This is a genomic window from Methylobacterium sp. J-088, from assembly GCF_022829295.1.
Taxonomy (GTDB): Bacteria; Pseudomonadota; Alphaproteobacteria; order Rhizobiales; family Beijerinckiaceae; genus Methylobacterium.
This window is the reverse complement of record NZ_JAKSYH010000027.1, coordinates 1-49,807: the sequence shown is the minus strand read 5'-3', so window position 1 is coordinate 49,807 and position 49,807 is coordinate 1. Positions and strand designations below refer to the sequence as shown.

The window sequence follows — 49,807 nt, the reverse complement described above, 5'->3', positions numbered from 1 at the left end:
TGAGTTGGCCTACGGGGTGTACATCCATCACCTCAGCACCGGCGGGAGCATGCGCCGTGGCCTCGCCCTGATGGTCTGCGGGCAGCTCGGCTTCCTCCTCGGCGCCCTGATGCGGCCCATGCGCGGCGAAACCTGACCCGCAGGCGGTCGCCGATCCGGCCGGATGTATCCTGTTTCGCATGAGCGGAGGCCGCCATGCGTCAGGCGGCAGTCACTCAAGCTCTCCAGAAGCCGACTGCGTATTCTTCGCGAGCCGAAGGCATGCAAGCCGCGTCTGCTAGCCCGGTCGGAGTGACAACGCTGCCCGAACGATCGCGTCTCCATGAAAATGGTGAAGCATGTGGCCGGCACCGGGCAGCAGGTCGAGGCGCGCATCGGGAATCATGCGGGCCGCGCGCTGGGCGTTCAGGGCCGTGCTCACCACCAGATCGGGGCTTCCTGCCAGAATGCGTACGGGAACGCGCAGGGTCGGGTAGGCCAGCATGCTGCGGGTCAGCCCAGGCCAGAGCCAGCCGGCATCCTCGCCCTCGGCGGTAATCTGCGCCGGGCGCGCCGCCAGATCGAACGGAAAGTGCCGCGCGACGGTCTCCGGCATCGTTCGCGGGAAGAACATCGCGTTCCAGAGCAGCGGCAGGAGCGCCTTGTCGGTGCTCGCGCCGAGGAGGTGGGACAGCTGATCGCCGCCGAAGGGCAGGGCGCGGGGCCCGAACAGCATCTATTCCAAACGCGGCTCCGGGAAGCAGATCGGCGCGACCGCGACGATGCCGGCGATCTCCTCCGGATGGAGCATGCCGTACGCCAGCGCGACCGCTCCGCCGAAGGAATGCCCGAGGATGACGGGTTTATGCAGGCCGAGGCGCCGCACCGCCTCCCGGATGCGTGCGGCCTGATCCCAGACGTCGGCGGCACGGCCCCGCGGCCGCACGCTGAAGCCGTGACCGGGGCGATCGACCGCGACTACGCGAAAATGTTCGGCTAGGGCCGGCACCGGCCCGAGCCAGAGATCCTCCAGGCACATCAGCGTCCCGTGGATCGCCACCAGATCGGGACCGGATCCGGTTTCCGCATACGCAATCGTCCGGTCATCCGTCAGCTCGACGATCCGGCGCGGCACGATGCGGGGATCGTGTGGTTCATCCGGGCGCGACCGAGCCGGCCCGGGCAGCGATGTCATTGCGGCGGTCAATTACAGGCGCCGCCTGCGGCCGGACGAACCCATGACGGCCAGCGCGGTGGCCGCGCCGATCCCGAGAAGACCGGCGGCCGCCGCCATCGGGTGCAGCGTCGCGCGCGTGTAGACGCTGGTGCGCATCACGGGCAGGGGCGGATCGCCACGCGTCTCGCCGGCCGGCACGGGCGCGTGCAGGGCGCCGTCCGGATTGCGCGGCGCGCTCGCTCGCTTCTGAAGGGCGATGATTGCGGAGGCGAGATGGTCGTAGGCGCCGGGTGCGAATTCCTTGCCTGCCGTGAAGGCCTTGCCGGCGCCGCCCACGAAGATGTCGCGTTGCGGATGCACAGCCGCGTGCAGGATGGCGTTCGCGACTTCCTCCGGCGGATAGATCGGTGGCGGCAGGCTCGGCTCTCGGTCCATGTAGTTGCGCGCCCGCTGGGGGAGGGGCGTGTCGATCGAGGCGGGCTTGATCAGCGTGACCGAGACCGGAGCGTTCTCGTGCAGTAGCTCCATGCGCAGGGCATCGGTGAAGCCCTTCACCGCGTGCTTCGAGGCCGCGTACATGCCCTGATACGGGAAGGCGAGGTCCGATGCGATGCTGCCCACGTTGATCAGGGCGCCGCCACTCTGCCGCAGGTGCTCGGTCGACACCAGCGAGCCGAAGACCGTACCCCAGAAATTGGTCTGGATCAGGCGTTCGTGGTCGGCGTCGCTGATCTCGCGGAGCTTTCCATAGATCGAGCCCCCCGCCACGTTCACCCAGGTGTCGAAGCCGCCGAAGGTCGCCACTGCGCGATCCGCGATGGCCTGCACCGCCGCCCTGTTGCCGACATCGGCCACGACATGGAGCGCCTTGCCGCCGACGCCCTCGATCTCGGCCTGGATGCGTGCCAGGGCATCGCCGCTACGCGCGGCCAGCACGACCCGGGCACCGCGTTCGGCCGCCATCCGGGCGGTGGCGAGGCCGATGCCCGACGAGGCGCCGGTGATCACGACGACCTGCTCGCGGAGCGGCTTGTGCTTCATGCAGCGAATCCCCGAACTCCGAACGTGCGCCAGCGCGGTCGATCGCGGCCGCATCCGTCCCACGTCTGGCTATCCACCGGTCGGCCTGCTTTGTTCCGGGAACAGATGCCGGTCGCTGCGTCGCAGGCGCGACCGTCCCACAGTGCCCGAACGCGACGGTTCCAACCATGGGGAGGCTCGCAGGGAACGAATTCCCGCCGGTCAGCTACCGGATCCTTTCGGTGGGGTTGGCGCACGCGAGGTATCGTCACGGTCAGGCAGTTTGCTCTAAAACAGCATCCGGGTGGGCGCTCGATAGAAGGCGCCTCGGAGTTTGTGGGGAGCCCTCTTGGCCGACGACGCCACGCTGCGCCGACTGCTCGCTGAGATCGCCCGGGGCGGGGCGGACCAGCTGGCCGAACTCTATGATCTGACCAGCCCGAAACTTTACGGCCTGATCCTGCGTATCCAGCGAGACCGAGGCTTGGCCGAGGACGTGCTTCAGGACGTCTACCTGCGGATCTGGCAGGCCGCGGGCGCCTACAGGCCCGAGGCCGGGCCGCCGCTGCCATGGCTCTGTACCATCGCCCGCAATCGGGCCATCGACAGCGTGAGGCGGAAGGTCGAGCATCAGGGCCCGGAACTGGATCACGGCGAGGATTGGGTGGCGCGGCTGATCGATCCGCACGACGGGGCGGCGGACTTCCTGGACCGGAACGCCCTTCTGGCCTGCCTCGGCCGCCTCGATCCCATGCATCGGGACTGCGTGGTGCTGGCCTATTGCGAGGGACAATCCCGGGAGGAGCTCGCGCAGCACTTCGACCGGCCGGTCAACACGATCAAGACTTGGCTGCACCGGTCCCTCGCCGGCCTCAAGACCTGCCTGGAGTCTGTCTCGTGAGCGGCGGCCAGCCCGGCCTGGAGCCGACGGCCGAGCGCGACATCCTCGCGGCCGAGTACGCCCTCGGGACGCTCGACGCGCAGGATCGGGCGGCGCTGGAGCGCGAGGCGAGTCACGACCACGCCACGGCCAGCCGCATCGGCCAATGGGAGCGGCGGCTGGCGCCGCTGATGGGGGCCGTGCCATCCGTGCCGCCGCCGCCGCGGGTCCGCGAGGCGCTGCTGCGCGCGCTGCCCGACGTGAGCGGCGGGCCGCGGGGCGAACTGCGTCAGCTGCGGCGGCAGGTGAGGCGCTGGCAGGTCGCCGCGGCGGGATCGGGCCTCCTCGCCGCGGGCCTCGCGCTGTTCGTGGCAGTCGCCCCGTCACGAAGCCCGGCGGGCGGGCGCTATCTGGCGGTCGTGCAGGGCGGCGGGGCGCTGCCCGCGCTCGTCGTGCGGGTCGACACGCGGACCGGCCTCGCGCAGGTCCGCCCCGTCGGCGCCGACGCACCCGCGGGGCGGAGCCTGGAAGTGTGGTACGTCGGCGCGGAGGGTGCCAAGCCCCTCGGCCTTGTCGGTGCAGCGCCCAGTCAGGTGAGGCTGCCGCAGGTCACCGCACCGGACGGCGTGATCGCAGTCTCGGTCGAGCCGCCAGGGGGCTCGCCCAGCGGCCAGCCCACGGGCCCGGTGATCTATACCGGCAAGCTGATCGCCGAATGACGGGACGCGGCGGGCGGGCTTGCCGGAGCCCGCAGCCCTCGCGGGCCGCGGGCGCGACGCCTTACGGCATCAGCACGGCGTTGACGACGTGGATGACACCGTTCGACTGCATCACGTTCGGGATGGTCACCGTGGCGGTGTTGCCCTTCTGGTCGGTAACCAGGACCTTCTTGCCCTGCACCGCGACGGCGAGGGGCTCGCCCTCGACGGTGGTCAGCACGCCCTGGCCGCCGCCCTTCTTGACCAGCGCCATCAGGTCCTTGGCGGTGTAGACGCCCGGGACCACATGGTAGGTCAGGATCTTCGTCAGCGTCGCCTTGTTCTGCGGCTGCACGAGGTTCTCAACCGTACCCGGCGGCAGCTTGGCGAAGGCGGCGTTGGTCGGCGCGAACACCGTGAACGGGCCCGGACCGTTCAGCGTGTCGACCAAGCCAGCAGCCTTCACGGCGGCGACGAGGGTGGTGTGATCCTTCGAGTTGACCGCGTTCTCGACGATGGTCTTCTGGGCGTACATCGGCGCGCCGCCGACCATCGGGTTCTTGGCGTAGGCCGCGCCGCTCGCGCCGAGGCCGAGCGCGATCGTCAGGGCGAGCACCTTGGCCGTGCGGCCGGTATTCTTGGTCAGCATCGTGTTTCCTTCCGAGCCCCGATGAGTGGGGCAGCGCGGGCCCTTACGTGCCCCTCGGAAGGAAAGTTTCGCCCGGTGAGCGCAAACGCCTGCAGGCGACGGCCTTTGCGCTCACCCCGCCAGAACGCAGGCCGGCCCGGTTCAGGTCTCAGCGTCCGTAGATATCCTCGACGCGGATGATGTCATCCTCGCCGGTATAGGAGCCGACCTGCACCTCGATCAGCTCCAGTGGGATCTTGCCGGGGTTGGACAGCCGGTGCATCGAGCCGATCGGCAGGTAGATCGCCTCGTTCTCGTGGACCAGCGTCACCCGATCGTCCACCGTGACCTCGGCGGTGCCACGCACCACCACCCAGTGCTCGGCCCGGTGGTAGTGCTTCTGCAGCGACAGCCGCCCGCCCGGCACCACCTGGATCCGCTTCACCTGGAAGCGTTCGCCGATGTCGATCCGCTGGTACCAGCCCCAGGGCCGGTACATCCGCAGATGCGCGTCCGCCTCAGGCTCGCCCTTGGCCCGCAGGGCGTTGACCAGTTCCTTCACCTGACCGGAATGCGCCTTTGAGGCGACCAGCACCGCGTCGGGGGTCGAGACCACAACCACGTCCTCAAGCCCCACCACCGCGGTCAGGCCGCCGCCCTGGCTGTGCACGAGGCTGTTCTTCGTCCCGATCAGCGAGACCCGGCCCCGCACCGCATTGCCGGCCTCGTCGTGATCGAGGACCTGCCAGACCGCGTCCCAGGTGCCGACATCCGACCACGCGAACGACACCGGCAGCACCCCGGCGGTGGCGGTGCGTTCCATCACGGCGTAGTCGATCGAGATCTTGGGCGCCTTGGCGAAGGCCTCGGCATCGAGGCGCACGAAGTCGAGGTCGGTCACCGCCGCCGCGTAGGCGGCGCGCGCGGCCGCCAGCACGTCGGGCACGAAGGCTTCGAGCTCGGCCAGCATCAGGTCGGCGCGGAACAGGAAGTAGCCGGAGTTCCACAAGGCGCCGTCCGTGATCAGCGCCTCGGCGCCGGCCCGGTCGGGCTTCTCGACGAAGCGGGCGACGCGGGCGGCACCCGGCGCCTCGTGGATCGGCTCGCCGCGGCGGATATAGCCGTAATCGGTGGCCGGCCGGTCGGGCTCGATGCCGAGCGTCATGGTGTAGCCGGCCCGCACGCCTTCGGCCGCACGCCGCACGGCGTCCACGAAGGCGGCGATGTCGGGCACGACGTGGTCGGCGGCCATGACCAACACGACGGCCTGCGGATCGCTCGCGGCGGCGTGGACCGCGGCGACCGCCACGGCAGCGGCGGAGTCGCGGCCCTGCGGCTCGAGCAGGATGTCGGCGGCAAGACCCATTTGGTCGCGCTGCTCGGCGACGATGAAGCGGGCCTCGGCCGAGGCGATGACGGTCGGCTTGGCGAACACGCCGGTGTCGGCAACCCGTTCCAGGCTGGCCTGGAAGGTCGAGACCTTCGCATCCACCAGCTTGGCGAACTGCTTGGGCATGCTCTCGCGCGAGGCCGGCCACAGGCGTGTCCCCGTTCCCCCGCAGAGGATCATCGGATGGATCGGGGCAGCAGATCGGGACATGCGGCGTCTCCATCGGCGGGTTGCGGTCGTGGCGTGATCGCGCGGTCCAGGCGCAGCCGCAAGGATGCGGAGTGCCGGCGCCCACGGTTTTCAGGGTTTGCCCTTAACGGCGCAGCGAGGATGGAACAACCTGCGCGGATAATCCGCGCTGGATAAGGCTGGCTCAGCACAGCCGGATCGTTATCTCTGGTCCCACCATGAATTCACCCGCCAAGATTCACCCGACACCCGACGACGCGGCGCAGAGCCCGCGGCGGATACCGTCGGTCGAGCGCCTGGTCGGCAGCGCGGCGCCGGAAGATCTCGCCGCCTACGGGCGCACGGCCTTCACGGGTGCCGTTCGGGCCGTGCTGGCCGGTATCCGGGCGGAGGGCGGCCCCGTGCCCGACGCGGCGGCGATCCGGCTGGAGGCGGCTCGGCGGCTCGCCGCCGAGCGACGCCCCTCCCTGCGGCCGGTCTTCAACCTGACCGGCACGGTTCTGCACACCAATCTGGGTCGCGCCCTGTTGCCCCGCTCGGCCGCCGAGGCGGTGGCCGCCGTGATGGTGCAGGCGAGCAATCTCGAATTCGACCTCGGGACCGGCGCCCGCGGCGAGCGGGACGATCATGTCGAGGCCCTGATCTGCCGCCTGACCGGGGCCGAGGCTGCGGTGGTGGTCAACAACAACGCGGCCGCCGTGCTGCTGGTGCTGAACGCCCTGGCGATGCGCAAGGAGGTCGTGGTCTCCCGCGGCGAACTCGTGGAGATCGGCGGCTCGTTCCGGGTGCCGGACGTGATGGTGCGGGCCGGCTGCCGGCTGCACGAGGTCGGAACCACAAATCGCACCCATCTGCGTGACTACGCGGAGGCGATCGGCCCGCGCACCGGCCTCGTGATGAAGGTGCATCCGAGCAACTACGCCATCGCGGGCTTCACCGCCGCCGCCGACCCCGAGGCGCTTTACGCCCTCTGCCGGGAGCGTGGCGTGCCGCTGGCCGACGACCTCGGCAGCGGCAACCTCGTCGATCTCGCCGCATACGGCCTGCCGCCGGAGCCGACCGTCCGCGTTGCCCTGGAGCGGGCCGATCTCGTCACCTTCAGCGGCGACAAGCTGCTGGGCGCGGTCCAGTGCGGGATCGTGGCGGGCCGGAAGGATCTCATCGCCCGTGTGCGCAAGAACCCCCTGAAGCGGGCGCTGCGGGTCGACAAGATGACTTATGCGGCGCTCGAAGCGGTGCTGCGGCTCTACCTCCATCCCGAGCGGTTGGCCGAGGAACTGCCGACCCTCCGGCTGCTCACCCGGGACCGGGCGTCGATCGCCGCGCAGGCGGAGCGCCTCGCCCCCGCGGTGGCGGAGTGCCTCGCCGGCTCGGCCACCGTCTCGGTCGCGGCGTGCATCAGCCAGATCGGGTCCGGCGCCCTGCCGGTGGAGACCCTGCCGAGCGCCGCCCTGATGCTGACCCCCGACGCGGATGCGGGATCGCCACGCCGCGGCGCGGGGGGGCGGTGCAAGCGCCTCGCCGAACGGTTGCGAGCTCTGCCGGTGCCGGTGATCGGCCGGATCAGCGGCGACGTCATTCTTCTGGACCTGCGCACACTGGAAGACGAGGCCGGCCTCCTCGCCAGTCTGAAGTCAGTTGGGCAGCCGGTATCTTGAGCCGAATGGGTTTGTTGAGAGACAAAGATCGCCGGCTGAAGCTCGTGTGCCGGCTTCGCGCGTTGTGGTATCGTGACGGATCCGCGGTCGCGGTCGAGAGGTGCGGTGCCCGGACCGCGATAGGCGAACGATATGGTGCAGAGTGCCGACATGGTGGAGGTTGAGCGCGAGACGGATGCGCTCCTCCTCGACAATCAGCTTTGCTACGCGCTCTACGCGGCCGCGCACCGGATGACGAAATCCTACCGGCCGCTTCTTGAACGCCTGGGGCTGACCTATCCGCAGTACCTTGTGCTCCTCGTGCTGTGGGAGCAGGACGGCGTCACGGTCTCGGAGATCGGCCGGCGACTGCGGCTCGACTCCGGTACGCTGACGCCCGTGCTGAAGCGCCTGGAGAGCGCAGGTTTCCTTCTGCGCACCCGCCGCCAGTCGGATGAGCGCGAGGTCGAGATCGCGCTGACGCCGGAGGGCGCCGCGCTCCGCGCCGAGGCCGTTGCAGTCCGCGAGGCCGTGATGTGCCAGCTCGAACTCAGCGAGCCGGAGATCCGGGCCCTGCGGAAGGATCTGAGCTTGGTGATCGAGCGGCTCAGCGTGACCGAGTGAGGGTGTAGCGTTGACCTGATGAGCCGCTTCGCGGCGCTCCCTGTGCTCGGTCCCGGGTCGCATTCCGCTTTCGCTGCATGCGCCCGGGAAAGGTCGTCGCGCTTCATTCTCGGGCTCCACGTTTTCCCGGTCAGGTGGAGCGTTCGCGGAACCTGATCCGGGATCCAGCACAAGAAGCGCCCCGAAGCGGCCCCATAGGTTCCCCAGCCCTCACCGCCGCAGGCGGTTGCCCAAGACGAAGCCGTAGAGCCCCATCAGGATGATGCCGACCGCGCCTTCGAGGCCGACCAGCAGGTTGGTGACGCGGCCGGTGGGCTTGAGGCCGATCTCCGGCGGGTTCGCGGTCATCATGTTGAGGGCGCTGTAGCTCAGGAGATCGAGGGGGTTGTAGGTCGGCCCCGCTTCCGGCCCCTCGAGGATGATCAGGCCACCCGTCAGGCCGTAGAGGCCGCCGAACACCACGATCAGCAGCGCGAACGCACGGGCGATGCGCGACAGGCTCTCGCCGTAATCGCACAGCCACTCGACGAAACGGTCGGCGGTCCAGCGGTAGCCGTGCCGCAGCAATCCGGCCCCGTCCCGCCCGGTCCAGGCGGCGCGCGCCTGCCGACCGGCGTGGAAGCGGCCCATTCGTCGGCCGCGCTTGTAGGCCCAGCTCGCCGCATCGTGGCTGCCGATGCTCTTCCAGTTCTGCTCCAGGGCGAGGTAGCTCGCCTGCGCGGCCTCGAAATCGCCCGCCACCTCCTCGCCGACCGCGCCGCCGAGTTGCTCGACGCTCATCCGCGTCCCGTTGAGCCATGCCCCCGAGAAGCGGGCATGACGTAGTCGGCAGGTGGCAAGGTTCAGCCGTACGAGATCGGTATCCGACAGATCGGCCCCGGAGAGGTCGGCTCCGTCGAGCTTCGCTCCCGAAAAGTTCGCCCCCTGGAGGCGCGAGCCCGCGAGCGTCGCCTTGGCGAGGCTCGCGCCGGCGAAATCCGCATGCGTCAGGTTGGCATCGACGAGCTTGGCCTCGTCGAGCCGGGCGTTGCGGAACACCGTGTCGTCCGCGTCCGCTCCGGTGAAATCCGCGCCCCAGAGGTCAGCGCCCGCGAAGTCCGTGCCGTCGAGCAGCGCGCCGGACAGGTCGGCGAAGCGCATCGCGGCCTGCCCGAAGCGCGCATCCTCCAGCATGGCGCCGGCGAACCGAACCTGACCTGCGACGATGCCGGAAAAGTCTGCCCCCGACAGGTCGGCGTCGGAGAGGTCGGCGGCCTCCAGGATCGCGCCGGTGAATCGCGTGGAGCGCCCGACCGCGCCGGTGAGCGTGGCGCGGCGCAGGTTGGCCGCGGAGAAATCCGATTCCTCCATGCGGGCCCGGGACAGGTCGGCCTCCGCAAGGGGCAGGCCGCCGGATTCGGCATCCACACAACCCGGCCCGTCGAACCCCGCCGCGGCGAGCGCCCCCGGAGACGCGATCAGGTGCGAGAGATCCGAGCCCGGCTCCTGCACCACGGCCCCGGCGGCGATCCGCTCGATAAGCGCGTGCAGCCGGGCATCCGCCTGAATGTCCGGCCGCGCATCCGATGGTGTCGCCTGATCCATGGCCGTTCCATGCCGGAGAGTCCGACCGCGCGCCAGACGCCCCGGCGTGTTCAGGTCGAATGCGTCGATGCGGTCACACGCACCGTGATCGCCTTGGCGGCCGGTGTCTTGGCCTGCTCGTCATGGTGCCAGAGCGGCAGCAGGACGTTCAGCTCCGGATAGTAGCCCCCGCAATTCCCCTCGGGAATGTCATAGGCGATCACCCGGAGGCCGGTTACGCGCCGCTCCACCTGATCATCCGCCTTGGTCTCCACGTCGACGCCCCCGCCATCCTTGAGTCCGAGGCGCGCGATGTCCTGGCGGTTCATGAACAGCACGGAGCGGGTGCCCTTCACGCCGCGGAAACGGTCGTCGTAGCCGTAGACTGTGGTGTTGAACTGGTCGTTCGACCGCAGCGTGATCAAGTCGAGGATGTCGTGCCCGCGGGCCGGCAGGTCTGGATCTGCCTCGAGACCGTCCGGCACCGCGAAATTCGCCCGGCCGGTCTCGGTCTCCCACTTCCGGTCGCGGGCGCCGAGCGGCTTGATCAGCCCCCCGGGCTGGAACATCCGCCCGTTCAGGTCGTGGAACACTTTCGGGTAGGTCGCCTCGATGGCATCGCGCACCCGGCCGTAGTCGCCGACCCAGGAATCCCAATCGATCCGCGGATTGGGCTGCAGGGTCGTCTTGGCGATCTCGGCGACGATCCAGGGCTCGGAGCGCACATGCGGCCCGACCGGTTCGGATGCGCCCCGGGACCCGTGGAACTGCGCGGTGGAGCTCTCCATCGAGACCGCCTGCCGGCCGCTCGCCTGCTGGTCGATCTCAATGCGGCCGAGGCAGGGCAGGATATAGGCGACCGCCCCGGTCACGAGGTGCGAGCGGTTGAGCTTGGTCGAAACCTGCACGGTCAGGCGCTGGGTCCTCCAGGCCGGCTCCATCCGGCCGGTATCGGGGATCGCCCGCAGGAAGTTGCCGCCGAGCCCGATGAAGGCCTTCACGCTGCCGTCGAGGATACCCTCGCAGGCCTCGACCGTGTTGAGGCCTTTCTCCCGCGGCGGCTCGAAATCGTAGAGTTCCTTGAGCTTGTCCAGGGGGGCCAATTCCGGCTTCTCGGTGATGCCGACCGTACGTTGGCCCTGAACGTTCGAATGGCCCCGCACCGGGCAGATTCCAGCGCCCGGCTTGCCGATATTGCCGCGCAGGAGCAGCAAGTTGACCAGCATCCGCACGGTCTCGGTGCCCTTGCGATGCTGGGTCAGGCCCATTCCGTAGATGCCAATCACCGCCTTGGCCCGGGCATAGACCGCCGCCGCCGCCTCCAGCCCCTGCCGTTTCAGCCCGGAGCGCCGCTCCAGCGCAGGCCAGTCCTGGCGATCGCAGAAGTGCACGAAGTCTTCGAAGCCGTGGGTGTGCTCGGCGATGAAGGCGTGGTCGAGCACCCGGGACTTGCCCGCCGCCTCGGCCTCCCGGTCGAGGGCGAGCAGTGCCTTGCACAGGCCGGTGAGCGCTGCGAGGTCGCCGCCGGCCTTCACCTGATGATACTGGGTCGAGATCCGTGTGGAGGAGCGCGTCAGCATCTCCACGGGCGATTGCGGATCGGTGAAGCGCTCCAAGCCCCGCTCCCGCAGCGGGTTGAAGGTGATGATCTGCGCACCCCGGCGCCGCGCCTCCTGCAGCGGGTGCAGCATCCGGGGTGAATTCGAGCCGACATTCTGACCGAAGAAGAAGATCAGGTCGGTGGTCTCGAAATCCTCCAGCAGGACCGTGCCCACCGGGGCGCCGATCGATTGCGGCAGCGCCACCGAGGTCGGCTCGTGGCACATGTTGGAGGAATCCGGCAGGTTGTTGTTGCCGTAGAGCCGGGCCAGCAGCGCCCACATGTAGCTGGTTTCCAGCGAGGCCCGGCCGGAGGCGTAGAACACCACCGAGCGCGGATCCGCCTCCCGCAGGGCCTTCAGCTCCCGGCCGATCTCGGCCATCGCCTCCTCCCAGGAGACCGGGCGGTAGCGGTCGGTCTCGGGATCATAACGCAGGGGATGGGTGAGGCGGCCCTGCTCCTCCAGGGCGTAGTCGCTCCAGCCGAGCAACTCGGTCACGGTATGGGCGGCAAAGAAATCGGGGGTCGCGCGTCGGCGCGTCTGCTCCCAGGCGGTCGCCTTGGCGCCGTTCTCGCAATACTCGAAGGCCAGCGGCTTGGCGGGCTTCGCCCAGGCGCAGGACGTGCACATGTAGCCGTCCGGCTTGTTCTGCTTCACCAGCAAGGCCGAACCGGTGATCGGTACGCCCTCCCGGGTCAGGATCTCGACCAGCGACCGGGCCGAGCCCCAACCGCCCGCCGGGCCGTCATAGGGCTCGATCCGGATCTCACCGTTCTCCTGCTCGGCCATGCCGTCCTCCCACCCGGCACGTCAGCGACCGGACTAAGGGAACGCGCGAGGGCCACGTCGGATCACAGGCGCGTCACTGCGGCTGCCTCCGCTTCTGCCGCGGTCAGGTCACGGCCGCGAGCTTGTCGGCCATGGACTGATCCTTGTCCCGCCGTGTCGAGAAGATCAGCGTGAAGAAGGTCCGCTGAACGCCCATCTCGGCAAGCTTCGCCTCGCACCGCTCGGCCAGCGCGCAGATCTCCGACAGCTCACCCTCGATATTGGTGCCGTTAGGATGCATCGTGGCGGTCAGCCCGCTCGCCTCGACGATCGCTTTGACCTCGCGGACGTAGGGCGAAACAGACGGGCCGACGCCCATCGGCACGATGCACCGGTCGGCTGAGACTTTCATGGCGGCTCCCCGGAGGCTGATTCTGTCGAGCGGCCCGGATCGCGCCGCCCGCAGAAGCTGGCATTAGGCGCCCGGCGGCGCGGATCAGAGCTTGCTGATCAGCAGGCCGAGGCCCAGCCCGACGAGCCCGGCCACGACAAGCGAGGCGTGGGGCCATTCGACCGACTTCTGGTGGCCCTCCCAGGCGTATTCGCGACCGTGATCGTAGACCTCCTCGGCCTGATGCGACACCGCGTCGGCCGCATGCCGGACGGCATCCTTGGTCTGGCCGTAGAAGTTCTCGGCCGCGCCCCGCACCTCGTGGAGGCGGCCTTCGATCGAGTCGCGGTCCGAGCCGGCGAGGTCACCGACCGCGCTCTGGACCTTGCCGCCGATCTCCCGCGCGGCACCCGTGATCCTGTCCGTATCGACCATGACGTCCTCCGATGCTGTCGTCCCGAATTCGCTTCCGTCCGACAGACGACGCCGAGACGGTCCATGCCGGCTGTCCCAGATAGGTGTCGGCCCGGCCGACGACGAGCGGTGCGGCATCACGGGGCGGCCGGCATCGGCGCGGCCGGATCACCTAATGCCTCGCGTCCCGGCGGTAGGGTAGGCGGAGCCGTTGGCGCAAAGGTGTAGTAGGCCATCGGCTCCCGCCGGCCCCGGAGGGGTTCCCGGCTGATCTCCCGCCACGCCGCCGTGGTCGTGCCCGCCGCACGGCGGACGGCCTCCGAGGCCAGCACCGAGACCCCGTGGGTCTTCGTCGCTTGCTCCAGCCGCGCGGCCACGTTGACCGTGTCGCCGAGCACCGTGAATTCGTAGCGGGCGTCCTCACCGATGATCCCGCTGAACACCTCGCCGCAGTGCAGGCCGATGCCGATGCGCACCGTGGCATCGTGGTCGCCCTTGTCGTTCCAGCGGGCGATGACCTCGACGAGATCGCTGGCGAAGGCCACGGCGCGCGCCGCGTCGTCGGCCGTCGGCTCGGGCAGGCCGAACACCACGAGGGCGCCGTCGCCGATGAACTTGTCGACGACACCGCCGTACAGGCGCGAGATGCGCATCACCCGTCGGCGGAAGGCGGATAGGAAGGCAGACAGTTCCTGCGGGTCGAGATGTTCGGCGATGGTGGTGGAGCCGCGCATGTCGATGAAGGCGATCACCGCCTGCTGGCGCCGGCCGGCTTTAAGGCTGCCGTCATCGTCGGCGAGCCGCGCGACCAGCTCCTGCGGCAGGAAACGCGACAGGCTCCGGCGGCGCGCCGCCTCGCGCGTGGCCGACATGGCGAACAGAACGAGCGCAATCACCACGGCGGCGAGTAGGCCCCAGATCAGCAGAGCGGCCCGGGAATTCGCGGCCTGACGCTGCTCCATCAGTGCGGCTTCGTGGTCCTCCATCCGGCCGATGATCGCCCGGATCTCGTCCATCACCTGCCGTCCGTGCCCCTGCCGCACCTGCTCCTGACTCGCGTCGATCTCGCCGCTGCGGCGCAGCTCGATGGTGGTGCCGAGTTCGTTCAGCTTGTCCCGGAGCAGCGGGATCAGGGCATCGAGTTCGGCGCGCTGGCTGTCGTCGTTCCGGAGGTGGTCGTGCAGTCGAGCGATCTCGCGGCTGACCTGCGCGCGTCCGTCCCGGAACGGCCGGAGGAACGTGTCGTCCCCCGTCAACAGGTAGCCGCGCTGCCCGGTCTCCGCGTCCTGGACCGCCAACAGCACACGGCCGAGCAGGCCGTCCACCACCATGGCGTGCCGGACGGCCTCGCTGCCGCGCTGCTGATAAGTGAAGGCGCCGACCGCAATGCCGAGCAGCGCCAGGATCACCGCGCAGCTCACGACCATCCGATCGACGGTCCGCGAGCGTGCGGGCAGCCGCTCGATGACGTCCAGGGCGGTGGTCGATGCTTTCATGGGGGGAGCCGGTCTGCGCCAACGATGCGGCGCGAAGCCTGCGAGCTGCCCCTCAAGAAACGATCGGTCGTTTTGTTCCGTGGCCGACCAAATTGCCGACGGCTTTTTAAAGAGTTGGTGGAAAAGCGCCGGTGTTATTCAAGAGGCGTCAAACGTTCGGCATGGTGCACATCTGCTTGGGACGATTGGGCTTCGGCGCGACGCGGTGCGCAAGCGGATTCATACTTCTCCGGCGGATGCCAAAGGTTTGAGGAACGAGCGCGTTTCCCCTCCTCCTTTTGGGTAGGGGTAGGGGTGGGGGTGGTGAAGGATCGAGCGTGATGGTGCCTCCTGCACCACCCCCACCTCGATCTCTTCCCCAAAAGGGAGGAGAGCATGTCGGCGCACGTGTCTGAATATCGTAGCCACAACGAGTAAGGGTTGAAGCTCGCCTCAGCCCTCTTGGCCGCGACCTGCCCGCGGGTGCCGGGCGCTTGGGGCGTGACTCCCCTGCTGTGAACCTGCCCGTTCGAGGTCCTGCGTCCGTCGGTGGGCCGCGGGTTCGCGAGCCGTTCGCCGTCGACCTGGGCGGCCAGCGTGCGCACGATCGCGGCGCGCTTCTTCGGCACCGTCGTCAGGATCTTGTCGAGGAAGGTATCCGCCTCGTCCCCTCTCTGCGCGCAGACCGTCGCGAGCGCCTGCTGGATGTAGCAGAGATCGACGTCGTCCCGCGTGAGCAGGGCGGTCAGCATTGCCGGTGTCAGGATCATGCCCGTGGCCCGCTGCCCTCGCGATGCGCCGAAGCCGGCAAGCCCGCGCAGGATGAAGGCTCAGTCAGGTATCAGACAAAGTTACGCCGGAGGCCTGACACGAGTCGGCTTCCCAAAACGGGCGACGTGCTGTGTGGGCCGAACACCGTCGGATCGGCCGACCGTTGCGGATGACCAACCCTAGCCGGCTGAAGATCCAGTCTTAGGTTGATGGCAGGATGTCGCAACGCTTCTGACGGTCACGGCGCGTCGCTCGGACCGGCTGCGCGCATAGGACCGTCCGCCCCCCACACAGGGACGCACCATGCTGTCTTGGTTCCGTGCGCTGATGCCGAAGGAGGACCGGTTCTTCGACCTGTTCGAACAGCACGCCGCCACCCTCGTGGACGGCGCGGCGGCCCTGCGGGCGCTGCTCGACGGCACCCAGGATATCCCGGTCGCATGCCGCGCCATCGCCGAGCACGAGGATAAGGCCGACGCGATCACCCGCGACGCCTTGTTGGCGGTTCGCCGGACCTTCATCACGCCGTTCGACCGCGGCGACATCCAGGCGCTGGTCGGCTCGCTCGATGACGCCATCGACCAGATGCTCAAAACCGCCAAAGCGGTCCAGCTGTTCGAGGTGACGACCTTCGAGCCGTCGATGCGCCAGATGGGGGCGGTGATCCAGGAGGCCGCCGCCGTGGTCGCAGAGGCGCTCCCGAAGCTGCGGTCGCTCGGCGAGAACGCCGCCGCCCTGAATGCGCTGACCGAGCGGGTGATCCAATTGGAGGGGCAGGCCGACGATCTGCACAACGAAGGGGTGAAGATGCTGTTCAGGGCCTCCCGCCAGGATCCAATGGCGTTCCTGGTCGGCTCCGGGCTCTACGATCACTTGGAGAAGGTCATGGATCGGTTCGAGGACGTGGCGAACCAGGTCAGCAGTATCGTGGTCGAGCACGTCTGAGCCGAGGGATCGCCCGCGTGACCCTCCTGATCGCCCTCATCGCCATCGCCCTGGTGTTCGATTTCCTGAACGGCCTGCACGATGCCGCGAACTCGATTGCCACCATCGTCTCGACCCGGGTGCTGGCGCCGCGCTACGCCGTGTTCTGGGCTGCGTTCTTCAACTTCGTGGCGTTCCTCGTGTTCGGTCTGCACGTTGCCGGCACGGTCGGCTCGGGGATCATCGACGTCACGGTCGTGAACGATCGGGTGATCCTCGGCGCGCTCGGCGGCGCGATCGTCTGGAATCTGGTCACGTGGTACGCCGGCATTCCGTCCTCCAGCTCGCACGCGCTCATCGGGGGCCTTCTAGGCGCCGGCATCGCGAAGGCCGGTCTCGGAGCGATCGTCTGGCCGGGCGTCATCGCTACCAGCGCCGCCATCGTGCTCTCGCCGGCGCTGGGCTTCGTGCTCGCCCTGATCCTCGTGCTGGCGGTCTCGTGGATCTTCGTCCGCTCCACGCCGGTCGCCGTCGATCGCATGTTCCGCAGCCTGCAATTCGTTTCGGCCTCGCTCTACTCGCTCGGCCACGGCGGCAACGACGCGCAGAAGACGATGGGCATCATCGCCGTGCTCCTCTACGCCCACGGGGCGGGCAGCGGCGAGTTCCACGTGCCGCTCTGGGTGGTGCTGTCGTGCCAGACCGCGATGGCGCTCGGCACCCTGTTCGGCGGCTGGCGCATCGTGCACACGATGGGATCGAAGATCACGCGCCTGACGCCCGCACAGGGCTTCTGCGCCGAGACCGGCGGGGCGCTGACCCTGTTCGCCGCCACGGCCTTCGGGATTCCGGTCTCCACGACGCACACGATCACGGGGGCGATCATCGGTGTCGGCGCGGCCCGCCGCGTCTCCGCCGTCCGCTGGAACGTGGCGCAGGGGATCGTCGTCGCCTGGGTGGTCACGATGCCGGCCGCCGGTCTGGTGGCGGCGCTGATCTATGCCGCCTCCGGCCTCGTGCTGCCGTGAGGTGAGGGTGGCCCTGGGTCAATCGGTCGAGGGCATCCGCCCTTCAGACCAGACGCATCTCGCCGGGTTTGAGAGCAAGGCGCCGGGCGAGGTCGCGACCCAGGGAGCCCGTCAGTTCCACCTGCATGTCGTCCGTCGCCATCTCGGTGACCTGCGCCAAAGCCGCCGATGCCGAGTGAGCCAGAACCGCGTAGACCCGGACGGCCTCGCGTTTCTGATGGACGGCGATCAGGTGCGCCGTATGCTTCTTCAGTTTCGACACCGACCTGCCTCGATCGGGATGATCCGCCCCTGAATCCGCCAACGAGCGACGGGTCGAGCGGTTGCATGCGCGGTGGAGGCCGACGTCTCCGCGGGCGGGCTCAGCGGTGCTGCGCTCGGTGAGCCTGGGTCAGGCCGTTATAGCCCCAAGAGTTTTTCGGCACGTCGTGGATCACGACATAGGAAGCTTCGGCGAGGCCGGAGCCGAGAACATCCTTCAGGAGGCGGCTCGTCTCGGCAATGAACCGTGCTTTCTCCTCGGATGTGTTTGTCTCTGCACTGATGATGGCATCCACCTGCGCGGCACAGGTCACCGGTTCGCCGCCCACACTCCATCCCGATAATGGAACCTGTTCGACCAAGACGCCGACCAGGGGGCCGACCTTGTGGAGGATCTCGGCCATCAGACCGGTGATGCCCGCCTGGAGCCTTTGGACTTGACTCTGCGGGAGCGGCGCGCCTGCCACCTTGATGTTGATGAAGGGCATCGTTGCCTCTTCTCCCTTTCGCGGATGCCCCACCGGCGATCCATGAGGCGGTTGTACAGACGCTCGAAAGTTCGGTAAAATTGAAAATCTAAAATCCATTCTTCGATTAAAACGAAGGATCGGTTGCGTGACATGCTCGGAGCGGTGAGCCTTCGCGCGTCACGCGACAGGCTCTCGGATCGTCTCGAGCAGGATATCCGTGAGCCGCGCGACGGCCGGCGACGGTTCGGCTTCCGCCTGATGAAGGCTCAGCGGTGCATCCGGGAGGGCCGGCAATCCGGTCGCGGCCGGATCGAGCACGCGCAGCGTCTTCGGCAGGCTCACGGTGGTGCGCGCCGTGATGCCGAGCCCACCCTCGGCCGCCGCCCAGAGACCCGAGAGGCTCGGGCTCGTGAACACCAGACGCCAGGGCAGACCGCCCCCATCCAGGGCCGCCACGGCCGCGGACCGGAACGTGCATGGCGGCGCGAAGGCCGCGAATGGGATCGGCTCCCGGCCAAGGCTCGCAAGGCCCGGCCAATCGGGCTCCCCGATCCAGTGAATCGGCAGCGCTGCGACCCTCCGGGCGTGGGGGGCATCGCCGCCGTCACCCCAGACCAGCGCGATGTCGAGGTCACCTTTCAGGGTCGCCTCGACAAGCTGCGCGCCGAGGCCGACCTGAACCTCGATGCGCACCCGCGGATAGGCCCGGGCAAACCGCTTGAGCACCGCCGGGAGCCAGCCCTCGGCGAAATCCTGCGCGAGGCCGAGCCGCGCCCAGCCCTCCAGCTCCGTACCGCGCAGCCGGTCGACCGCCTCGTCGTTGAGGTCCAGCAGCCGCTTCGCGTAGCCGAGCATACTCTCCCCGGCGGCCGTAAGGGCGAGGCCGCGGCCGGCCTTCTGCACCAGCGGCTGGCCGACCTGCTCCTCCAGTTTCCGAAGCTGCGTGCTGACCGCCGATTGCGATCGGCCCAGGCGTTCGGCCGCGCGGGCGAAGCTCCCGAGCTCGAACCCGGTCACGAAGGTCCGGAGCACGTCCATGTCGAGGTTGGTGCGAGTCGCCATCGTTCGATCTGGATGATGTATCGGTTAGAAAATTTCGAATTTTCGCAATGATGATCGCGGCGTAGACCAAATTCGTCAAGCCGGAGCGGCGTGCCGCTGTTTGCAAGAGAGGAGACCTCGTCCATGCCCCTCGTTCGGATCTCGCTGATCAAGGGCCAATCGCCAGAGCATATTCGTGCGGTCTCAGATGGCGTCCATCGCGGCCTGATGGCGGCCTTCGGTGCGCCGGCCGACGACCGCTTCCAGCTCGTCCACCAGCACGCACGGGACGAGCTGATCTACGATTCCGGCTATCTCGGCATCCACCGCACCGACGATCTGGTGATCATCAACATCATCGCCGGGAACTGGCGGGACACGGCGCAGAAGAAGGCGCTCTACCGGGCGATCACTGACAACCTCGTGGCGGATCCCGGCCTGCGCCCGGAGGACGTGCTGATCGTCCTCTCGCCGAATGCGCGCGACGAGTGGTCCTTCGGCAACGGGCTTGCGTCCTACGTCAAGGACGACGCAGCCTGACATGCCCAGCACGGGCAGGAGATCGACATGAGCATTCTCGTCACCGGCGCGACCTCGGGCTTCGGCCTCGCGATCGCGCGGCGCTTCGCGCAGGCCGGACAGACGATCGTCGCGGCCGGACGCCGCCGCGACCGACTTCGGGCCTTGGTCGACGAACTCGGCGACCACGCGGTCCACGCCCTCGAACTCGACGTCCGGGACAGGCGGGCGGTCGAGGATGCGGTCGCCGGCTTGCCCGCGGCCTTCGCCGACATCGCCGTGCTCGTGAACAATGCCGGCCTCGCCGTCGGGCTCGAACCCGCGCAGGCGGCCGATCTCGATGGCTGGGAGGCGATGGTCGACACCAACGTCAAGGGCCTGATGTACGTGACCCGCACGGTGCTGCCCGGGATGGTCGCCCGCGACACCGGCCACGTCGTCAACATCGGATCGACGGCGGCGAGCTATCCCTATCCCGGCGGGAACGTCTACGGGGCCACCAAGGCGTTCGTCCGGCAGTTCTCGCTCAACCTGCGCGCCGATCTCGTCGGCACGCGGGTGCGCGTCACCGAGATCGATCCGGGCCTCGTCGGCGGCACCGAGTTCTCCAACGTTCGGTTCCGCGGCGACGATACCCGTGCCGCAAGCGTCTACGACGGCGCCGATGCGCTGACGCCCGACGACGTTGCCGACACGGTGTTCTGGGCCGCCACCCGGCCGGCCCGTGTGAACATCAACGTCATCGAGCTCATGCCGGTCTGCCAAGCCTTCGGCCCACTCGTCGTCCATCGGGGTGGCCGCTGAGCCCCGGGCCCGACACGCGAGAGGACGATGCCATGGACGTCAATGCCCCGCCGCGCCGGATTTCCGGTGAGCCGACGATACCGGCGCCCGTGCGACGGGCCGAGCCGACCGTCTGGCGCAATCCACAGCGTCGGGACGCCGTCTCGGTGCTGGCCGCGTCGGCGTTCTCCGAGGCCGACATGCGCCGGGCGGAGGCGCGCTGGCGCCGCTTCGCCCCGCTCCTGGCGCAGCTGTTCGACGGCACCGAGGACGGGCGGATCGACTCGCCATTGCTGCCCGTCGCGCCCGACCTCGGCCGGACCCTGCTGGGCGACGCCCCGGGCGCCGTCTGGGTCAAGGCCGACCATGACCTGCCGGTCACCGGCTGCATCAAGGCCCGGGGCGGCGTCTACGAGGTCCTGGCCTATGCGGAGACGCTGGCGGAGGCGGCCGGCCTCCTGCGGCCCGGCCTGTCCTACGCGGCGTTCGCGTCCGACGCCTTCCGCGATCTGTTCGCCCGCCACACGGTCGCGGTCGGCAGCACCGGCAATCTCGGCTTCAGCGTCGGCGTGATGGGCCGCGCCCTCGGCTTCGCGGTCGAGGTGCACATGTCCCACGACGCCAAGGCCTGGAAGAAGCAGCGCCTGCGCGAGCTCGGCGCGCGCGTGGTCGAGCATCCGGGGGATTACGGGTTGGCGGTGGCCGCCGCGCGGGAGGCCTTTCAGGACCGCGCCGATGCCCATTTCGTCGACGACGAGGATTCGGTCGACCTGTTCCTCGGCTATGCGGCGGCGGCGCTCGATCTGCAGCGCCAGCTCGCCGAGGCCGGGATCGCCGTCGACGCCGCGCATCCGCTCTACGTCTACCTCCCCTGCGGCGTCGGCGGCGCGCCGGGGGGGGTGACCTTCGGGCTGACGCTGCTGTTCGGCGATGCCGTGCGGCCGGTCTTCGTGGAACCGGTGGCCGCGCCCTGCATGCTCGTGCAGCTCGCCTCCGGGCTCGACCGGTCCGTCAGCGTCTACGAGGCCGGGCTCGACAACCGGACGGCGGCCGATGGGCTGGCGGTGGCGAGCGCCTCCTTGCTGGTCGCTCGCACCGTCGGCGGTCTGATCGACGCGGTGGTGACGGTCCCGGACGCGGATCTGTTCCGCTGGCTGAAGGTGCTGTGGGCGGGCGCGGGGATGCGCCTCGAACCCTCGGCGGCCTCCGGCTTCGCCGCGCTCAGCCGGTTCCTTGCCGATGCGCCCGATGTGGCCTCCGCCACCCACGTGGTCTGGACCACGGGCGGCGCGCATCTGCCGGAGGCGGAGTTCGCGGCGGCCCTGGCTCGCGCCTGATCCGATACTGGGCGTGCATCGCGTCGGCTGCGCCGGCGGAGAGGGGGCGCCGCGCACAACCGGGTCGCAAGCTTTGCCTTCCGGTTGCCGCCTGGTCCATGTAGCCGGCCATGATCCGCCTGATCCCCAGCCTGCCCGCCGTCTACGTCATCGCGCGGGTGGTGTGGCCCCTGCCGTGGCCGCTCGCGCTCAGGCTCAGCCTCGCCGCGATCCTGCTGGTCGCCTCCCAGTACCACCTGTGGAGCCGCCTCTCCTCCGGATCGGTCTTCGCGCCGGAATTCCCGCGCCCGGTGGTGATCCTGTTCAACGGGGTGTTCGGTGCGATCGCGTTGGCGGCGCCCCTGCAGCTCGCCCTCGATCTCGTCGCCCTGGCGTCCCTGGCCCTGCCCGGCGGCGGCTGGGCGATCCCGACCGCGTGGCGCCTTTCTGTCGGCTTCACGGCCGTGCTCCTCGCGGCGGTCGCTGTGCGGCAGGCCGTGCGCGTGCCGCCGTTGAAGGATGTCCCCGTGACGATCCCGGGCCTGCCCCCCGGCTTCGACGGCTACACGATCCTGCACCTGACGGACCTGCATATCAGCCGCCTGTTCCCGGCCGCCTGGGCACGGGCCGTGGTCGCGCGCGCCAACGACCTCAAGGTCGACCTGATCGTCGTGACGGGCGACTTCATCGACGGTTCACTGGAAGCCCGCCGGACCGACGTGGAGCCGTTGCGCGGCCTGCGGGCGCGAGATGGCGTCTGGGCCGTACCGGGCAACCACGAATACTTCTTCGATTTCGACGGCTGGATGCGCCATCTGGCAGGGCTGGGAATCCGCATCCTCTCCAATGCCCACACGGTCCTGCAGCGCGACGGCGGCGCGCTGGCGTTGGCCGGCGTCACCGATCGCTCCGCGCGCTCAACCGGTCACCCGGGTCCGGACCTCGACGCCGCCCTCGCGGGTGCACCTGCAGGTGCGCCGATCGTACTGCTGGACCACCAGCCGGCGAACGCCGCGCGGAGCGCTGCGCGCGGCGTGGCGTTGCAGCTCTCCGGTCATACCCATGGCGGCATGATCCGTGGCCTGGACCGGCTGGTGGCGCGGGGCAATGCAGGGTTCGTCTCGGGCGCGTACCGGGTCGGGACCATGCTGCTCTACGTCAGCAACGGCACCGGTCTTTGGCCCGGCTTCGCCCTCCGCCTCGGGCGCCCGTCCGAGCTGACGCGGATCACCCTGCGGAGGGCCTCCTGAATCCGCTCCCGCAGTGTCATGATCGTCGCGCCCGGCCGTCGTCGGATCAGGCGGCGTAGCTTGCCGTGAACACCCGGACCACCTCGGTGACGTGGGCTGCAATCTGCGGCGGGTCGATGGCGAAGCTGTTCGGCGTGAACAGCATCACCGGCAGGAACTTGCCAACGATGCTGCCGGTGAAGATCTCCGCCGCCCGGGCCGGATCGTCGCCCGTGAAGGCGCCGCGCGTCCGGGCCTCCGCGAGATAGAGGGTAAGCTTCTGCAGGGTCCGGCCGGGAGCCATCGCGTAGAACGCCTCGCCGAGGGCCGGATGCCTGTGAGTCTCGTTCACGATCATGCGAGCCAGGGCAGCCACGGTCGGGCTGCACATGCATTCGAGCAGTGCAGTGCCCACCGACCGCAAGACGATCGGCATGGGTCCATCGCCCTCCAAACTTGCGTCGAGTACCTGCCGGACCTCATTATTGCGGCTGGTCACCACTTCGATGAACAGCTCTTCCTTGCTGCCAAAGTGCCGATAGAGCGTCTCTTTGGAAGACCCGGCCACCCCGGCGACCATCTGCATCGTCGTCTCAGCGAAGCCGTGCTGGAGGAATACCTGCTCGGCGGCCTGGGCGATCTGCGCCCGGCGCCGCGCCCCACGCGGAATCGGACCGCGCGTGGCCCTCGAGTCGACCTCTGCGGCGCTTGACATCGCTCCGTTCGCCCCTGCACATCCGAACCGCCGGGTTCGGTTACGTCAACTGTCCCTACGGCAAGCGAACCGCGCGATCGAGTGTTCCCATCGACCGCGCTCCCGGTAGGGTGTGCGAATTCACGTGATGACCGACGATGATGCGGAAAGCGGCCGACGCCCCTACGCCCGCCCGCACGAGCGCCGCGACTACATCGAACTCGGATCCGACGCCGACGATCAGGGCCGGCGCGCGGCGCGCGCCTCCGCGTTCGGACAGCGGGGCGGCGATCAACCCGTAGACGACGCGTCCGCCGATCGGCGCCGCTCCAGTGGAACCCGGGACGCGGCCGACGACAGGCCCGAACGCGGGCGTCAGACGGGTCGCCAGGACAAAAGTCGGCAAACGGACGATGAGTCCCGCCCGGCCCGGGGATCGGACAGCCGGAACGGCGACGGTGAGGGTCAAGACAAGGACCAGGATACCGGCAGGAATGCGGGTTCCGGCAAAGATCGGGACGTCGAACGCCGCCGCAACCGCCGGCCGATCGTATTCGGAATCGCCGGCTTCGTCCTTCTGCTGATGATCGGTGGCGGCCTGTATTTCTGGCTGACGACACGCGGAAAGGCGTCGACCGACGACGCCTACACCGACGGCAACATCGTCAGCATCGCACCCCAGGTGGCTGGGCAGGTCGTGTCCCTCGAGGTTACCGACAATCAGTTCGTCCACAAGGGCGACCCGCTGTTCCACATCGACTCCCGCCAATACGTCTACCGGCAGGAGCAGGCCCAGGGTCAGCTCGACGCGAATGCGGCGCAGATCGCCAACCAGAGGCTCGGTGTCGAGATCGCCAGGAAGAACTTCCCGGCCGCGTTGGCGCTCGCGCAGGCGAACCTCGCCTCGGCCAGGGCCAACCTTGCCCTGCAGCAGGCGAATTACGACCGGCAGAAGAGCCTGCCGAGGCTCGCCACCACCCAGCAGGACGTGGACACCACGGCCGCGAACTATCAGCAGGCGAAGGCGCAGGTCGAGCAGGCCGAGGCGCGGGTCACCCAGGCGATGCCGGTCCAGCAGAATATCGGCCAGTCCCAGCAGCAGGTCGATCAGCTCCAGGGGCAGGCCGAGCAGGCGAAGGGCCAGCTCGATCAAGCCATCCTCAACGTCGAATGGAGCGTGGTGCGCGCACCCCAGGACGGCTGGGTGACGAAGCGCAACGTCAATGCCGGCGACTACCTTTCCGCCGGCCAGCAGGTGATGTCGCTGGTCACCACCGACGTGTGGGTCACGGCCAACTACAAGGAGACCGAGCTCGACGGAATGCACCCCGGCCAGCAGGTCACCATCACGGTCGACGCCTATCCGAACCTGGACCTGCACGGCCACGTCGAGTCGATCCAGCGCGGCTCGGGCTCCAAATTCTCCGCCTTCCCGGCCGAGAACGCCACCGGCAACTTCATCAAGATCGTCCAGCGGGTGCCCGTGAAGATCGCGATCGATTCCGGGCTGCGGAAGGACGAGCCGCTGCCGCTCGGCATCAGCGTCGAGCCGACGGTGCTGCTGAAATGAGCGCCGATCCGAACCAGGGCTGGAAGCCCGCCTACAATCCCTGGCTGATCGCCATCACGGTGACGCTCGCCGCCTTCATGGAGATCCTCGACACCACGATCGTCAACGTGGCGTTGCCCTACATCGCCGGCTCGCTCGCCGCCTCCGGCGACGAGGCGACCTACACGCTCACCGCCTACCTCGTCGCCAACGGCATCGTGCTCACCATCGCGGGCTGGCTGTCCGACACGATCGGGCGCAAGCGCTACTTCCTGATCTGCATCGCGATGTTCACGGTGTCGTCGTTCCTGTGCGGCATCTCGCAGAGCCTCGGGCAGATCATCGTGTTCCGCCTGATGCAGGGCTTCTTCGGCGGCGGCCTGCAGCCGAGCCAGCAGGCGATCATCCTCGACACGTTCCCGCCGGCCAAGCGCGGTGCGGCCTTCGGGGTGACCGCGGTGGCGACCGTGGTGGCCCCGGTGCTCGGGCCGACGCTGGGCGGCTACCTGATCGAGCATCTCGACTGGCGCTGGATCTTCTTCGTCAACGTGCCCGTCGGAATCCTGGCGGTGATCGCCAACGGCTTCTTGGTGCAGGACCCGCCCTCCGAGCAGGAGAAGCGCAAGACCAAGCGCGGCATCGACTATATCGGCCTGTCGCTGATCGTGATCGGCATCGGCTGCCTGCAGATCGTGTTCGACCGCGGCGAGGATGACGGCTGGCTCGGCTCGCCGTTCATCCGGATCATGGCGACCCTCGGCGTGCTCGGCGTGTTCGGCGCGATCTGCTGGCTGCTGACCGCGAAGAAGCCGATCATCGACCTCGACGTGTTCAAGGACAAGAACTTCGCCATGGGCTGCGTGCTCATCGGCGCCATGGGCTTCGCGCTCTACGCCAGCGCGGTGGTGATCCCGCAATTCGCACAGACCGTACTCGGCTACACCGCGCTGAAATCCGGCCTGATCCTGTCGCCGGGCGGGCTCGTGGTGATCGTCCTGATCCCGATCGTCGGCCAGATCATGAAGGTCGTGCAGACGCGCTTCATCGTCATGTTCGGCTTCACCCTGATGGGCGCGGCCCTGTTCTATTCGAGCCGGCTCGCCCCCGACATCGACTTCAAGACCCTGGTGCTGATGCGCTCCCTCCAGACGGCGGCGCTCGGCTTCCTGTTCGTGCCGATCTCGACCATCGCCTACCTGACCTTGCCCCAGAAGTACCGCAGCGACGGCGCGGCGCTGTTCTCGATGTTCCGCAACGTGTTCGGCTCGCTCGGGATCTCGCTCTCGACTGCGGCCATCACCGAGCGCACGCAGGCCGACCAGGCGCACCTGGCCGGATTCATGACGCCGCTGCGCTCCGGCTACAACACGCTGATCCAGGAGAGCGAGCACACCCTCCGCTCGCTCGGCCGCGCGGCGTCCGTGGTGCATCAGCAGGCGGTGGCGCACACCTACCAGACCTACATGACGCAGGCGCAGGTCTTGGCTTACAGCAACGTTTTCCAATACACGGCCATCGTCGCGCTGATGGTCGTGCCGCTCTGCTTCCTGATCTCGGGCAAGACCGCACAGGGCGGTGGGGGCGAACACTGACATGGCCTCCCGCATCATCACCCCGTGGTTGCGCGGCGGCGCGGCCCTCGCGCTTTCCGGATTGGCGGCCTGCACGATCGGCCCGAACTTTCTGCCGCCGGCCGCGCCGCTGACGGAAGCGAGCGACTACCTCGATACCGGCCTGCCGACCCGGACCCCACTGCCGCTGCTCGCCCGCACCAGCGCGGAGGAGCCGGCGGTGGCGTGGTGGCTCGCCTTCCGAGATCCGGTGCTGGCGGCGCTGGAAGAGCGCGTCGCCGCGCAGAACCTCGACGTGCAGACCGCCACGGCGCGGCTGTTCCAGAGCCGGGCCCAGCTCGGCACCGCGGCGGCGGCCGGGCTTCCGACCCTGAACGGCCAGGGCAGCGCCTACCGGCAGCAATTCAGCAAGAACGGCACGATCGGCCTTCTGTCGGGCTCCCTTGGCGGGGTCACGGGGGGCACCGACCCCACGGCGCCGCTGACCAACGGCTTCGAGAGCTACACGCTCGGCTTCGACGCCTCCTGGGAACTCGACCTGTGGGGCAAGGTCCGCCGCTCCGTGGAATCCGCCCAGGCCCAGGCGGATGCCTCCGCGGAGCAGCGGCGCGACGCCCTGGTCTCCAGCCAGGCCGAGCTGGCGCGCGATTACGTGCAGCTGCGCGGGACCCAGGAGCAGATCCGGATCGACCTCGCCAACATCAAGGTCAACGAGCAGATCCTCGACGTGGTGCGGATCCGCCAGCAGCGGGGTCTGGTCACTGGCCTCGACACCGCGAACGCCGCCCAGCAGGTCGAGGCGATCAAGGCGCAGCTGCCCCAGCTCCAGCAGCAGGAGATCCAGCAGATCAACGCCCTCTCGCTGCTGCTGGGCGAGCCGCCGCTCGCTTTGTCGCAGGAGCTGGTGTCCGGCCGCGCGATCCCGCCGGTGCCGCCCCGGATCCCCGTGGGTGTTCCGTCGACGCTCGTCCTGCGCCGCCCCGATATCCGCCGGGCCGACGCCAACCTGCACGCGGCGGTCGCCGAGATCGGCGTCGCGGAGGCGCAGTTCTTCCCGAGCGTGACGCTCTCGGCGAGCCCGGTCGTCAACGCGGTCGATCCGGGCAAGATCTTCCGGGGCTCGTCCCTACAATACATGAATGTCGGGCCGTCGCTCTCCATCCCGCTGTTCGAGGGCGGGCGGCTGAAATCGAACCTCGTTCTCCAGCGCGCCCGCCAACAGGAGGCGGCGATCGCCTACCAGAAGGCGGTGCTCCAGGGCTGGCACGACGTGGTCAACGCGCTGGCCGCCCTGAAGGGTGACGAGGGCCGCCGCGGGCGGCTGGCCCGTCAAGTGGCGGATGCGCGGCAGGCACTGGCTTTGTCCCGGGCTCGCTACACGCAGGGTGTCGAGATCTTCACCACCGTCCTCCAGGCCTCGCAGACCGTGCTGCAGGCCGAAACCAACCTCGTCCAGGCGACGGCGGCGACGTCGACCGACTTCGTGGCGCTGTCGAAGGCCTTGGGCGGTGGCTGGGAAGCGACCTTCCCGGCCGGCCCGACGCCACCGCTCGACCTGTCGCGGATCTCGATCCCACCGGGCGATCTGACCCCTGTCGGGGCCGGCGCATCGAGCAACTGAGAGTTCGGGGAGATTTTCAGATGGGCGGTGATTCAGGGTTTGCGCGATGCCTCGGCATCGGCGCCTGCGATCACGCGTCCGACCGTCGGCACGAGCGGCAGACGCAGGCCGAAGCGCAGGCCGTCCACCTCGACATCGACGGCGCTCTCGGCGGAACGGTGCATGATCGCCGTGGTGTTGCGCAATCCGTGACGCAGCCCGTCTGGCGCACCCGCTACGTCCAATAGCCGACGCAGGCGGGCATTGTCGGCCTCCAGGGCAGCGAGCCGATCCTCCAAGTCAGCTGGATCGGTCATGCCGACACTCCGCGGCGGTTGAACCAAGCAGACCTACCAGCCGGCGTGCGGGTCGCCGCCGTCGGGGATGTGACCGGAACGCATGATGATGCGACGGCCCGGAACGGGGGACCCGCCAACCTCCATCCGGACGGCCGCCGAGAGCGGGACGTAGAATTGCAGCTTTCGGGCGAAAGGGTTCGGCATCGCTATCTGACCGACAGGTACAAACGCCGGTCTACGCTCGCAAGCGGTCGATGCGGAGGCCCGGGGCAACGGACCCGCAGCTGATGCGTGGCGCGTCCTTCTCGGGCTGGGATCGGCGTGGAGCGGGTACCGGGAATCGAACCCGGGTATTCAGCTTGGAAGGCTGCTGCTCTACCATTGAGCTACACCCGCGCGGGCGGACCGTTAGCACGCTGGCCCGCGCGTGAGAAGGTGGTTCAGCCCAAACCCAGCGCGGCGCGGGCCTCCGCGGACGTGGCCACGCGGCGGCCATGGCGAGCCACCGCTTCGTCGGCGAGGCCGACGAGCTCGGCGTTGCTGGCCGCCAGCCGGTCCTTCGTCACCCGGATGTTGTCCTCCAGGCCAGTCCGCACTGCGTCGGCGCCGCGGGCGAGCGCCCAGTCCATCACCACCGCCTGGTTGCGGCCGATCCCAGCGGCCGTCCAGGTCGCCTCGGGGAGGATCCGGCGGGTCTCGGCGAGCAGGATGTCGAGCAGGTGCTCCTCGGCCGGCATCGCGTTCTGCACGCCCATAACGAACTGCACGTGCGGGCGCGCGTCGATCAGGCCCGCCTCCACCAACCGCTTGGCGCCATGCAGATGCGAGAGGTCGAAGATCTCGATCTCGGGCCTCACGCCGTATTGCTTCATCTGGCCGGCGAGATCGGTCACGAGGCTCGCGGCATTCTCGTAGACGATCGTCGGGAAATTGACCGAGCCCGTGGACAGGGAGGCCATGTCGGGCCGGTGCTTGAGCGACAGGCCGCGGGCGGCGGGATCGCGGCCGCGCCCGCCCGTGGAGAACTGCACGATCATCCCCGGGCAGTGCTTGCGCAGCCCCTCCTGCACGGCGGCGAATTTTTCCGGATCGGACGAGGGGGATTCGTCATCGTTGCGCACATGGATGTGACACAGGGTGGCGCCGGCCTCGAAGGCCTGATGGGTCGACTCGATCTGCTCAGCCACGGTGACCGGAACGGCCGGATTGTCGGTCTTGCGCGGCACCGAGCCTGTGATCGCCACTGCGATCACAACGGGCGCGTCGCTCCGGAATGCTGCCATCCGTCTGTCCTCCCTGTCCCGTCCCCTCGCCGTCCGGGATAGCGCCGCCGGGCGAGGATCTGAACCGACCGGCGGGCGCACCGGGCCCGTCTGCGGGACATCTCGCGTCGGATGACAGCCTGCCCTTGTGTCTTGCCGACGCTTGCCGCACCTCTCAGGCGGCGAGGCAGACGATGAACGACACGATCCTGGTCCTAAACGGGCCGAACCTGAACCTGCTCGGCAAGCGCCAGCCGGAGATCTACGGGCACGAAACGCTGGCCGATGTCGAAGCCCTGTGCCGCGAGACCGCCGCCGGATTCGGGCTCACGGTCGATTTCCGCCAGAGCAACGCCGAGCACGTGCTGATCGACGCGATTCATGAATTCCGGGTCGGATCGGCCGGCATCGTGATCAACGCCGGGGCCTACACCCACACTTCCGTGGCGATCCTCGACGCGCTCAACACCTGCGAGGTGCCGGTGATCGAGTGCCACATCTCGAACGTCCACCGGCGCGAAACTTTCCGCCACCATTCCTACATCTCGCTCGCCGCCACGGCGGTGCTGGCGGGGTTCGGGACGCACGGCTACGCGCTCGCCATCCGGCATATCGCGCATCTGCGCGCTGGCAGGACTGCGTGAAGCGCGGATAGCGCGCCGCGCAGGGTTGACGCTGGCCGAGACAGGGCGGAGGAGGGCGGTCAGGCCCAATTCAACGCGTTCTCTCCGACCGGACTGGTCTTCAAGCCCCGGAGAGCACCCAAGCGGAGCGCGCACGCCGCATGACCAGCCCCTTCCTGCCCCTCGACCGGGACGTCATCGCCCGCGAGACGGCCAAGATGTTCCTCGAGATCGGCGCGGTTCTCTTCTATAAGGACGAGCCGTTCAAGTTCACCTCCGGCTGGGCGAGCCCGGTCTACACCGACAGCCGGAAAATCATTTCGTTTCCGCGCCTGCGCTCGACGCTGATGGACTTCGCCACCGCCACGATCGTGCGCGAGATCGGCTACGAGAGGCTCACCCACATCGCGGGCGGCGAGACCGCCGGTATCCCCTTCGCGGCCTGGATCGCCGACCGGATGATGCTGCCGATGCAGTACATCCGCAAGAAGCCAAAGGGCTTTGGCCGCAACGCGCAGATCGAGGGCGAGATCGTCGAGGGCGCCCGCACGTTGCTGGTTGAGGACCTCGCCACCGACGGGCGCAGCAAGGTCAATTTCTGCAAGGCCCTGCGCGATTCCGGCGCCCAGGTCGATCACTGCTTCGTGCTGTTCTACTACGACATCTTTCCCGACAGTGCGGCGCTGATGCAGGAGATCGGCATCAAGCTTCATTATCTCACCACGTGGCGGGACGTGCTGACAGTTGCCAAGGAGATGGGCACCTTCGACCCAAAGACGCTGGACGAGGTCGAAAGCTTCCTCAACGCGCCGGCCGCGTGGTCCGCCGCCCATGGCGGCATCTCCGCCTTCGGTCAGTCCTGAAAGGTCCGCGATGAGCGTCGCCGACCTGTTCCCCGCCGAGCGCCAGGACACGAAGACCATCGAGCGGATCACGATCCGCCGCCCGGACGACTGGCACATCCACCTACGCGACGGCGCGATGCTGAAGGCGGTGCTGCCCTATACGGCGGCGCAGTTCGCCCGGGGCATCATCATGCCGAACCTCGTGCCGCCGGTGACCACGGTCGCGGCCGCGCGGGCCTATCGCGAGCGGATCCTAGCGGCCCTGCCGGCCGACATGGATTTCACGCCGCTGATGACCTGCTACCTGCGGGACGACACCGATCCGGACGAGATCGAGCGCGGCTTCAAGGACAAGGTCTGGATCGCCGCCAAGCTCTATCCGGCGGGCGCGACCACGAATTCGCACGCGGGCGTCACCGACCTTCTCGGGATCGCGCCCGTGCTGGAGCGCATGGAGCGGATCGGCATGCCGCTGCTGATCCACGGCGAGGCGACCGACCCGGAGATCGACATCTTCGACCGCGAGGCCGCCTTCATGGAGGGTAGCCTGATTCCGCTCCTCGCCCGTCATCAGGGCCTCAAGGTCACTGTGGAGCATGCCACCACGGCGGAGATCCTCGACGTGGTCCGGGAGCACGCGAGCCGGTGCGCGGCCACGATCACGCCGCACCATCTCGTGATCAACCGGACCCACATCTTCCAGGGTGGCCTGCGCCCGCACCTGTACTGCCTGCCGGTGGCCAAGCGCGAGCGGCACCGGCTCGCCCTGCGCAAAGCCGCGACCTCGGGCGAGGCCTGCTTCTATCTCGGCACCGACACGGCCCCGCATGTCCGCGGCGCCAAGGAGGCGTCCTGCGGCTGCGCGGGGGTATTCTGTGGGCCTTCCGCGCTCCAGACCTACGTGCAGGTGTTCGACGAGGAAGGGGCGCTCGACCGGTTCGAGGCCTTCGCGTCGCTCAACGGCGCCCGGTTTCACGGGCTGGAGCCGAACGCGGCAACGGTCACGCTGGAACGGCGGGAGAGCCGCGTCGCGGAGGCGGTCGCGGTTGAGGACACGGCGGTCGTGGTGTTCCGTGGCGATGAAACGCTGCCCTGGGCGGTGGCTTAGGCACTCAGGGCAGCAGCGAGAACGACGTATCATATCCGAGCGTCGATGCGTGTGGAGCGAAGCCATCCGGGGCGATCCCACGCTTCCCGATGTAGCGCCACTTTGCATCGCTGGGTTTCGCCCGTGATGGCGGAGCGCTATCGGCCCCCCATCGGAAAGCGTCTTACGGTTCAATCTTGAGGCCCAAAGCTGGTAGCAGCGCAGGATCGACTGCGTGCGCTTTGTCCATCAGGCCGAGCCCGTCGAACAGATTCCAGAACGACCACCCGAAACCCGCTCGCTCCGCCGTCAGCCGCACGTCGCGGAGATAGGCGGCCCGGTCGATGGGCCGCGCGGCGGTGTAGCGGGCGTCGGTGCGCAGGGCGCCGAACTCGCCCATCAGCACGTTCCGGCGCGGGATCCCGTAGAGGTCGGCCCAGGTCGCGACCGGGTCCATGGCGGCGGTAAGGAAGGCCGGTCCTGGCTCGGCATCGCCGTACTCGCGCAGCTTGGCCTCGATCTCCGCACGGTCGCGGGCCTTCTCGGCCTGCGCGACCGACCGGTCGGCCTCCATGCGGGCCGACACCGCCTTCAGCGTCTCTGGCATGCGCGCGCGCGTCCCTGGCCAGGGCACGGCGTTGAGCCAGCGATAGAACGGCTCTTCGGTAAGCCAGGTCGCCCCCTGATGCGAGAACAGATACGGCTCGTAGAAGTGGAAAGTGTAGAGCAGGGGCGCAAATCGCGCGAGCGGCGCCGGGTCGAGGGCCGTCAGGCCGGCGACGAGGCTGCCGCATGAGCCCGTCGCCACCAGGGTGAGCGCTGGTGCCGCCGTCCGGGCCGCGGTCAGAAGCCTCTCCTGAACCCGATTCCACGAAAGGGCACCGCAGGCCTGCGGCGGCTCGTTGACCGGCTCCAGCGCGACCCGGTCAACTCCCTTGCGAGCACACAGGCGGGCCAGTTCGGCGATGAGATCCCGGTAGGCCGGAAACAGCGGCGCCCGATCTGTGCCGTAGAACGCCTCCGGCGTGTAATGATGGGTCGCCGCATTCGCCTGAACGTTAAGCGCGACGCGGAGGCCGGCCGCCAGCACCGCATCGATTGCCGCTGACAGGTTGCCGAGGAGTTCGGCCCGGCGGGTTCCCGTGAAGGCCACGAACGGGCCGGGATCGAGCGGCAGGCGCGCGAAATCGAAGCCGACGGCGGTGAGTCGCATCAGGTCGGCACGGGTCGGGACAGGGCGATCCGCCTGGAAGGGCGGCCAAGCGTAGTCGATGCGCGGGGCCGGATATTCCGTGGTGAGCGAGAACCAGGGCCAGAGCGAGATGCCCCGGCGCAGCGGAATCGGCGCGACGGCGCTTCGGGCCGGCACCGCCCGTGCGCCCAATGCAGCGAGGCCGCCCGCGAGCAGCCTCCGGCGACTGGCCCTCACCCGCTCGCGCCGGCCGTGGCGCCGATCGGCTCGGCGAACGGCACCTTGACGCGCTCCGCCGGGGGATAACCTCCGACCCGCCGCACCTCGTCTTCATAGGCCGCCAGCACGTCGCCCCACCGGAAGTCCTCGGCACGCCGCCGGGCCGCCGCGCGGGCATGCGCGACCGCCTCCGCCTCGTCGAGAACCTGCTCGATCGCGACGGCACAGGAGTCGACGTCTTCGAAGTAGAACTGCGCGTCGCCGGCGGTTCCCCGGTTGAACGGGTTGGCGTGGGCGATCACCGCGTTGCCCGCCCACAGGGCCTCGACCAGTGACGGGTTGGTGCCGCCCACCGAGTGGCCGTGGAGATAGGCCAGCGCATGGATCCGCAGGGCCTGGACCTGATCGGGCTCGTAGATGGGGCCGGGAAACAGAACCTCCGGGGAGGCGGCTTCCTCGACGGCGCGATGATAGCGGTTGTGCACGCACATGGTCCCGAGAACCACGAGGCGGACACCCCGGGGCCGGCGCGAGAACGCCTCGACGATCGTCAGGATGTTGTTATCGGGTTCGATGCGGGCGATCGAGACGAGGTAGCGCCCGGCCTCCAACCCAAGCGGCGGTGGCGCAATCTCGTCGGACGGCGGGTCGCCCCCGTAGGGAATCGTCGTGATGGCCCGGCGCGGGCGCCGCGTGGCCAAGTGGTCGGCGATGGCTGGATGGTCCGCGACGAGCCGGTGCGAGGACCACGCGGCGATCCACTCGCTGACGTAGAAGTACGCCCGGATGGGCGGCGACCATTTCGGGCGGCGCCATTCGATCCCGTCCATGTTGGTCAGGATCCGGCCGCCGCTGGCGCGCAGATAGGGCAGGAAGGCCGCGCCGTTGTAGCCGAGCACGAGGTAGACGCCGCCACGCCGGGCCGCATCCCAGGCGCAGAACGCGTCGAAGGCCAGGGTCGCGGCCGGGCCCTTCAGGCCGACTTCCACGGTGATCAGCTCGATCCCGTTCCAGACCCGCGACGAGATCCGCGTGCCGACCCGCTTGACCTCCCGCTGGCAATACACGCCAACGCACCAGCCACGAACCGCGAGGTAACGGGCGAACCGCTCGGCAAAAGTTTCGAACCCACCATGTGCAGCCGGGATCCCGCGCGTTCCTAGAATTAGCACTGCGGGTATGCGGTCCGGCATTGTCCTTCCTTCCAGGTGCGGCGTTTATATTATAAGAGGACATGCCCGCCAAGCGACCCAATGGAATATCAACCATCGGTTTTCCAATTTGCCGACAGTTAATCCAGCGGTAGAGGATTCGATATTGCACACTGTCGCCGCCGCACTGGCTGACGAGCGAGGTGTTCCGGTGGCCGCCGGAGCGCAAGACGCGTCCGCGCTGACGATCACCTGCGTGCATCAGGGTTTCGAGCTCTATGGATCGGACCGCTGCTTCATCGAGACGGTCCGCACCCTCCGTGCTGCCCATCCGTCCGCCCGGATCGATGTGATCCTGCCGCGCCACGGGCCGATCGTGCCGGCTCTGGAACCCTTCGCCAGCCGCGTCGTGATCGCGCCGTTGTGGATCCTGCGGCGCAAGAATCTGGCGCGGCGCTGCATCGTCGCCCCGATAGCTCTGCCGGTCGCAGTTCTGCGCGCGCTGCGGCGGATCCGCGGCAGCGACCTCGTCTACATCAACACGACCGTGGTGGCCGATTACCTGCTCGCCGCGCGGCTTCTTCCCGGGCGGAGCATCGTCCACATCCACGAGATCCCGGAAGGCGCCGTGTTGAAGGTCCTGCGCGGGCTGATCCGCTGGAGCAGGGCCGACGTGGTATTCAACTCGCACGCCACCGCCCGGGCCTACGCGCTGCCGGCGGGGACCGGCGCCCGGGTGGTCTACAACGGCATCGCCGCGCCGGCCGCGATGAACCGGGGCGGGTACGACGGCCGCCGCCCGCTCCGGGTGCTGATGCTGGGGCGCATCAGCCGGATCAAGGGACAGGATGTGCTGATCGAAGCCGTGGCCGCGCTGCCCGAGGCGCTGCGGCGGCGGATCGAACTGCGCATCGTCGGCAGCGCGTTCGAGGACGCGGCGCGCGAACGCGCCCTGATGGAGCAGATCGCGGCAGCCGGCCTGTCGGATCAGGTCACCCGCGAACCGTTCGTGGCCGATCCGGACGCCCTCTACCGTTGGGCCGACGTGGTGACCATGCCGTCGCAGCGCCCGGAATCCCTCGGCCGGGTGGCGATCGAGGCCATGGCGTACGGCGTCCCGCCGCTGGTGACGGCGATCGGCGGGCTGCCGGAGGTCGTCGAACACGGGCGGACGGGGTGGATCGTCCCGCCCGGCGGCCCCGCACCGATCTCGCGGGCGCTCGCCGGCATGATCGCCGACCCGGCGGCGTGGCGCGGCTTCGGCCAGGCGGCACGGGCGCGCTACGAGGCTCTGTTCTCGGAAGCGTCCGCGGCCGAGGGCATCGACGCCGCGGTGCGGGCGACCCTGCGGCGATCGAGAGCCGGGTCTCGCCCGGTTCTTCCGATCGGCTGAGCCGGGAAGCCGAATCGAATCGCTGCGGAAACCGGATCGCGCGGTGTGTTGCATAGAGCCCGATGTTCTGGTCCGCAATCAAAACCAATGTTTGACAGACGATTGGCGGGGCAAAATAGTCCGATGCTTACGGATGGTATGCGGAGCAAACGATTGGGGCCAACATTGGTCCGGTTGCATCTGAATGGTGCGGGCGTGGATCGGCGCCGAATGGCCGAAGGAAACGCGTAGACATGGATGTCGCCGATTTTATCCAGCGAATCGCCGCGAAGCTCTCGGGCGAGAACCTGCTCGCCGCCGGCCTGCTGTTCGCGACGGCGCTGATCTGCGCCCTGATCGCCTACCTGCGCACGGCCGAAAAATACTCGTTCGCCGAGTTCTTCGAATTCACGCTTCCGCGGGAGGTGTTGACCCACCCCTCCGCGCGGGCGGACCTGCTGTTCTACATCACCCGCAAGGCGATCATGCCGTTCCTGCTGATCCCGGCAGGCGTGACCTTCGTGGTCGCGGTCGGCTACGCCACCAACCGGGTGCTGGGCGCGCTGTTCGGGATCGATCAGCCGATCCTCGGCGAGCCCGGGCCGGTCACCGTGGTGGTGTTCACCGCCACGATGCTGCTGGCCTACGACCTGTCCTACTACCTCTACCACACGGCCCAGCACCGCTACCCGTTCCTGTGGGAGCTCCATAAGGTCCACCACTCGGCCGAGGTGATGGTCGGGATCACCAAGGACCGGGTCCATCCCCTGGATGAGCTGATGAACCGCGCCTGGGACGGCGTGATCCCCGGCATCTGCTTCGGGATCTGGAGCCTGCTGGCGCTGAACCCGGTCGAGCTGACGGTGTTCGGCCTCAACGTTTACATCATGCGCAACATCCTGATGATGGACTTCGTGCGCCACACGCATTTCAAGATCTCGTTCGGGCGGCTCAACACGATCATCCTATGCCCGCACTGGCACCAGCTCCACCATTCCACGGCGCCGGAACATTACGACAAGAATTTCGGCCTGCTGTTTTCGTTCTGGGACCGGGTGTTCGGAACCCTCTGCATCCCGAAGCCCAATGAGGATTTCAAGTTCGGCCTCGTCGATCGGGACGTGGCAGATTACCAGTCCCTGTCGGGGCTCTACGTGCTGCCGTTGAAGAAGATGGGCCGGCGGATCGCGCGGCAGGTGCGGCGCCTGCGCGGTGTGCCGGCTCGGTCGCGGTCGGGGGCCTGACCATGGCGACCGAGCGTTTCGAGACGGTCCGCACCGCCGGGCGGCTGGCGGAGGTCGGCCCGGCTTGGACCAAACTGTGGGCGGCGAGCGGCGCCTTGGTGTTTCAGAGCCCCGCCTGGATCTCCGCCTGGTGGGCGAGCGCGCCCGACCGGGAGCGCCGGGCGCTCGCCATCGTGCTGGCGTGGCGGGGCGACGATCTCGTCGGCGTGCTGCCGCTCGCCACCGTCCGCCTGAAGGGGTTCCGGGTGCTCGAATGGGCCGCCAAGGACTGCTCGGATTTCGGCGACGCGCTGCTCGCCGACCGGACCGACCGCGACCTCGTTCAGCAGATGTGGCGCTACGCCGGGCAGGCTGGCGGTTTCGATCTGGCCTATCTCAACCGGCTCCTGCCGGATGCCGTGGCCCGCACGCTGCTCCAGCCGGAGGGCGGCGGGGTCCGGCTGCGCCTGAACCACCGCGACGAGGCGAATTGGCGGGTGCGCGGCTCCTGGACGACCGGACAGGCGTGGTTCGATGCACAGTCGAAGAAGACCCGGCAGAACTACCGGCGCGGCCAGAAAGCCTTGAGCGAGCGCGGCCCCCTTGTCTTCCGCCTGCTTGGACCGGAAGAGCCCCTGGGGCCGGTGCTCGACCGGCTGACCACCTTCAAGCGCGCTTGGCTCCAGCGCCACGGCCTCGCCTCCACGGCCTTCTACGACGCGGGCTCGGGAGCGTTGCCCGCCATGGTGCAGGTACTGGCCGAGGCAGGCTTGCTGCACGCCTTCGTGCTGGAATGCGGCGGCGCCGACGTGGCCGTGTCGATCAACTTCGTCCAGTCCGGCGCGATGATGGCCTTCGTCACCACCTACGATCCGGAGGTCGAGCGCGCTTCGCCCGGCATGGTGCTGATGATAGACTACATCATGTGGTCGATCGACCGCGGGCTGCACACGGTGGATTTCCTCTGCGGCGACGAGGGGTTCAAGAGCCGGTTCGGCACCGAGGCCCTGACCCTGGCCTCGATGACGGGCGCGCGCACACCACGGGGTACGGCGGCGCAGCTCGTGGACCGGGCGCAGCACGCATGGCGCCGACGCTTCGGCAAGCGGGGGGACGCGGTCAGGCAGGCCCCGGCGGCGGAAATCGCGGCGTGACGGTCGGGCTACGCCGCGCCGCCCCGGCCGCCGAGGCCGTCCCGGATCGCCGCGACGCAGCGGGCAAGGTCGTCGTCGTTCACCCAGACATGGGGGCTCAGTCGCAGAGCTCCGGCGCGTTCGCTCGCGAAGACCCGTTCGCGGCGCAGGCCTTCGACGAAGCTGGCGGGTAGCCCGCCCGGCCGCCGCACGCCGAGAATGTGGGGTGCCCGCAGGTTTCGCGGCGCAATCTCGAGACCGAGCGCATCGAGCGCATCTGCAAGCCGGTCCGTCAGCCCGCGCAGGCGGGCCGCACCGGCCGGCACGCCCCAGCCGGCGAGCAGTTCCAGCCCGGCTGCTGCCATCGGGAGTGCCACGGGATCGTTGAGCTCGCCCCGATCGTAGCGCCGCGCGCCCACGGCCGCCGGACGGTTGCCGACATGCTCGTCGAGCGCCGTGCCGTCCTGCCGGTGCGGCGCCGCGTACAGGAAGGCGAGGCCGTAGGGTCCCAGCGCCCATTTGTAGGTCGGGAACGCCAGGAAATCGGGGCGCCAGCGAGCCACATCCACCGGGATGGCACCGACCGCCTGCGTCGCATCGATCACCAGGGCCGCACCGGTCGCGTGGACCGCCGGCGCGAGGCGGTCGAGGTCGATCAGGCTCCCGTCGGTCCAGTGCAGGGGCGTCAGGGTGGCGAGCGCGAGCGGCGGCGCACCCGGACGGGCGATCGCGGCGAGGAGCGCTGCGGTCCAGTCGCCATCCGGGGGACGCGCGACCTCCTCCACGGTCAGACCCTGCGCGGCAGCCAGCCTGTCGAAGGCGAAGCGCAGGGACGGGAACTCGTCGGCCACCCGCAGCAGGCGGCCACCGGGGATCGGCGCGAGGTTGCGTGCGGCTATTGCCATGGCGTGGCTGACCGCGCCGACGATCGCGACATCGTCCGGCCCTGCACCGATCAGCCCGGCCGCCGCGGTCCGAGCCCGCTCGACCTGGGCGGGAATCCCCTCGCGCGGATGGTCCCAAGGTCGGCTCTTGGTCAGGAGGCCGGTCTCCCCGACGGCGTGCACGACCCGCGGCAGCGGCGACCACGCGGCCGCATCGAGGTAGCTGACCGCCTCCGGCACCTCGAACAGGTGGCGCTGGCAGGGGAGTTCCTGGGCTGTCGGGCGAGCGGGATTGGGCATGGCGAACCGGATCGTAGCGGATCGGACCTGTGCGGGCGATGATTCGCGCCGCCGCCCGGGACTTGATCGCGCGATGCCGATGCCGCAAGCCGGCCTCTCCACCGCCCGCGAGGCCGCCCCGTGCCGACCCGCCTGCCCCAGCCTGATCCCGTGCTATCATGGGTCGCCTGAGTTCCGACTGCTTCGATACGGCGCCCGCACCCCTGCGGGTCGCCGATGCGGTGGCGTCGATCCGGGCGCGCCTTCCGGTGCTCGCCGGCATCGAGACCGTGCCGCTGGCGGGCGCAGACGGCCGGATCCTCGCCGAGGATCTGATCGCGCCGCTCGACCTGCCGCCCTTCGACAACGCCGCGGTGGACGGCTACGCCTTCCGGACCGTCGATCTCGCCCCCGGAGCGGACAGCCTGCCCCTCGGCGGCCGGGTGCCGGCGGGCCACCCGCCCGTCGAGGCCGGGACGGGCCATGCGGTGCGGATCTTCACCGGGGCACCGATGCCCCCGGGCACCGATACCGTGGCCATGCAGGAGGATGTCCGGATTGACGGCGACGCCGTACGCCTGCCAGCGGGCCTCGCGCCGGGCGCCAATCGGCGCCGGGCCGGCGAGGACATCGCCCGCGGCAGCCGTGCGATCCCCGCCGGGATCCGGCTCGGGCCGCGGCATCTGGCGCTCGCCGCCGCGCTCGGGCGCGCCGATCTGCGCCTGCGCGTACCTCTGCGAGTCGCGCTGTTCTCCACAGGCGACGAGCTGACGCCGCCGGGCGAGCCCCTGCCGCCGGCCGGCATCCACGATGCGAACCGGCCGATGCTCGCCGCGCTGCTGCGGCGGCTCGGCGCCGACCCCCACGATCTCGGCATCCTGCGCGATGTGCCGGGGCAGGTACGCGACCGCCTCGCGGCGGCGGCCGCGGAGCACGACCTGATTCTGACCTCCGGGGGCGTCTCGGTCGGGGAGGAGGATCACGTCCGTGCCGCCGTCGAGACCTCCGGGTCGCTCACGCTCTGGCGCCTCGCGATCAAGCCGGGCCGTCCGGTCGCGCTCGGAACCGTGGCGGGCACGCCGTTCATTGGGCTACCGGGCAACCCGGCCGCCGCCTACGTGACCGCGATCGCCGTGCTCAAGCCCCTGGTCCTGCACCTTTCGGGAACGGAGGATACGACGCTGGCGCTCACCGTGCGCAGCGGTTTCGCCCTGCAGAAACGCGCCGGCCGGCGGGAATACCTACGGGTGTGCCTGCGCCCCGGCGAGGCCGGAATGCCCGAAGCCGTCCTCGTGCCGGGGGGCGCGCTCACCGGTCTGTCGGCGAGCGACGGGCTGGTCGAACTCGCCGAGGACCTGACCGCGATCCGCGTCGGCGATGCACTGCCTTACCGGCCGCACGGGGATCTCGGCTGAGCTGTTGTTCTCGGCTTCCAAGTTGTAGAGCGTCGCTCCATTCGGCAGCGACCCATTCGAGATCCCGTGCCCCTGCTTGCAGACCGCGCCCCCGCCAAGGTCAATCTGACGCTCCACATCCTCGGGCGGCGGGCGGATGATGGCTACCACGCGTTGGAGAGCCTCGTGGCCTTCGCGGGCACCGCCGACCGGCTGACCCTCGATCCCACTGCTCCCCTCGGGCTGACCGTTTCGGGTCCGACCGCCGGGCCGGCCGGCCCCACCGACGACAACCTCGTCCTGCGCGCGGCGCGTCACCTCGCAGCGCGCGTGCCGGGTCTTCGCACGGGCGCCTTCCACCTGACCAAGCGCCTCCCGGTGGCCGCCGGAATCGGCGGGGGCTCGTCCGACGCCGCTGCGGCTTTGCGCCTGCTCGCGTGCCTCAACGGGCTGTCGCGCGACGATGCGGCCGTTGTCGCGGCGGCGCGGGAGACGGGGGCCGACGTTCCGGTCTGTCTGGATCCGCGGGCTCGCATGATGTGCGGCGTCGGCGAGCAGATCGGCGCTCCGCTCGATCTCGCGCCGCTACCGGCGGTGCTGATCAATCCCGGCGTTCCGGTGCCGACGGCGCCGGTGTTCAAGGCGCTGGGACTCGCAGTCGGGCAGAGCCTGCCCGGGGCGGAGCATCCCGTGATCGGCCAGGGGCTCGGCGGCGACGCCCTGGTGGCGGCCATCGGCCCGGCGCGCAACGATCTGGAGCCGCCGGCCCTCACGGTGGCACCGGTGATCGGGACCGTGCTGGCCGCTTTGCGCGACCGCGGCTGCCGGCTTGCGCGGATGTCGGGCTCCGGCGCGACGGTGTTCGCGCTATTCGCCGATCGGCGTGGGGCGGTGCGGGCGGCCGCGAGCCTGCGTGCCGCCCATCCGGATTGGTGGGTGGCGCCGACCTTCCTGCGCTGAGCCCCACCGGGTTCAGGCCGGTTCCGCCGCGTAGACAGTGACGACACCGCCCGCCGCCGGCACGACCACGCGCCAGCAGCGAGCATGCGGCAACTCCCCAGGATCGATCACGCTTGCGACACCGCTGACGACATTGAAGGTCGCCGAGCGCCCGGACTCGTCGCGGCCGCACAGATAGGCGCTGCCGTCCCCGATATGGAGCGCCGCCGGAGCATCGGCGACCGGCCCGAAGGCGGTGTCGCCGATCGCCCCGCTGGGCGCCAGGACGGCGCCTTGCAATTCGAGGACGTCGACGTCGCTGGCGAGATCGGACAGGATGGGCAGATCGCCGTTGCCGCCGCGCCGGTTGAGCAGCAGCGCCTCCCGCCGCCCCGCCCGGACAACGACGAGGGCGAGGTCCGGCCCGTCGGTGCCGGCCGCAAGATAGCAGGCGCCGGGCTTGAGCCGATCCAGGCCGATCGTCCGTCCGGCGATACGAATCTCCACACTCATGCTCCTGATCCCGCGCGGCGCTCGCCTCGGCGTCTTCGGAAGAACGCACGGCGCTCGGCCTCGGCCTGCACCACGGTCGCGCGCACCTGCAGCAGGTCCTTGCGGGTCAGCAGGCCGACCAAGCGCCCACTCTGCGGATCGGTGACCGGTAGGCGGCCCTGTCCGGCCGAAAGCATCACGTCGAGCGCATGCGAGACGACGTCGCCCGGATGGACCGTCGCCAGATCGGCGTCCGACACGCGCTCGCCGAGCGTATCCGCCACCGGATCGCTGTCCTGCTCCTCCAGGGTCCATCGCAGGGCGTCGCCGCGCGAGACCAGCCCCACCGGCCGTCCCACCGCATCGACGACCGGGTAGGCATGATGGGCGCCCGCCTCGATGGCGGCCAGCGCCTCCGTCAGCGGCAGCTCGGCGCCCAGGCTGTCCACCGCCTGGGTCATCACGGCCCCGACCCGGGTGAGATCGTAGGGGTCGATCCCGTATTCCCGGGTGATGTGCTGGCCGCGCCGGGCGATCTTCTCCGTGAGGATCGAGCGCTTGAGGAGCAGCACGGTCACCGCGTAGGCCGTCATGGTCGCGGCCAGCAGCGGCGCGAGCGCGGCGACATCGCCGGTCACCTCGACCGCGAAGACCACGCCCGTGAGCGGCGCCGGCAGCGTGCCGCCGAGCATCGCGGCCATGCCGATCAGCGCCCAGAACCCGTGCACCCCCGGCAGCAGGAGGCCGATGAGCCATCCCACGGCACCGCCCAGGATCAGCAGCGGCGCGAGCACGCCCCCGGAGGTGCCCGACGACAGGGCCGCGAGCCAGATCACCGCCTTGACCGCCAGGATCGTCACGACCGCGCCGGCCTGCATATGCCCGGACAGCAGTTCGTGGATGACATCGTAGCCGACGCCGAGCGCCCGGGGCTCGACGAGGCCCCCGAGGCCTACCACGACGGCACCGAGCGCAGGCCACCACATCCAGTGCAGCGGGAGCTTGCCGAACCCGTCCTCCAGCGCATAGAGCGCCCGGGTCAGCACACCCGAGATCAGGCCGCAGGCGATGCCCAGAGCCGCGCAGGCCGGCAGGCCCCACCAGGGCAATATCGGGTTGTCGGCGAAGGGAAAGAGCGGGCCCGCCCCGAACAAAGCCGGCCGCCAGCAGGCCGCCGTCACCGCCCCGACCGAGACCGGAACGAGGCTGCGCGGGCGCCACTCGAACAACAGCACCTCGACCGCCAGCAGCACGGCCGCCACCGGCGTCCCGAAGATCGCCGTCATGCCGGCGGCGGCGCCCGCCACCAGGAGCGTCTTCCGCTCTGCGGCGCTCAGGTGGAAGAACTGCGCGAACAGCGAGCCGACCGCGCCCCCCGTGACGATGATCGGTCCTTCGGCGCCGAACGGTCCGCCGGTTCCGATCGCCACCGCGGAGGAGAGCGGCTTGAGCACCGCGACCTTCGGAGACATCCGGCTTCCACCGATCAGGATGGCCTCCATGGCCTCCGGGATGCCATGCCCGCGGATCTTCTCGGAGCCGTAACGCGCCATGGCGCCGACGATCAGGGCGCCGATCACCGGGATCGCCACCATCCAGGGGCCCGGAGCGGCGCCGGCGAGGGAGGTCAGGGCTGTGTCGAAGCGGCCGTACCACGCGACATTGGTTACGAGGCCGATCAGCGTGAGCAGGATCCAGGCGGTGCCGCTCGCCGCGGTGCCGGTCACGATGGCCATCCCGGCCAGGATCACCACGCGCCGATCGGCGCTGAAGTCGCCCAGCGCCCGGCGGTGCGGCCCGCGACCGCCACGCTCGAACTTTTGCCCGCCCCCCATCGAGGCCTCCTCTTCCGTCGCCAGATTATTTGTATCGTAATACGATATATTTTGGGACGGATCTACGGGCGGGTGGAACGGACGGCCGTCGTCCGGCATGGGACGCGCAGGGGGCCATGGGGTTAAGGAGGCGCTGAAAGCTGAGGTGCTGCCATGGACGCCGATTCATCGGGCGCCGAGACGTTGTCATCGGAGCAATATGCGGCCCTGGCGGATTTCCGGTTCCGCCTCCGGCGCTTCCTGGCCTTCAGCGAGGCGGCCGCGGGACGGGCGGGGCTGCCGCCGCAGCAGCATCAGGCCCTGCTCACCCTCGCCGGGCATGTCGGGCGCAACCCTGCCACGGTCGGATTGCTGGCGGAGCAGTTGCTCATCGCGCCCCACAGCGCGGCCGAACTCGTCGCCCGCATGGTGGAGGCCGGGTTGTTGAGCAAGACGCGGGCTGCCGAGGACCGGCGTCGGAGCGAGCTGGCGCTCACACCCCGCGCCGAGGCGCTGCTGCGGACCCTGACAGCGGCTCATCTGGAGGAGCTACGAGGATTGGCCCCCGCTTTGGCCGAGGCACTGGCGTCCGCGGCGCGTTGACACAGAGCATGCCCGTCCCAGTGGCCCTGTCCGGTCTATATGCCGTGGTGCGGGTTGCACCGAACACCCTCTTTGGCGACGCCGGCAGACTTGATCAGTCGATCGGAAACGATGTGGAGCGCCGCCTCAACGCGCCCGCGCCACGCAGAACTCGATCGCCCCGTTGAGCGCCGCCTTCACCGGACCGTCCGGAAAGATATCCAGGGCCGCCCGGGCCTCGGCGCCGTACTGGTGGGCGCGGGCCACCGTTTCCTCCAGGGCGCCGTGGCGCTGGAGCAGGTCGAGGGCCGTCTCCTGATCGCCGTCGCGGATCTCGCCCTGCTGAAGGGTCCGCCGCCAGAAGCCGCGCTCGCCCTCGCTGCCCCGGCGATAGGCCAGCACGATCGGCAGCGTGATCTTGCCCTCGCGAAAATCGTCGCCGACGTTCTTGCCGAGTTCGGCCGAGGTGCCGCCGTAATCCAGCACGTCGTCGATCAACTGGAAGGCGATGCCGAGGCTCATGCCGTAGGCGCGCGCCGCCGCCTGCTCGACCTCGGGGCGTGCCGCAAGGACGGGCCCGACCTCGCAGGCGGCCGCGAACAACTCGGCGGTCTTGCCGCGGATCACCGCGAGGTAGGCGGCCTCGTCGGTCTCCAGATTCTTGGCGTTGGTGAGCTGCATCACCTCGCCCTCGGCGATAACCGTGGCGGCGGCCGAGAGGATGTCGAGCGCCCGAAGCGAGCCGACTTCCACCATCATCCGGAAGGCTTGGCCAAGCAGGAAATCGCCGACCAGCACCGAGGCCTCGTTGCCCCACTTGATCCGGGCGGCGACCCGGCCGCGGCGCATGTCACTCTCGTCGACCACGTCGTCGTGCAGGAGCGTGGCGGTGTGCATGAACTCGACGCTGGCGGCGAGCTTCACGTCGCCGTCCGTGTCGCCCGCGTATCCGCAGAGCTTGGCACAGGCGAGGGTCAGGATCGGGCGCAGGCGCTTGCCGCCGGAGGCGATCAGGTGGTTGGCCACCTCCGGGATCATCGTCACCTCCGAGCCCGTCCGCGACAGGATCGTGGTGTTGACCCGCGCCATGCCGTCCGCCACCAGCGCGACGAGGTCGTTCAACCCCGCCTCGATCTCAGGCTTCGGGTTCTCGATGGAGAGGGCCATACCCAAGATGCGTGACCTCCAGACCGGTTCCGCCCTGGGCGGAGGGCGATCCCTTCGCACGGGCCTCGCGGCGCCGCAACATCGGCTCCCCTGCGATATGGGTCGCCCGGGGCGCGGTGCCGACGCGGCGAAACCGCCGGCCCTCGGGGGACACTGATGGTCGAGCTGATCCGGGCCAACGACGTCGTGCTGATCGGGTTCGCCCGCACGATCCTCGAAGCGGCCGAGATCCCGGTCCTCGTGGCCGACAGTCAGATGAGCCTGATGGAGGGGTCGATCGGCATGTTCGGGCAGCGGCTGCTGGTGCCACGTGACCTCGAAGCCCAGGCGCGGCGCCTGCTCACGGATGCCGGCCTCGCCCATGAGCTGCGCCAGCCGTGACGGAGGCGCCGGACGCCTTCCTGGGCGGGCGCCTGCGGTTGCATCAGCCAGCGCGTGGGGCACACCGGGCGGGGACCGACGCGGTGCTGCTCGCCCGCCTTCTCATCCCGGCCCCCGAGGATCGATTGTGTGATGTCGGAGCCGCAACCGGAGCCGTCGGGCTTGCCTGTGCCGCACTGGTTCCCGGCCTCCGGCCGACCCTCGTCGAGCGCGACCCCGATCTTGCCGCACAGGCTCGGACGAACGCCGCGCTGAACGGGATCGATGCCCGCGTGATCGAAGCCGACGTGCTCGCCCCCGCGACGGATCGCCGCGCCGCCGGTCTGATGCCGGACAGTTTCGACGTGGTGTTGACGAACCCCCCGTACTTCTCGGCCGGCCACCACCGGGCCTCGCCGCATCCTGGCCGGGCTGCGGCGCATACTTTCGCCGGTGATGCCTCCGGGGAGGCGCTGGACGCCTGGATCCGCACCTGCACGGCGATCCTGCGGCCGGGCGGGCGGCTGGGGCTGATCCATCGGGCCGACGTTCTCGCAGAGTGCCTGCAAACCCTTCGGGGCCGCTACGGCGGTCTGGCGATCCGTCCGGTCCATCCCCGCGCCGAGGCGCCGGCGATCCGGATCCTGATCAGCGCCGTCAAGGGAAGCCGCGCCGCGCTGCGCTTACAGCCACCCCTCATTCTGCACGGACCGGATGGCGCCTTCACGCCGGAAGCCGCCGAACTCCACGGGGTACCACCGCGCTGCTGATCCAACCGGTCACGCCGCCAGAGCGGCGGGCTCGACATCCCCGATCCCCAGGAAACGCTCGACCTCCGGGAGATCCGCGAAGGCCAGGAATTCCGGGCGGAGTGGCGCCGGCAAGCCCTCGAAGTTCAGCCCGGGGAATGTGTCGGGATGCGGGTAGAGCTGCCAAGCGGCGCCGGGCTCCACCGGTGGGAAAAGGATCGCGACCTTCTCGTCGCCCAGCCGGACGATCCGGGAGGGGCTGTACGACAGGGTCTCGATGCTCCAGCTTTGGTGGCTGTGTCCACGGGCCTTCATGGTGCGGCGGCGCGTCGCGCGGTGCATGGCGGTCTCCTTGGGTGGGGGGATATGGGTCAGGCGGCGCTGCGTCGGCCGGGGCGCTTCGGCCAGCCGAGCGCCACGAGGCGCGCCTTGGCGTAGTCGCGGACCTCGTCGCGGGTGCCGGGCGGCATCGCGGCGAGGATCGTCTGGGTGGCGCCGTCCAGCATCAGGTCGGTGACTGCGTTGATCGTCCCGGCCGCGTCGATCCGGCGCTTGAGGTCGCCCTCCGCCTCGGTGACCTCGTCGAAGGCGGGTGCCTCCTCGAAGTCCTCGTCGACTGCCCGGATCGGGAGCTGGTGGGCGCGGAACTCGTCGGCCTCCTCTTCCGAGTAGACGAGCCCATGCAGCTCGATGAGCTTGAGGATCACACGGTCCTTCCCGCGTTTCTCCGCCATGGCGTAAACGTAGGCCGCCTGCTTGCCGGAGACGCGGTAGTTCACGTTCACCAGCGCCTCGCCCATCGACCACTCGACCCGCTCGGTCCCCGGCTTCGCGCCCGGCAGGCGGCCGGTGACGAGCATCACCGCCTCGTCGCGCTCGGCCCGGATGACCGTTGGCGGCTCGAACACGATCCCGGCTTGGGCGGCGATCCGCTCGAGCGTCTTGTGGTAGATGACGGCCGTCCCCTGAACCCGCCAGACGTTGCCCCCGAAGGGTTCGCCGTAGCGGACGAGGATGTCGGCGATCTGCTTGTCGGCGGTGCGCATGCGGGGCTCGTTCCGGGAGGATGAGGCCACGTCGTCCACAGCTTTCTCAGGCGACGCTCTTTTGTTCTCTTTTTGTTCGTACCTATATGCGTGCTTGCTCCGTCACGTGCAAGGGGCGTCGGACGATCGCTCCGCGCTTCCGATGATCCCCTCCGCCGTCGACGCGGTGATCCGGCGGACATCTGCCCTTCTGCCATTCCATGACATGAAAGTATGGTGCTCGGCGGTGCAGCCGGATTCTTTCCGGGTCGCCACCGGTCGGAAGCGGCTCGTCGAAATGGGTCAAGCGCAGCCCTGAGCCAAGCAGGGGCTTCATGTACGCGCGGAAGGGACGGTGCCAGTTCCGGATTTTGATCCCGCGCCAGCGGACCCACTCGGCGCGCGTGACCATATACTCATCGAGTATGAAAGAGCGCGAGCCGTCATCGCGCTTGTGCCAATCACCGGCCGTGTTGAAGCTATTGAGATTGGCGATCACCAGAGCGCCACTGGGCCTCAGCACGCGGGCCATTTCTGCGATGGCAGCTTCGAGATCTTCGATATCGATCAGTGTTAGATAGCTGACGACGAGATCGAAGGTCTCATTTGCGAACGGAAGGGTCTCGGCCGTGGCAGCGAGGTAAGCGCCTGACGGATCACGGGCAATCGCGGCCTCCCGCAAGGCGCGCGTCGGCTCGACACCGACCGGCACGATACCCTCGGCCCGCAGCATCCGACAAAACCGGCCTTCTCCGCACCCAACATCGAGCGCTGTCCTGAAAGATCGAGCACGAACCCGCTCCAGCATCGGCGCATCGAGCACGTAGCGTCGACCGTAATCTCCATGCTCACCGAGTTCCGATATCCAGGCCGACGCAGATTCCTCCCATCCATTCGCTTGCGCACGCATCGCTATCACTCCGATTCCATGAGTCGTGCGGTACGGACTCTATGAGCTCGGCCTGACCGCCAGAACCCCAGGGGACGCACCATGCGTCATCGTCCCCGCGCGCTCGTCGCGCCGGGGGCATGGCCCAAGAAGCAACACGCGGGACGCGGGACGCCGCGGGAACCCAGGTGTCGGCCAAAAACGCGCGGGATCCGATCCCCGCGGCGCCCGCGGCATCGACCGGGCGTGGTCCCCGGCCGGTGCCGTCTTTCTCGTCGCGGCGTCTTGTCGGCGCCCCGGTCCTGCGACTCCCCGTTAGCGGTCTCGGGCGAGGTGCACGCACCCCCGGAACCCGCATCGGCGCCGCGGCCTTCCAGCCGTCCCCCGCCTCGTCGTGGGCGGGTCCGCAGGTCGCTCAGGGTCGGCCCATCCGCGGGTCGGTGCGGGGGTCATTTCCTCACCCCGCCGGGCAAACTTCCGCCGGGGCGCAACGCCATTCAAGAGAAGCGCGTTTCCCCTCCCCCTTGCGGAGAGGGGTTAGGGGTGGGGGTGGTTCAGGATCGAGCGTGACGGTGCCGTCTGCACCACCCCCACCTCCGGCTCCTCCCCGCAAGCTCGAGCGATCCCGGGCAAGCCC

At 69.2% G+C, this 49,807-nt stretch carries 51 protein-coding genes and 1 tRNA gene; 24 read left to right on the top strand and 28 right to left on the bottom strand.

What is annotated here, in order from left to right; translation table 11 throughout:
• Positions 1 to 277: 277 nt before the first annotated feature.
• The 3 genes from MKK63_RS01840 to MKK63_RS01830 form a co-directional block, all read right to left on the bottom strand.
• The gene (locus MKK63_RS01840) at positions 278 to 715 is read right to left on the bottom strand and encodes an alpha/beta fold hydrolase (RefSeq protein WP_243998165.1); all 438 of its coding nucleotides are present in this window, start codon (positions 713 to 715) and stop codon (positions 278 to 280) included.
• The gene (locus MKK63_RS01835) at positions 716 to 1,114 is read right to left on the bottom strand and encodes an alpha/beta fold hydrolase (protein ID WP_243998163.1); all 399 of its coding nucleotides are present in this window, start codon (positions 1,112 to 1,114) and stop codon (positions 716 to 718) included.
• Between the two features lie 72 nt (positions 1,115 to 1,186).
• Positions 1,187 to 2,197, bottom strand: coding sequence for an SDR family oxidoreductase (locus MKK63_RS01830; RefSeq protein WP_243998161.1), 1,011 nt, complete (start codon positions 2,195 to 2,197; stop codon positions 1,187 to 1,189).
• Positions 2,198 to 2,525: 328 nt separating this feature from the next.
• Between MKK63_RS01830 and MKK63_RS01825 the strand changes: the two genes are divergently transcribed.
• The gene (locus MKK63_RS01825; protein WP_243998159.1) at positions 2,526 to 3,077 is read left to right on the top strand and encodes an RNA polymerase sigma factor; all 552 of its coding nucleotides are present in this window, start codon (positions 2,526 to 2,528) and stop codon (positions 3,075 to 3,077) included.
• Positions 3,074 to 3,775, top strand: a complete 702-nt coding sequence (locus MKK63_RS01820) for an anti-sigma factor domain-containing protein (RefSeq protein ID WP_243998157.1) — start codon at positions 3,074 to 3,076, stop codon at positions 3,773 to 3,775. The genes MKK63_RS01825 and MKK63_RS01820 overlap by 4 nt, the downstream gene beginning before the upstream one ends.
• A 61-nt stretch (positions 3,776 to 3,836) precedes the next feature.
• Here MKK63_RS01820 and MKK63_RS01815 read toward each other — a convergent pair whose 3' ends face one another.
• Together MKK63_RS01815 and MKK63_RS01810 are read right to left on the bottom strand one after the other, a co-directional pair.
• Positions 3,837 to 4,403: a fasciclin domain-containing protein gene (locus tag MKK63_RS01815; protein ID WP_243998155.1), complete on the bottom strand. Its 567-nt coding sequence runs from the start codon at positions 4,401 to 4,403 to the stop codon at positions 3,837 to 3,839.
• A gap of 148 nt (positions 4,404 to 4,551) precedes the next feature.
• The gene (locus MKK63_RS01810; RefSeq protein ID WP_243998153.1) at positions 4,552 to 5,982 is read right to left on the bottom strand and encodes a mannose-1-phosphate guanylyltransferase/mannose-6-phosphate isomerase; all 1,431 of its coding nucleotides are present in this window, start codon (positions 5,980 to 5,982) and stop codon (positions 4,552 to 4,554) included.
• Positions 5,983 to 6,179: 197 nt separating this feature from the next.
• Between MKK63_RS01810 and selA the strand changes: the two genes are divergently transcribed.
• Both selA and MKK63_RS01800 read left to right on the top strand, forming a co-directional pair.
• On the top strand, positions 6,180 to 7,619 hold the full coding sequence (gene selA / locus MKK63_RS01805) for an L-seryl-tRNA(Sec) selenium transferase (protein ID WP_243998151.1): 1,440 nt from the start codon (positions 6,180 to 6,182) through the stop codon (positions 7,617 to 7,619).
• Positions 7,620 to 7,751: 132 nt separating this feature from the next.
• Positions 7,752 to 8,222: a MarR family winged helix-turn-helix transcriptional regulator gene (locus tag MKK63_RS01800; RefSeq protein WP_243998149.1), complete on the top strand. Its 471-nt coding sequence runs from the start codon at positions 7,752 to 7,754 to the stop codon at positions 8,220 to 8,222.
• A 210-nt stretch (positions 8,223 to 8,432) separates the two neighbouring features.
• On the opposite strand, the gene MKK63_RS01795 is transcribed toward MKK63_RS01800, so the two are convergent.
• The 6 genes from MKK63_RS01795 to MKK63_RS01770 form a co-directional block, all read right to left on the bottom strand.
• Positions 8,433 to 9,806, bottom strand: a complete 1,374-nt coding sequence (locus MKK63_RS01795) for a pentapeptide repeat-containing protein (protein WP_243998147.1) — start codon at positions 9,804 to 9,806, stop codon at positions 8,433 to 8,435.
• A 50-nt stretch (positions 9,807 to 9,856) separates the two neighbouring features.
• The gene (locus tag MKK63_RS01790; RefSeq protein ID WP_243998144.1) at positions 9,857 to 12,175 is read right to left on the bottom strand and encodes an FdhF/YdeP family oxidoreductase; all 2,319 of its coding nucleotides are present in this window, start codon (positions 12,173 to 12,175) and stop codon (positions 9,857 to 9,859) included.
• A gap of 103 nt (positions 12,176 to 12,278) precedes the next feature.
• The gene (locus MKK63_RS01785; protein ID WP_243998142.1) at positions 12,279 to 12,566 is read right to left on the bottom strand and encodes an MTH1187 family thiamine-binding protein; all 288 of its coding nucleotides are present in this window, start codon (positions 12,564 to 12,566) and stop codon (positions 12,279 to 12,281) included.
• Positions 12,567 to 12,650: 84 nt separating this feature from the next.
• Positions 12,651 to 12,980, bottom strand: coding sequence for a CsbD family protein (locus tag MKK63_RS01780; protein ID WP_243998140.1), 330 nt, complete (start codon positions 12,978 to 12,980; stop codon positions 12,651 to 12,653).
• Between the two features lie 116 nt (positions 12,981 to 13,096).
• Positions 13,097 to 14,455 carry a CHASE3 domain-containing protein gene (locus MKK63_RS01775; RefSeq protein ID WP_243998138.1) on the bottom strand — a complete coding sequence of 453 codons (1,359 nt, stop codon included), beginning with the start codon at positions 14,453 to 14,455 and terminating at the stop codon, positions 13,097 to 13,099.
• A gap of 134 nt (positions 14,456 to 14,589) precedes the next feature.
• Positions 14,590 to 15,204 carry a hypothetical protein gene (locus MKK63_RS01770; protein ID WP_243998136.1) on the bottom strand — a complete coding sequence of 205 codons (615 nt, stop codon included), beginning with the start codon at positions 15,202 to 15,204 and terminating at the stop codon, positions 14,590 to 14,592.
• Positions 15,205 to 15,508: 304 nt separating this feature from the next.
• Here MKK63_RS01770 and MKK63_RS01765 point away from each other — a divergent pair, with 304 nt between their 5' ends.
• On the top strand, positions 15,509 to 16,150 hold the full coding sequence (locus MKK63_RS01765) for a DUF47 domain-containing protein (RefSeq protein WP_243998134.1): 642 nt from the start codon (positions 15,509 to 15,511) through the stop codon (positions 16,148 to 16,150).
• Between the two features lie 17 nt (positions 16,151 to 16,167).
• Positions 16,168 to 17,157, top strand: a complete 990-nt coding sequence (locus tag MKK63_RS01760; RefSeq protein WP_243998132.1) for an inorganic phosphate transporter — start codon at positions 16,168 to 16,170, stop codon at positions 17,155 to 17,157.
• Positions 17,158 to 17,200: 43 nt separating this feature from the next.
• Here the strand turns inward: MKK63_RS01760 and MKK63_RS01755 are convergent, their stop codons facing one another.
• The 3 genes from MKK63_RS01755 to MKK63_RS01745 form a co-directional block, all read right to left on the bottom strand.
• On the bottom strand, positions 17,201 to 17,419 hold the full coding sequence (locus MKK63_RS01755) for a hypothetical protein (RefSeq protein ID WP_243998130.1): 219 nt from the start codon (positions 17,417 to 17,419) through the stop codon (positions 17,201 to 17,203).
• Between the two features lie 100 nt (positions 17,420 to 17,519).
• On the bottom strand, positions 17,520 to 17,906 hold the full coding sequence (locus MKK63_RS01750) for a tautomerase family protein (RefSeq protein WP_243998128.1): 387 nt from the start codon (positions 17,904 to 17,906) through the stop codon (positions 17,520 to 17,522).
• A 159-nt stretch (positions 17,907 to 18,065) separates the two neighbouring features.
• Positions 18,066 to 18,950, bottom strand: coding sequence for a LysR substrate-binding domain-containing protein (locus MKK63_RS01745; protein WP_243998126.1), 885 nt, complete (start codon positions 18,948 to 18,950; stop codon positions 18,066 to 18,068).
• A 123-nt stretch (positions 18,951 to 19,073) separates the two neighbouring features.
• Between MKK63_RS01745 and MKK63_RS01740 the strand changes: the two genes are divergently transcribed.
• The 4 genes from MKK63_RS01740 (at position 19,074) to MKK63_RS01725 (ending at position 22,797) form a co-directional block, all read left to right on the top strand.
• The gene (locus MKK63_RS01740) at positions 19,074 to 19,469 is read left to right on the top strand and encodes a tautomerase family protein (RefSeq protein ID WP_243998124.1); all 396 of its coding nucleotides are present in this window, start codon (positions 19,074 to 19,076) and stop codon (positions 19,467 to 19,469) included.
• Positions 19,470 to 19,496: 27 nt separating this feature from the next.
• The gene (locus tag MKK63_RS01735; protein ID WP_243998122.1) at positions 19,497 to 20,252 is read left to right on the top strand and encodes an SDR family NAD(P)-dependent oxidoreductase; all 756 of its coding nucleotides are present in this window, start codon (positions 19,497 to 19,499) and stop codon (positions 20,250 to 20,252) included.
• 32 nt (positions 20,253 to 20,284) lie between these two features.
• Positions 20,285 to 21,568 carry a D-serine ammonia-lyase gene (locus tag MKK63_RS01730; protein WP_243998120.1) on the top strand — a complete coding sequence of 428 codons (1,284 nt, stop codon included), beginning with the start codon at positions 20,285 to 20,287 and terminating at the stop codon, positions 21,566 to 21,568.
• A 110-nt stretch (positions 21,569 to 21,678) separates the two neighbouring features.
• Positions 21,679 to 22,797 (top strand): metallophosphoesterase, encoded by a 1,119-nt coding sequence (locus MKK63_RS01725; protein ID WP_243998118.1) that lies wholly within the window; start codon positions 21,679 to 21,681, stop codon positions 22,795 to 22,797.
• A gap of 46 nt (positions 22,798 to 22,843) precedes the next feature.
• Here the strand turns inward: MKK63_RS01725 and MKK63_RS01720 are convergent, their stop codons facing one another.
• Together MKK63_RS01720 and MKK63_RS31880 are read right to left on the bottom strand one after the other, a co-directional pair.
• A complete protein-coding gene (locus MKK63_RS01720; protein WP_243998116.1) occupies positions 22,844 to 23,491 on the bottom strand; it encodes a TetR/AcrR family transcriptional regulator in 648 nt (215 codons plus the stop codon).
• 55 nt (positions 23,492 to 23,546) lie between these two features.
• Positions 23,547 to 24,203, bottom strand: coding sequence for a hypothetical protein (locus tag MKK63_RS31880; RefSeq protein ID WP_243998114.1), 657 nt, complete (start codon positions 24,201 to 24,203; stop codon positions 23,547 to 23,549).
• Between MKK63_RS31880 and MKK63_RS01710 the strand changes: the two genes are divergently transcribed.
• Genes MKK63_RS01710 through MKK63_RS01700 form a run of 3 tightly spaced genes read left to right on the top strand, consistent with a single transcriptional unit; the run spans position 24,168 to position 28,211 of the window.
• Positions 24,168 to 25,040 carry an HlyD family secretion protein gene (locus tag MKK63_RS01710; RefSeq protein WP_243998112.1) on the top strand — a complete coding sequence of 291 codons (873 nt, stop codon included), beginning with the start codon at positions 24,168 to 24,170 and terminating at the stop codon, positions 25,038 to 25,040. The genes MKK63_RS31880 and MKK63_RS01710 overlap by 36 nt on opposite strands.
• Positions 25,037 to 26,611 (top strand): DHA2 family efflux MFS transporter permease subunit, encoded by a 1,575-nt coding sequence (locus MKK63_RS01705; protein ID WP_243998110.1) that lies wholly within the window; start codon positions 25,037 to 25,039, stop codon positions 26,609 to 26,611. The genes MKK63_RS01710 and MKK63_RS01705 overlap by 4 nt, the downstream gene beginning before the upstream one ends.
• Before the next feature lies 1 nt (position 26,612).
• A complete protein-coding gene (locus MKK63_RS01700) occupies positions 26,613 to 28,211 on the top strand; it encodes an efflux transporter outer membrane subunit (RefSeq protein WP_243998109.1) in 1,599 nt (532 codons plus the stop codon).
• Between the two features lie 32 nt (positions 28,212 to 28,243).
• Here MKK63_RS01700 and MKK63_RS01695 read toward each other — a convergent pair whose 3' ends face one another.
• The 3 genes from MKK63_RS01695 to MKK63_RS01685 all read right to left on the bottom strand — a co-directional run bounded on the left by MKK63_RS01695 (position 28,244) and on the right by MKK63_RS01685 (position 29,772).
• Complete coding sequence (locus MKK63_RS01695) at positions 28,244 to 28,507, bottom strand: hypothetical protein (protein WP_313901736.1); 264 nt, start codon at positions 28,505 to 28,507, stop codon at positions 28,244 to 28,246.
• Positions 28,508 to 28,811: 304 nt separating this feature from the next.
• Positions 28,812 to 28,885: transfer RNA gene (locus MKK63_RS01690), tRNA-Gly, on the bottom strand.
• Between the two features lie 44 nt (positions 28,886 to 28,929).
• The gene (locus MKK63_RS01685; RefSeq protein ID WP_243998107.1) at positions 28,930 to 29,772 is read right to left on the bottom strand and encodes a 3-keto-5-aminohexanoate cleavage protein; all 843 of its coding nucleotides are present in this window, start codon (positions 29,770 to 29,772) and stop codon (positions 28,930 to 28,932) included.
• Between the two features lie 173 nt (positions 29,773 to 29,945).
• On the opposite strand from MKK63_RS01685, the gene aroQ reads away from it, so the two are divergent.
• The 3 genes from aroQ to pyrC all read left to right on the top strand — a co-directional run bounded on the left by aroQ (position 29,946) and on the right by pyrC (position 32,327).
• Positions 29,946 to 30,395 (top strand): type II 3-dehydroquinate dehydratase, encoded by a 450-nt coding sequence (aroQ, locus tag MKK63_RS01680; protein ID WP_243998105.1) that lies wholly within the window; start codon positions 29,946 to 29,948, stop codon positions 30,393 to 30,395.
• Between the two features lie 140 nt (positions 30,396 to 30,535).
• The gene (locus tag MKK63_RS01675; RefSeq protein WP_243998103.1) at positions 30,536 to 31,237 is read left to right on the top strand and encodes an orotate phosphoribosyltransferase; all 702 of its coding nucleotides are present in this window, start codon (positions 30,536 to 30,538) and stop codon (positions 31,235 to 31,237) included.
• 10 nt (positions 31,238 to 31,247) lie between these two features.
• The gene (gene pyrC / locus MKK63_RS01670; RefSeq protein ID WP_243998101.1) at positions 31,248 to 32,327 is read left to right on the top strand and encodes a dihydroorotase; all 1,080 of its coding nucleotides are present in this window, start codon (positions 31,248 to 31,250) and stop codon (positions 32,325 to 32,327) included.
• 163 nt (positions 32,328 to 32,490) lie between these two features.
• Here pyrC and MKK63_RS01665 read toward each other — a convergent pair whose 3' ends face one another.
• Complete coding sequence (locus MKK63_RS01665; protein WP_243998099.1) at positions 32,491 to 33,735, bottom strand: glycoside hydrolase family 5 protein; 1,245 nt, start codon at positions 33,733 to 33,735, stop codon at positions 32,491 to 32,493.
• A complete protein-coding gene (locus MKK63_RS01660) occupies positions 33,732 to 34,910 on the bottom strand; it encodes a DUF1972 domain-containing protein (protein ID WP_243998097.1) in 1,179 nt (392 codons plus the stop codon). Before MKK63_RS01660 ends, MKK63_RS01665 begins: the two co-directional genes overlap by 4 nt.
• A 169-nt stretch (positions 34,911 to 35,079) precedes the next feature.
• Between MKK63_RS01660 and MKK63_RS01655 the strand changes: the two genes are divergently transcribed.
• From MKK63_RS01655 to MKK63_RS01645, 3 genes are all read left to right on the top strand, one after another.
• Entirely contained in the window at positions 35,080 to 36,261 is a 1,182-nt protein-coding gene (locus MKK63_RS01655; RefSeq protein ID WP_243998095.1) for a glycosyltransferase family 4 protein, read from the top strand.
• A 233-nt stretch (positions 36,262 to 36,494) separates the two neighbouring features.
• On the top strand, positions 36,495 to 37,484 hold the full coding sequence (locus MKK63_RS01650; RefSeq protein WP_243998093.1) for a sterol desaturase family protein: 990 nt from the start codon (positions 36,495 to 36,497) through the stop codon (positions 37,482 to 37,484).
• A gap of 2 nt (positions 37,485 to 37,486) precedes the next feature.
• Entirely contained in the window at positions 37,487 to 38,617 is a 1,131-nt protein-coding gene (locus tag MKK63_RS01645) for a GNAT family N-acetyltransferase (protein ID WP_243998091.1), read from the top strand.
• A gap of 8 nt (positions 38,618 to 38,625) precedes the next feature.
• On the opposite strand, the gene MKK63_RS01640 is transcribed toward MKK63_RS01645, so the two are convergent.
• Positions 38,626 to 39,780, bottom strand: a complete 1,155-nt coding sequence (locus MKK63_RS01640) for an aminotransferase class V-fold PLP-dependent enzyme (protein WP_243998089.1) — start codon at positions 39,778 to 39,780, stop codon at positions 38,626 to 38,628.
• A gap of 158 nt (positions 39,781 to 39,938) precedes the next feature.
• Between MKK63_RS01640 and glp the strand changes: the two genes are divergently transcribed.
• Positions 39,939 to 41,174, top strand: coding sequence for a gephyrin-like molybdotransferase Glp (gene glp, locus MKK63_RS01635; RefSeq protein WP_243998088.1), 1,236 nt, complete (start codon positions 39,939 to 39,941; stop codon positions 41,172 to 41,174).
• A gap of 66 nt (positions 41,175 to 41,240) precedes the next feature.
• The gene (locus tag MKK63_RS01630; protein WP_243998086.1) at positions 41,241 to 42,113 is read left to right on the top strand and encodes a 4-(cytidine 5'-diphospho)-2-C-methyl-D-erythritol kinase; all 873 of its coding nucleotides are present in this window, start codon (positions 41,241 to 41,243) and stop codon (positions 42,111 to 42,113) included.
• 12 nt (positions 42,114 to 42,125) lie between these two features.
• Here MKK63_RS01630 and MKK63_RS01625 read toward each other — a convergent pair whose 3' ends face one another.
• Both MKK63_RS01625 and MKK63_RS01620 read right to left on the bottom strand, forming a co-directional pair.
• Positions 42,126 to 42,605, bottom strand: coding sequence for a hypothetical protein (locus tag MKK63_RS01625; protein ID WP_243998084.1), 480 nt, complete (start codon positions 42,603 to 42,605; stop codon positions 42,126 to 42,128).
• Positions 42,602 to 44,419 (bottom strand): chloride channel protein, encoded by a 1,818-nt coding sequence (locus MKK63_RS01620; RefSeq protein WP_243998081.1) that lies wholly within the window; start codon positions 44,417 to 44,419, stop codon positions 42,602 to 42,604. Before MKK63_RS01620 ends, MKK63_RS01625 begins: the two co-directional genes overlap by 4 nt.
• Before the next feature lie 153 nt (positions 44,420 to 44,572).
• Here MKK63_RS01620 and MKK63_RS01615 point away from each other — a divergent pair, with 153 nt between their 5' ends.
• Positions 44,573 to 45,001: a MarR family winged helix-turn-helix transcriptional regulator gene (locus tag MKK63_RS01615; RefSeq protein WP_243998079.1), complete on the top strand. Its 429-nt coding sequence runs from the start codon at positions 44,573 to 44,575 to the stop codon at positions 44,999 to 45,001.
• 126 nt (positions 45,002 to 45,127) lie between these two features.
• On the opposite strand, the gene MKK63_RS01610 is transcribed toward MKK63_RS01615, so the two are convergent.
• The gene (locus MKK63_RS01610) at positions 45,128 to 46,147 is read right to left on the bottom strand and encodes a polyprenyl synthetase family protein (protein ID WP_243998167.1); all 1,020 of its coding nucleotides are present in this window, start codon (positions 46,145 to 46,147) and stop codon (positions 45,128 to 45,130) included.
• A 156-nt stretch (positions 46,148 to 46,303) separates the two neighbouring features.
• Between MKK63_RS01610 and MKK63_RS01605 the strand changes: the two genes are divergently transcribed.
• Together MKK63_RS01605 and MKK63_RS01600 are read left to right on the top strand one after the other, a co-directional pair.
• Positions 46,304 to 46,528 (top strand): DUF2007 domain-containing protein, encoded by a 225-nt coding sequence (locus tag MKK63_RS01605; protein ID WP_243998077.1) that lies wholly within the window; start codon positions 46,304 to 46,306, stop codon positions 46,526 to 46,528.
• On the top strand, positions 46,525 to 47,277 hold the full coding sequence (locus MKK63_RS01600; RefSeq protein ID WP_243998074.1) for a tRNA1(Val) (adenine(37)-N6)-methyltransferase: 753 nt from the start codon (positions 46,525 to 46,527) through the stop codon (positions 47,275 to 47,277). Before MKK63_RS01605 ends, MKK63_RS01600 begins: the two co-directional genes overlap by 4 nt.
• Before the next feature lie 9 nt (positions 47,278 to 47,286).
• On the opposite strand, the gene MKK63_RS01595 is transcribed toward MKK63_RS01600, so the two are convergent.
• The 3 genes from MKK63_RS01595 to MKK63_RS01585 all read right to left on the bottom strand — a co-directional run bounded on the left by MKK63_RS01595 (position 47,287) and on the right by MKK63_RS01585 (position 49,191).
• The gene (locus MKK63_RS01595; RefSeq protein ID WP_243998072.1) at positions 47,287 to 47,598 is read right to left on the bottom strand and encodes a hypothetical protein; all 312 of its coding nucleotides are present in this window, start codon (positions 47,596 to 47,598) and stop codon (positions 47,287 to 47,289) included.
• A gap of 29 nt (positions 47,599 to 47,627) precedes the next feature.
• On the bottom strand, positions 47,628 to 48,302 hold the full coding sequence (locus tag MKK63_RS01590) for a trna delta -isopentenylpyrophosphate transferase (protein ID WP_243998070.1): 675 nt from the start codon (positions 48,300 to 48,302) through the stop codon (positions 47,628 to 47,630).
• An 82-nt stretch (positions 48,303 to 48,384) separates the two neighbouring features.
• Complete coding sequence (locus MKK63_RS01585) at positions 48,385 to 49,191, bottom strand: class I SAM-dependent methyltransferase (protein ID WP_243998068.1); 807 nt, start codon at positions 49,189 to 49,191, stop codon at positions 48,385 to 48,387.
• Positions 49,192 to 49,807 lie beyond the last annotated feature (616 nt).

What these genes read in the sequence shown, in the direction of transcription:
- MKK63_RS01795 (WP_243998147.1), bottom strand. Translation starts at nt 9,806, where the DNA reads ATGGATCAGGCGACACCATCGGATGCGCGGCCGGACATTCAGGCGGAT.
- MKK63_RS01700 (WP_243998109.1), top strand. Translation starts at nt 26,613, where the DNA reads ATGGCCTCCCGCATCATCACCCCGTGGTTGCGCGGCGGCGCGGCCCTC.
- MKK63_RS01705 (WP_243998110.1), top strand. Translation starts at nt 25,037, where the DNA reads ATGAGCGCCGATCCGAACCAGGGCTGGAAGCCCGCCTACAATCCCTGG.
- MKK63_RS01675 (WP_243998103.1), top strand. Translation starts at nt 30,536, where the DNA reads ATGACCAGCCCCTTCCTGCCCCTCGACCGGGACGTCATCGCCCGCGAG.
- MKK63_RS01785 (WP_243998142.1), bottom strand. Translation starts at nt 12,566, where the DNA reads ATGAAAGTCTCAGCCGACCGGTGCATCGTGCCGATGGGCGTCGGCCCG.
- MKK63_RS01815 (WP_243998155.1), bottom strand. Translation starts at nt 4,403, where the DNA reads ATGCTGACCAAGAATACCGGCCGCACGGCCAAGGTGCTCGCCCTGACG.
- MKK63_RS01645 (WP_243998091.1), top strand. Translation starts at nt 37,487, where the DNA reads ATGGCGACCGAGCGTTTCGAGACGGTCCGCACCGCCGGGCGGCTGGCG.
- MKK63_RS01775 (WP_243998138.1), bottom strand. Translation starts at nt 14,455, where the DNA reads ATGAAAGCATCGACCACCGCCCTGGACGTCATCGAGCGGCTGCCCGCA.
- MKK63_RS01720 (WP_243998116.1), bottom strand. Translation starts at nt 23,491, where the DNA reads ATGTCAAGCGCCGCAGAGGTCGACTCGAGGGCCACGCGCGGTCCGATT.
- MKK63_RS01695 (WP_313901736.1), bottom strand. Translation starts at nt 28,507, where the DNA reads ATGACCGATCCAGCTGACTTGGAGGATCGGCTCGCTGCCCTGGAGGCC.
- MKK63_RS01685 (WP_243998107.1), bottom strand. Translation starts at nt 29,772, where the DNA reads ATGGCAGCATTCCGGAGCGACGCGCCCGTTGTGATCGCAGTGGCGATC.
- selA (WP_243998151.1), top strand. Translation starts at nt 6,180, where the DNA reads ATGAATTCACCCGCCAAGATTCACCCGACACCCGACGACGCGGCGCAG.
- MKK63_RS01780 (WP_243998140.1), bottom strand. Translation starts at nt 12,980, where the DNA reads ATGGTCGATACGGACAGGATCACGGGTGCCGCGCGGGAGATCGGCGGC.
- MKK63_RS01640 (WP_243998089.1), bottom strand. Translation starts at nt 39,780, where the DNA reads ATGCCCAATCCCGCTCGCCCGACAGCCCAGGAACTCCCCTGCCAGCGC.
- MKK63_RS01585 (WP_243998068.1), bottom strand. Translation starts at nt 49,191, where the DNA reads ATGCGTGCGCAAGCGAATGGATGGGAGGAATCTGCGTCGGCCTGGATA.
- MKK63_RS01765 (WP_243998134.1), top strand. Translation starts at nt 15,509, where the DNA reads ATGCTGTCTTGGTTCCGTGCGCTGATGCCGAAGGAGGACCGGTTCTTC.
- MKK63_RS01725 (WP_243998118.1), top strand. Translation starts at nt 21,679, where the DNA reads ATGATCCGCCTGATCCCCAGCCTGCCCGCCGTCTACGTCATCGCGCGG.
- MKK63_RS01625 (WP_243998084.1), bottom strand. Translation starts at nt 42,605, where the DNA reads ATGAGTGTGGAGATTCGTATCGCCGGACGGACGATCGGCCTGGATCGG.
- MKK63_RS01800 (WP_243998149.1), top strand. Translation starts at nt 7,752, where the DNA reads ATGGTGCAGAGTGCCGACATGGTGGAGGTTGAGCGCGAGACGGATGCG.
- pyrC (WP_243998101.1), top strand. Translation starts at nt 31,248, where the DNA reads ATGAGCGTCGCCGACCTGTTCCCCGCCGAGCGCCAGGACACGAAGACC.
- MKK63_RS01810 (WP_243998153.1), bottom strand. Translation starts at nt 5,982, where the DNA reads ATGTCCCGATCTGCTGCCCCGATCCATCCGATGATCCTCTGCGGGGGA.
- MKK63_RS01740 (WP_243998124.1), top strand. Translation starts at nt 19,074, where the DNA reads ATGCCCCTCGTTCGGATCTCGCTGATCAAGGGCCAATCGCCAGAGCAT.
- aroQ (WP_243998105.1), top strand. Translation starts at nt 29,946, where the DNA reads ATGAACGACACGATCCTGGTCCTAAACGGGCCGAACCTGAACCTGCTC.
- MKK63_RS01650 (WP_243998093.1), top strand. Translation starts at nt 36,495, where the DNA reads ATGGATGTCGCCGATTTTATCCAGCGAATCGCCGCGAAGCTCTCGGGC.
- MKK63_RS01660 (WP_243998097.1), bottom strand. Translation starts at nt 34,910, where the DNA reads ATGCCGGACCGCATACCCGCAGTGCTAATTCTAGGAACGCGCGGGATC.
- MKK63_RS01730 (WP_243998120.1), top strand. Translation starts at nt 20,285, where the DNA reads ATGGACGTCAATGCCCCGCCGCGCCGGATTTCCGGTGAGCCGACGATA.
- MKK63_RS01770 (WP_243998136.1), bottom strand. Translation starts at nt 15,204, where the DNA reads ATGATCCTGACACCGGCAATGCTGACCGCCCTGCTCACGCGGGACGAC.
- MKK63_RS01610 (WP_243998167.1), bottom strand. Translation starts at nt 46,147, where the DNA reads ATGGCCCTCTCCATCGAGAACCCGAAGCCTGAGATCGAGGCGGGGTTG.
- MKK63_RS01735 (WP_243998122.1), top strand. Translation starts at nt 19,497, where the DNA reads ATGAGCATTCTCGTCACCGGCGCGACCTCGGGCTTCGGCCTCGCGATC.
- MKK63_RS01605 (WP_243998077.1), top strand. Translation starts at nt 46,304, where the DNA reads ATGGTCGAGCTGATCCGGGCCAACGACGTCGTGCTGATCGGGTTCGCC.
- MKK63_RS01750 (WP_243998128.1), bottom strand. Translation starts at nt 17,906, where the DNA reads ATGCCCTTCATCAACATCAAGGTGGCAGGCGCGCCGCTCCCGCAGAGT.
- MKK63_RS01595 (WP_243998072.1), bottom strand. Translation starts at nt 47,598, where the DNA reads ATGCACCGCGCGACGCGCCGCCGCACCATGAAGGCCCGTGGACACAGC.
- MKK63_RS01620 (WP_243998081.1), bottom strand. Translation starts at nt 44,419, where the DNA reads ATGGGGGGCGGGCAAAAGTTCGAGCGTGGCGGTCGCGGGCCGCACCGC.
- MKK63_RS01790 (WP_243998144.1), bottom strand. Translation starts at nt 12,175, where the DNA reads ATGGCCGAGCAGGAGAACGGTGAGATCCGGATCGAGCCCTATGACGGC.
- MKK63_RS01830 (WP_243998161.1), bottom strand. Translation starts at nt 2,197, where the DNA reads ATGAAGCACAAGCCGCTCCGCGAGCAGGTCGTCGTGATCACCGGCGCC.
- MKK63_RS01590 (WP_243998070.1), bottom strand. Translation starts at nt 48,302, where the DNA reads ATGCGCACCGCCGACAAGCAGATCGCCGACATCCTCGTCCGCTACGGC.
- glp (WP_243998088.1), top strand. Translation starts at nt 39,939, where the DNA reads ATGGGTCGCCTGAGTTCCGACTGCTTCGATACGGCGCCCGCACCCCTG.
- MKK63_RS01745 (WP_243998126.1), bottom strand. Translation starts at nt 18,950, where the DNA reads ATGGCGACTCGCACCAACCTCGACATGGACGTGCTCCGGACCTTCGTG.
- MKK63_RS01615 (WP_243998079.1), top strand. Translation starts at nt 44,573, where the DNA reads ATGGACGCCGATTCATCGGGCGCCGAGACGTTGTCATCGGAGCAATAT.
- MKK63_RS01840 (WP_243998165.1), bottom strand. Translation starts at nt 715, where the DNA reads ATGCTGTTCGGGCCCCGCGCCCTGCCCTTCGGCGGCGATCAGCTGTCC.